Origin of the sequence: Treponema primitia (genome assembly GCF_046533075.1) — a bacterium.
GTDB classification, from domain to species: domain Bacteria; phylum Spirochaetota; class Spirochaetia; order Treponematales; family Breznakiellaceae; genus Termitinema; species Termitinema primitia_B.
In genome coordinates, this window is record NZ_JAJQRB010000072.1 from 1 (window position 1) to 53,692 (window position 53,692).

Annotated in this window: 52 protein-coding genes; 25 read left to right on the forward strand and 27 right to left on the reverse strand. The window is 52.8% G+C overall.

Annotation, left to right across the window (positions count from 1 at the left end; genetic code table 11):
• Both LQZ19_RS15050 and LQZ19_RS15055 read left to right on the forward strand, forming a co-directional pair.
• A partial coding sequence (locus tag LQZ19_RS15050) for a hypothetical protein (protein WP_411048503.1) occupies window positions 1-298 on the forward strand: 298 nt, incomplete at its 5' end.
• 9 nt (window positions 299-307) lie between these two features.
• Complete coding sequence (locus LQZ19_RS15055) at window positions 308-1,264, forward strand: chitobiase/beta-hexosaminidase C-terminal domain-containing protein (protein WP_411048504.1); 957 nt, start codon at window positions 308-310, stop codon at window positions 1,262-1,264.
• A 385-nt stretch (window positions 1,265-1,649) separates the two neighbouring features.
• On the opposite strand, the gene LQZ19_RS15060 is transcribed toward LQZ19_RS15055, so the two are convergent.
• Window positions 1,650-3,422 carry a methyl-accepting chemotaxis protein gene (locus LQZ19_RS15060; RefSeq protein ID WP_411048505.1) on the reverse strand — a complete coding sequence of 591 codons (1,773 nt, stop codon included), beginning with the start codon at window positions 3,420-3,422 and terminating at the stop codon, window positions 1,650-1,652.
• Between the two features lie 164 nt (window positions 3,423-3,586).
• Here LQZ19_RS15060 and LQZ19_RS15065 point away from each other — a divergent pair, with 164 nt between their 5' ends.
• The 7 genes from LQZ19_RS15065 to dapB all read left to right on the forward strand — a co-directional run bounded on the left by LQZ19_RS15065 (window position 3,587) and on the right by dapB (window position 10,844).
• Window positions 3,587-3,946: a PIN domain-containing protein gene (locus LQZ19_RS15065; protein WP_411048506.1), complete on the forward strand. Its 360-nt coding sequence runs from the start codon at window positions 3,587-3,589 to the stop codon at window positions 3,944-3,946.
• Between the two features lie 6 nt (window positions 3,947-3,952).
• Window positions 3,953-4,234, forward strand: a complete 282-nt coding sequence (locus LQZ19_RS15070; protein ID WP_411048507.1) for a hypothetical protein — start codon at window positions 3,953-3,955, stop codon at window positions 4,232-4,234.
• A gap of 184 nt (window positions 4,235-4,418) precedes the next feature.
• Window positions 4,419-6,674, forward strand: coding sequence for a response regulator (locus LQZ19_RS15075; RefSeq protein ID WP_411048508.1), 2,256 nt, complete (start codon window positions 4,419-4,421; stop codon window positions 6,672-6,674).
• 21 nt (window positions 6,675-6,695) lie between these two features.
• Window positions 6,696-7,310: a response regulator gene (locus LQZ19_RS15080; RefSeq protein ID WP_411048509.1), complete on the forward strand. Its 615-nt coding sequence runs from the start codon at window positions 6,696-6,698 to the stop codon at window positions 7,308-7,310.
• 67 nt (window positions 7,311-7,377) lie between these two features.
• Window positions 7,378-8,658 carry an ArsB/NhaD family transporter gene (locus LQZ19_RS15085; protein WP_411048510.1) on the forward strand — a complete coding sequence of 427 codons (1,281 nt, stop codon included), beginning with the start codon at window positions 7,378-7,380 and terminating at the stop codon, window positions 8,656-8,658.
• Window positions 8,659-8,664: 6 nt separating this feature from the next.
• Window positions 8,665-10,014 (forward strand): aspartate kinase, encoded by a 1,350-nt coding sequence (locus tag LQZ19_RS15090; RefSeq protein ID WP_411048511.1) that lies wholly within the window; start codon window positions 8,665-8,667, stop codon window positions 10,012-10,014.
• 14 nt (window positions 10,015-10,028) lie between these two features.
• Window positions 10,029-10,844 (forward strand): 4-hydroxy-tetrahydrodipicolinate reductase, encoded by an 816-nt coding sequence (gene dapB / locus LQZ19_RS15095; RefSeq protein WP_411048512.1) that lies wholly within the window; start codon window positions 10,029-10,031, stop codon window positions 10,842-10,844.
• Window positions 10,845-10,855: 11 nt separating this feature from the next.
• Here the strand turns inward: dapB and LQZ19_RS15100 are convergent, their stop codons facing one another.
• Entirely contained in the window at window positions 10,856-11,275 is a 420-nt protein-coding gene (locus LQZ19_RS15100; protein WP_411048513.1) for a hypothetical protein, read from the reverse strand.
• 365 nt (window positions 11,276-11,640) lie between these two features.
• Here LQZ19_RS15100 and dapA point away from each other — a divergent pair, with 365 nt between their 5' ends.
• On the forward strand, window positions 11,641-12,570 hold the full coding sequence (gene dapA, locus LQZ19_RS15105) for a 4-hydroxy-tetrahydrodipicolinate synthase (RefSeq protein ID WP_411048514.1): 930 nt from the start codon (window positions 11,641-11,643) through the stop codon (window positions 12,568-12,570).
• Window positions 12,571-12,788: 218 nt separating this feature from the next.
• The gene (gene asd, locus LQZ19_RS15110) at window positions 12,789-13,904 is read left to right on the forward strand and encodes an aspartate-semialdehyde dehydrogenase (RefSeq protein WP_411048515.1); all 1,116 of its coding nucleotides are present in this window, start codon (window positions 12,789-12,791) and stop codon (window positions 13,902-13,904) included.
• Window positions 13,905-13,942: 38 nt separating this feature from the next.
• Here the strand turns inward: asd and LQZ19_RS15115 are convergent, their stop codons facing one another.
• The 3 genes from LQZ19_RS15115 to LQZ19_RS15125 all read right to left on the reverse strand — a co-directional run bounded on the left by LQZ19_RS15115 (window position 13,943) and on the right by LQZ19_RS15125 (window position 16,759).
• Window positions 13,943-14,278: a type II toxin-antitoxin system PemK/MazF family toxin gene (locus LQZ19_RS15115; protein ID WP_411048516.1), complete on the reverse strand. Its 336-nt coding sequence runs from the start codon at window positions 14,276-14,278 to the stop codon at window positions 13,943-13,945.
• The gene (locus LQZ19_RS15120) at window positions 14,275-14,538 is read right to left on the reverse strand and encodes a hypothetical protein (protein WP_411048517.1); all 264 of its coding nucleotides are present in this window, start codon (window positions 14,536-14,538) and stop codon (window positions 14,275-14,277) included. The genes LQZ19_RS15115 and LQZ19_RS15120 overlap by 4 nt, the downstream gene beginning before the upstream one ends.
• Before the next feature lie 127 nt (window positions 14,539-14,665).
• Window positions 14,666-16,759: a methyl-accepting chemotaxis protein gene (locus tag LQZ19_RS15125; RefSeq protein ID WP_411048518.1), complete on the reverse strand. Its 2,094-nt coding sequence runs from the start codon at window positions 16,757-16,759 to the stop codon at window positions 14,666-14,668.
• Between the two features lie 361 nt (window positions 16,760-17,120).
• On the opposite strand from LQZ19_RS15125, the gene LQZ19_RS15130 reads away from it, so the two are divergent.
• Entirely contained in the window at window positions 17,121-18,389 is a 1,269-nt protein-coding gene (locus LQZ19_RS15130) for a diaminopimelate decarboxylase (RefSeq protein WP_411048519.1), read from the forward strand.
• A gap of 94 nt (window positions 18,390-18,483) precedes the next feature.
• On the opposite strand, the gene LQZ19_RS15135 is transcribed toward LQZ19_RS15130, so the two are convergent.
• Window positions 18,484-19,641 (reverse strand): tetratricopeptide repeat protein, encoded by a 1,158-nt coding sequence (locus LQZ19_RS15135; protein WP_411048520.1) that lies wholly within the window; start codon window positions 19,639-19,641, stop codon window positions 18,484-18,486.
• A 169-nt stretch (window positions 19,642-19,810) separates the two neighbouring features.
• Here LQZ19_RS15135 and LQZ19_RS15140 point away from each other — a divergent pair, with 169 nt between their 5' ends.
• From LQZ19_RS15140 to LQZ19_RS15155, 4 genes are all read left to right on the forward strand, one after another.
• Complete coding sequence (locus tag LQZ19_RS15140; protein ID WP_411048521.1) at window positions 19,811-21,037, forward strand: LL-diaminopimelate aminotransferase; 1,227 nt, start codon at window positions 19,811-19,813, stop codon at window positions 21,035-21,037.
• A gap of 208 nt (window positions 21,038-21,245) precedes the next feature.
• The gene (locus LQZ19_RS15145; protein ID WP_411048522.1) at window positions 21,246-21,512 is read left to right on the forward strand and encodes a type II toxin-antitoxin system Phd/YefM family antitoxin; all 267 of its coding nucleotides are present in this window, start codon (window positions 21,246-21,248) and stop codon (window positions 21,510-21,512) included.
• Window positions 21,509-21,922 (forward strand): type II toxin-antitoxin system VapC family toxin, encoded by a 414-nt coding sequence (locus LQZ19_RS15150; protein WP_411048523.1) that lies wholly within the window; start codon window positions 21,509-21,511, stop codon window positions 21,920-21,922. The genes LQZ19_RS15145 and LQZ19_RS15150 overlap by 4 nt, the downstream gene beginning before the upstream one ends.
• Window positions 21,923-21,996: 74 nt before the next feature.
• A complete protein-coding gene (locus tag LQZ19_RS15155; RefSeq protein WP_411048524.1) occupies window positions 21,997-23,718 on the forward strand; it encodes a RecQ family ATP-dependent DNA helicase in 1,722 nt (573 codons plus the stop codon).
• Here LQZ19_RS15155 and LQZ19_RS15160 read toward each other — a convergent pair.
• The 10 genes from LQZ19_RS15160 to LQZ19_RS15205 all read right to left on the reverse strand — a co-directional run bounded on the left by LQZ19_RS15160 (window position 23,648) and on the right by LQZ19_RS15205 (window position 33,110).
• The gene (locus LQZ19_RS15160) at window positions 23,648-23,875 is read right to left on the reverse strand and encodes a hypothetical protein (RefSeq protein ID WP_411048525.1); all 228 of its coding nucleotides are present in this window, start codon (window positions 23,873-23,875) and stop codon (window positions 23,648-23,650) included. The two genes, LQZ19_RS15155 and LQZ19_RS15160, sit on opposite strands and share 71 nt — an antisense overlap.
• A gap of 28 nt (window positions 23,876-23,903) precedes the next feature.
• Complete coding sequence (locus tag LQZ19_RS15165; protein WP_411048526.1) at window positions 23,904-24,944, reverse strand: PASTA domain-containing protein; 1,041 nt, start codon at window positions 24,942-24,944, stop codon at window positions 23,904-23,906.
• 9 nt (window positions 24,945-24,953) lie between these two features.
• The gene (fmt, locus tag LQZ19_RS15170; protein ID WP_411048527.1) at window positions 24,954-25,949 is read right to left on the reverse strand and encodes a methionyl-tRNA formyltransferase; all 996 of its coding nucleotides are present in this window, start codon (window positions 25,947-25,949) and stop codon (window positions 24,954-24,956) included.
• A gap of 21 nt (window positions 25,950-25,970) precedes the next feature.
• A complete protein-coding gene (locus LQZ19_RS15175; RefSeq protein ID WP_411048528.1) occupies window positions 25,971-26,414 on the reverse strand; it encodes a DUF340 domain-containing protein in 444 nt (147 codons plus the stop codon).
• On the reverse strand, window positions 26,411-27,241 hold the full coding sequence (locus LQZ19_RS15180; RefSeq protein ID WP_411048529.1) for a DUF3100 domain-containing protein: 831 nt from the start codon (window positions 27,239-27,241) through the stop codon (window positions 26,411-26,413). The genes LQZ19_RS15175 and LQZ19_RS15180 overlap by 4 nt, the downstream gene beginning before the upstream one ends.
• An 18-nt stretch (window positions 27,242-27,259) precedes the next feature.
• Window positions 27,260-28,570 (reverse strand): amidohydrolase, encoded by a 1,311-nt coding sequence (locus LQZ19_RS15185; RefSeq protein ID WP_411048530.1) that lies wholly within the window; start codon window positions 28,568-28,570, stop codon window positions 27,260-27,262.
• Between the two features lie 52 nt (window positions 28,571-28,622).
• Window positions 28,623-29,120, reverse strand: coding sequence for a peptide deformylase (gene def / locus LQZ19_RS15190; protein WP_411048531.1), 498 nt, complete (start codon window positions 29,118-29,120; stop codon window positions 28,623-28,625).
• A gap of 299 nt (window positions 29,121-29,419) precedes the next feature.
• Window positions 29,420-30,946 (reverse strand): tetratricopeptide repeat protein, encoded by a 1,527-nt coding sequence (locus tag LQZ19_RS15195; protein ID WP_411048532.1) that lies wholly within the window; start codon window positions 30,944-30,946, stop codon window positions 29,420-29,422.
• A 307-nt stretch (window positions 30,947-31,253) separates the two neighbouring features.
• A complete protein-coding gene (locus LQZ19_RS15200) occupies window positions 31,254-32,783 on the reverse strand; it encodes a tetratricopeptide repeat protein (RefSeq protein WP_411048533.1) in 1,530 nt (509 codons plus the stop codon).
• A gap of 129 nt (window positions 32,784-32,912) precedes the next feature.
• Window positions 32,913-33,110, reverse strand: a complete 198-nt coding sequence (locus LQZ19_RS15205; RefSeq protein ID WP_411048534.1) for a hypothetical protein — start codon at window positions 33,108-33,110, stop codon at window positions 32,913-32,915.
• A 21-nt stretch (window positions 33,111-33,131) separates the two neighbouring features.
• Here LQZ19_RS15205 and LQZ19_RS15210 point away from each other — a divergent pair, with 21 nt between their 5' ends.
• Complete coding sequence (locus LQZ19_RS15210; RefSeq protein WP_411048535.1) at window positions 33,132-34,298, forward strand: mannose-1-phosphate guanylyltransferase; 1,167 nt, start codon at window positions 33,132-33,134, stop codon at window positions 34,296-34,298.
• Between the two features lie 137 nt (window positions 34,299-34,435).
• Here the strand turns inward: LQZ19_RS15210 and LQZ19_RS15215 are convergent, their stop codons facing one another.
• The gene (locus tag LQZ19_RS15215; protein ID WP_411048536.1) at window positions 34,436-35,002 is read right to left on the reverse strand and encodes a Uma2 family endonuclease; all 567 of its coding nucleotides are present in this window, start codon (window positions 35,000-35,002) and stop codon (window positions 34,436-34,438) included.
• Between the two features lie 137 nt (window positions 35,003-35,139).
• Here LQZ19_RS15215 and LQZ19_RS15220 point away from each other — a divergent pair, with 137 nt between their 5' ends.
• Both LQZ19_RS15220 and LQZ19_RS15225 read left to right on the forward strand, forming a co-directional pair.
• Complete coding sequence (locus tag LQZ19_RS15220) at window positions 35,140-36,477, forward strand: acetate kinase (RefSeq protein WP_411048538.1); 1,338 nt, start codon at window positions 35,140-35,142, stop codon at window positions 36,475-36,477.
• A 269-nt stretch (window positions 36,478-36,746) separates the two neighbouring features.
• Window positions 36,747-37,304, forward strand: coding sequence for an Hsp20/alpha crystallin family protein (locus LQZ19_RS15225; protein WP_411048539.1), 558 nt, complete (start codon window positions 36,747-36,749; stop codon window positions 37,302-37,304).
• A 3-nt stretch (window positions 37,305-37,307) separates the two neighbouring features.
• On the opposite strand, the gene LQZ19_RS15230 is transcribed toward LQZ19_RS15225, so the two are convergent.
• Window positions 37,308-38,057, reverse strand: a complete 750-nt coding sequence (locus LQZ19_RS15230; RefSeq protein WP_411048540.1) for a hypothetical protein — start codon at window positions 38,055-38,057, stop codon at window positions 37,308-37,310.
• A 47-nt stretch (window positions 38,058-38,104) separates the two neighbouring features.
• Here LQZ19_RS15230 and LQZ19_RS15235 point away from each other — a divergent pair, with 47 nt between their 5' ends.
• The 6 genes from LQZ19_RS15235 to fabZ all read left to right on the forward strand — a co-directional run bounded on the left by LQZ19_RS15235 (window position 38,105) and on the right by fabZ (window position 44,376).
• Window positions 38,105-39,802: an AMP-dependent synthetase/ligase gene (locus LQZ19_RS15235; RefSeq protein ID WP_411048541.1), complete on the forward strand. Its 1,698-nt coding sequence runs from the start codon at window positions 38,105-38,107 to the stop codon at window positions 39,800-39,802.
• 124 nt (window positions 39,803-39,926) lie between these two features.
• On the forward strand, window positions 39,927-40,943 hold the full coding sequence (locus tag LQZ19_RS15240) for a beta-ketoacyl-ACP synthase III (protein ID WP_411048542.1): 1,017 nt from the start codon (window positions 39,927-39,929) through the stop codon (window positions 40,941-40,943).
• The gene (locus tag LQZ19_RS15245; RefSeq protein ID WP_411048543.1) at window positions 40,937-41,902 is read left to right on the forward strand and encodes an ACP S-malonyltransferase; all 966 of its coding nucleotides are present in this window, start codon (window positions 40,937-40,939) and stop codon (window positions 41,900-41,902) included. Before LQZ19_RS15240 ends, LQZ19_RS15245 begins: the two co-directional genes overlap by 7 nt.
• Window positions 41,903-41,918: 16 nt before the next feature.
• Window positions 41,919-42,653 (forward strand): 3-oxoacyl-[acyl-carrier-protein] reductase, encoded by a 735-nt coding sequence (gene fabG / locus LQZ19_RS15250; protein ID WP_010253734.1) that lies wholly within the window; start codon window positions 41,919-41,921, stop codon window positions 42,651-42,653.
• 27 nt (window positions 42,654-42,680) lie between these two features.
• Window positions 42,681-43,946, forward strand: coding sequence for a beta-ketoacyl-ACP synthase II (fabF, locus tag LQZ19_RS15255; protein WP_411048544.1), 1,266 nt, complete (start codon window positions 42,681-42,683; stop codon window positions 43,944-43,946).
• Between the two features lies 1 nt (window position 43,947).
• On the forward strand, window positions 43,948-44,376 hold the full coding sequence (fabZ, locus tag LQZ19_RS15260) for a 3-hydroxyacyl-ACP dehydratase FabZ (protein ID WP_411048545.1): 429 nt from the start codon (window positions 43,948-43,950) through the stop codon (window positions 44,374-44,376).
• Between the two features lie 379 nt (window positions 44,377-44,755).
• On the opposite strand, the gene LQZ19_RS15265 is transcribed toward fabZ, so the two are convergent.
• The 9 genes from LQZ19_RS15265 to LQZ19_RS15305 all read right to left on the reverse strand — a co-directional run.
• Entirely contained in the window at window positions 44,756-45,871 is a 1,116-nt protein-coding gene (locus LQZ19_RS15265; RefSeq protein WP_411048546.1) for a hypothetical protein, read from the reverse strand.
• Window positions 45,871-46,200, reverse strand: a complete 330-nt coding sequence (locus tag LQZ19_RS15270) for a hypothetical protein (RefSeq protein ID WP_411048547.1) — start codon at window positions 46,198-46,200, stop codon at window positions 45,871-45,873. The genes LQZ19_RS15265 and LQZ19_RS15270 overlap by 1 nt, the downstream gene beginning before the upstream one ends.
• Before the next feature lie 288 nt (window positions 46,201-46,488).
• Window positions 46,489-47,754, reverse strand: coding sequence for an MFS transporter (locus LQZ19_RS15275; RefSeq protein ID WP_411048548.1), 1,266 nt, complete (start codon window positions 47,752-47,754; stop codon window positions 46,489-46,491).
• Window positions 47,755-47,898: 144 nt separating this feature from the next.
• Window positions 47,899-48,132 carry a DUF3781 domain-containing protein gene (locus LQZ19_RS15280; protein WP_411048549.1) on the reverse strand — a complete coding sequence of 78 codons (234 nt, stop codon included), beginning with the start codon at window positions 48,130-48,132 and terminating at the stop codon, window positions 47,899-47,901.
• On the reverse strand, window positions 48,120-48,590 hold the full coding sequence (locus LQZ19_RS15285; RefSeq protein ID WP_411048550.1) for a MarR family transcriptional regulator: 471 nt from the start codon (window positions 48,588-48,590) through the stop codon (window positions 48,120-48,122). The genes LQZ19_RS15280 and LQZ19_RS15285 overlap by 13 nt, the downstream gene beginning before the upstream one ends.
• Before the next feature lie 721 nt (window positions 48,591-49,311).
• Window positions 49,312-51,045 carry an acyl-CoA dehydrogenase family protein gene (locus tag LQZ19_RS15290; protein ID WP_411048551.1) on the reverse strand — a complete coding sequence of 578 codons (1,734 nt, stop codon included), beginning with the start codon at window positions 51,043-51,045 and terminating at the stop codon, window positions 49,312-49,314.
• Between the two features lie 70 nt (window positions 51,046-51,115).
• Window positions 51,116-52,129 carry an electron transfer flavoprotein subunit alpha/FixB family protein gene (locus LQZ19_RS15295; protein ID WP_411048552.1) on the reverse strand — a complete coding sequence of 338 codons (1,014 nt, stop codon included), beginning with the start codon at window positions 52,127-52,129 and terminating at the stop codon, window positions 51,116-51,118.
• Between the two features lie 28 nt (window positions 52,130-52,157).
• Window positions 52,158-52,988 carry an electron transfer flavoprotein subunit beta/FixA family protein gene (locus LQZ19_RS15300; protein WP_411048553.1) on the reverse strand — a complete coding sequence of 277 codons (831 nt, stop codon included), beginning with the start codon at window positions 52,986-52,988 and terminating at the stop codon, window positions 52,158-52,160.
• Window positions 52,989-53,375: 387 nt separating this feature from the next.
• Window positions 53,376-53,692 (reverse strand): PD-(D/E)XK nuclease family transposase (locus tag LQZ19_RS15305; protein ID WP_411048554.1); only part of this gene is annotated, 317 nt, incomplete at its 5' end.

Here is a 53,692-nt window from a genome sequence, read left to right on the forward strand (position 1 = left end):
GCTCACGGCTCACGGCTCACGGCTCACGGCTCACGGCTCACGGCTCACGGCTCATTATACTTTAGCTAAAACACAAAGTGTCAAGTACCCAATAGTTAAATCTCCATTTTCAGGCAAAACAACACCATCCGGGGGTAAAACCGCCCTTACCACCGCCAAAATGCGGAACATCAAGAAACGCAATTTTTTGACCCCGCCCCTGGGGGCCGCTGGTATCGGCATTGATACCCTAATACGGGTGTTATCCGCTTATACGGTTAAATATAAACAAATTTGTCGGCGGGACATAAAACCGTAAGGAGTTCATATGAAGAAGAATAGATTTTCTATATTGGGAGTGTTGGCAGTGTTGCTGGCATTCGGTCTTGTCTATTCGAGTTGTGGTCCTGGCGCAGGCAACGATGATCCTGATACTGTTGCAACGCCAACGGCAACTCCCGGAACCGGCGCATACAGCGCAGCCCAAACCGTAACCCTTGCAACAACAACCGATGGCGCAAAAATCTATTACACCACCGATAATTCAACACCCTCGGCAAGCAACGGAACGGCTTATACTGCCCCTATTTCGGTAACCATTCCCAGCACCCTTAAAGCCATTGCCGTAAAAGGCGGCTGGGATGACAGCGGAGTATTGACGGCTAATTATACCGAACTCGTCGTTAATGACGATTTAACCGGCACAATATGGAAATATACGGATGAAGATGAAACTATTACCTTAATATTTGATAATATCACAACTTTTTCCGGAATACATTCATCAGAAGGTCCTATAGGCGGGACATATACGGTTACAGGTAATACTGTAACGATTAATTTTACTGTCAATGCCCCTCCCGACGGCAGCACATGGACAGGGACAGTAGCAGGTGATTCTATTACATTTACTAATGGTTTAACTTTTGTGAAACAAGATGGTACGAATGCCAACAAGCTAATCATTACCGGTATTGATCTAACCGGAGTAGTGACTGTCCTTATTACCACTAATTTGGGTTCAAACCCTAATTACGTTGCCACTGGTACTGGTACTATTTCTGATACAAGTATTACCATTCAATTAATGGGCGTAAGTGGTGGAATTGTAACCGGGGATTGGACCGATACGGGTGACTACTATATTATGTTTTGGAATACTGCTTCCCCTTCCGGAGGTCCTATAAAAGTAGCCTCAGTAATCGGTGGAGAACAAGAAAAAATTAGCTTTACAACAGAAACAACTACCGTAGCATGGAGCAAATTTGGAACGGGATACGAGTAATTTCGGAGGCAGAAAAGTTAATGCAACGGCACATGGTACCAGACAGGCATTAGTCCCCCGTTTCCCGCCTCTTTAAATACCGCGCAAGCGGCTTCGATTGGCGGGAAACGGTTGTCTATGGGACAGGTAACGCAAAGGCGCCTGTCACCAAATTTGTGTGAGCGCAAGTAAGCGCAGTGAGGGTTGGGCAGGGTTAAACAATTCCTTACGAACAGGCGCCGGTGGGGGAGGGGGAGCCACATCGCGGGATATTTGGAATTCCCTGCTGTAGTAGACCCGCGCAGCGGGGCTGCGGAAGCAGACTCTACAAGCATCCCGCGGTGTGGCTCCCCCTCCCCCACCGGCGTTTTTTCGAATAACCTGTATACCCTACCCTACTAACCCTTTAGCTCCGCAACTCCGTCACCAACTCCATCAATTCCTCAGACTTATGCCGCAGCGACTGGAGCTCGCTGTCAACCTTAGAAACCATCATATTATTTTCCCTGGTAATACCGCTGACATCGTTAACCAACCCCGTGATAGCATTACTGAAGGATGACTGCTCTTCCACCGCCTGGGCGATAGACTTAACCTGGAGCATAGCCTCTTCGACGATCTTTTGGGCCGTGGTCAGGGAATCCACGGTTTTTTCCGAAAGGTTTGTTACCTGGGATATGGAAGCCACCGCATTGTCCATCCCGGAAATATTGGTCTTGGTCAGTTTCTGCATTTCCGAAATGGAGCTGTCCACTTCCTTGGCGGCGGACATAGTTTTTTCCGCCAACTTGCGTACCTCTCCCGCAACCACCGCGAAGCCTCGTCCGGACTCGCCGGCATGGGCGGCCTCGATGGAGGCGTTCATGGCCAGGAGGTTGATCTGGTCGGCGATGTCGGAAATTACGTTCATAATGCTGCCGATAGTGTTGGACTGAGCGCCCAGACGGTTGATGTTTTCGGTCAGCGAACCGGTAAGGGAATGGAGCTGTTGCATGGCGCTTCCGGATTCCTCGGCCATACTCACCCCGGCCTCGACCTTCTTGTTGGATTCTTCGGATTTCCCCGCTGCCGTACCGGCGCTGTCGGTGATACGGAATACGTGGGCGCTAAGCTGTTCCATCGAAGAGAGGATCTCGTTGATCCGGCCGGTCTGTGCATCCCCGCCGTTCTTTACCTTGGTGGCGCTCTGGGCAATGCTGCTCACCGAATCTTCCACATCGTGGGCGGCCTGTTCCACCTTTACGGCGATCTTCAAAATCTTTTCAGTGGCCCTTTCAGCCTCCGTCGCCTTAGCCAGGGCTTCCTCCTCCTTGGCCTGTACCGCAGAAAAGCTGGACCTAAGGTTTGCCGCCATGCGCACAAAGGAATTCTCGAGCACCGTAATCTCGTCCCGCCCGGCGGCCTTGATTTGAATATCCAGGTTACCCCCGGCCAGTTGTTCCGCCGCCTTTACCGCCTCCTTCAGGGGCTTGGTGATGGATTTCAGGGTAAAGATACAGAGGGGCCCCAGGATGATAACCAGCAAAACACCGAAACCGATGATAAGTATGCGCATCTTACCGTTCAGGTCGGCGCTCATACGTTCTTCCATTTGGGTCTGATAGGCATTGATATTATCAATATAGACACCCGTGGAAAGCCAGATATCCGTGCCGGGGATATACTCCACATAGGCAAGCTTAGGAGCATTTTCCATATTGCCGTTAAGACCCGGTTTGGGGAAGGTAAAGGAAACAAAACCCCCTCCCTTCCGGGCATTTTCGTAAAGATCCCGCACATAGAAGACCCCGTTAACATCCGCGGTATTCGCCAGGTCATCCCCCTCCCGCTGGGGCAGGGTTGGGTGCATGAAGATCACCGTCCCCTTGTAGGTATAATAATAACCGGACTTATCCTCTTCAAAACGGTAGTCCTTGATATATTTGTAGATGATATCGTGCTGTTCCTGGGGGTCGCTTACCCCCTCCAGCGCCTTACCCAGCGCAATAGCCATGGTCTGAGTGCCGAGTTTGAGCTTTTCCTTCTGCCCCACCAGCATAACTTCTTCCGCATCGGCAATCCCCGATTGCTTAACCCCCTGGGCGATAAAAAACACCGTACCCATCAGGGTAACGATAGATAAAATCAGGATAATGATAATAGCAATAATTCGTATGCCTATTGAAATATTTCGAAGCATGGAAATCTCCTTTTGTTATATATATAAATAATACACGAAAACCGCTTTCTAAACAAGGGCCAAGGCTTCCGTATCGGCAATTCCGGATTAGGAGGCGCCATGTACCTTTTTGAGCCCTATGCGGATGATTGCAAATTTTCAGTATTTTCTGTTATAATATAGGTATGAGGATATCACGAATCTACCTTGAGACGACCATGTTCAACTTCCCCTTTGCGGATGATGCGCCGGAGAAAAAGAACGCTGTGCTAAAGCTGTTTCAGGAGATTCAAGAGGGCAAATATAAGCCCTATGCCTCCAAGTATGTTATCGATGAGCTAAGCAGGGCGGGAGAGGAAAAGCGGCTCAAGATGATGGGCTTGATAGATGTCTACCATGTTGAGCTTTTACCGGTCAGCGAGGAAGTTGAGGAACTTGCCGCCAAGTACATTATATCGTTAAGGCCAAGACCGTCCAGATGGTACGGGCAATCAATCTGCTGGAACAGTATAATGAAATCGGGATCTATTCCCCTGATGAGGTGATTGAATATGAAGACGAATGAAAGTTCTGTGATTCGGGAAATTTACGAGATTCGATCCGCAATCCATGAGGAGACCAAGGGGATGTCCCCCAAGGAACGGGCGGATTTTATCAATCATCGGGCGAATACCCAACTTGCGGAGTACGACACCATGAAGGCTTCCGGCGCCTTTTCGCCTGTATTTTTGGATGCCCCTCAGCCCATACAGGAATCTGCGGCTCTGCGGGAAATTCACGCCATACGGTTAAAATTACAGAATGACCGTAGGGGAGTAGTTTCTTCAGCATAAGGGTGACACCTTATCCATACCCCGCCCCTTGGTGCGGTTGAATTTGGCGTCACCCTGATGGAACCTTCTTCTCTTTCAACGACTTAAAAAGTATACCCTTCCTGATATTTTGAAGACCCTTGTATCGGTCCTGGGAATATTATATTCTATATATTCCGGGCAACGGCTATAGGAGAAGACGGGCATGGAAACTGAAAAGCAGATCATCATGATCGTGGATGACAATATGGCAAACCTCACCATGGGGAAAAACATATTGAAGGATCATTATCAGGTTTTTACCATACCCTCCGCAGAGAAACTCTTTGAGATCCTGGAAAAGATCATCCCCGGCATGATACTTCTGGATATCGAGATGCCCGGCATGAACGGCTACGATGCGATAAAAAAACTCAAGGCCGACAATCGTTTTAAGGATATTCCGGTCATATTTATCACCGCCAGTACGGACTCGAACAGCGAGTTGGAGGGCCTCACCCTGGGGGCGGTGGACTTTATTTTTAAGCCCTTTTCCGCGGCCCTCCTGATTAAACGTCTGGAAAATCACCTAATCATGATTTCCCAAACGAAGAAGTTAGAGACCATTAACGAGCAGCTCCAGCGGGCCAAGGATATTGCTGAACGGGCCAACCAGGCCAAAAGCGGTTTCCTGGCCTCAATTAGCCATGAAATCCGCACCCCCATGAATGCCATCATCGGCATGAGCGATCTTATGCGGACCGATAACCTCGATCCGATCCAGCAGGGTTATTTTCAGGACATCAAAAAAACATCCAAAGCCCTGCTGCTCCTGATCAACGACATCCTGGATTTCTCCAAAATCGAAGCGGGAAAGATGGAATTGGTGGCGGCCCATTTCAGCTTAGAGGCGCTCTTTGATCATATCAGCTCCATGAACCGTTTCCTGGCGGTAAGTAAGGACCTGGAATTCCGCTGCGGTTTTGATCCGGAACTTCCCCCGGTACTCTACGGGGACGAAATGCGTTTTCGCCAGGTGATAGGCAATATCGTAAGCAACGCCATTAAGTACACCCGGGAGGGCTATGTTTCCCTGTCCATTAAAAAAACTTCCGCGGATGGGAAAGAATACATCGCCATCATAGTGGAAGATTCCGGTATCGGTATAAAAGATCAGGATTTCGGGAAACTCTTCGGCGCCTTCCAGCAGCTTGATAGTGAAAAAAACCGGGGCATCCAGGGTACCGGCCTGGGACTTTCCATTACCAAGGCCCTGGTGGAAATGATGGGGGGACGCCTGGAGGTTTCCAGCGTATACGGCAAGGGCTCTGTTTTTACCGTTTCCCTGCCATTAGTCCCCGGGGATCCCGAAAAGGTCGAACGCCGGGCCATTGAGCAGCGGGTACTTGCCAAGGAAGGCGTATCAATTCTGGTAGTGGACGATAACCGGGTAAACCTCACCGTGGCTCTGGGTTTTTTGGCCGCCCATAACATCAATGCGGATACCGCCGCAAGCGGCTTCGAAGCGATTGATAAGGTTCAGGCGAAACAGTATGACATTGTGTTCATGGATCACATGATGCCCGAAATGGACGGTATTGAAACCACCCACCATATCCGCGCTTTGGCGGAGTCAGGCGGGGAAAACGCCCGGTTTGGCGAAATCCCCATTATCGCCCTGAGCGCCAACGCCGTTACCGGGGCAAAGGAATCCTTCCTCGCCGCGGGGATGGTGGACTTTATCTCCAAACCTATCGAGAGCTATGAGATGAACCGGATTTTGGGCAAATGGCTCCCCCATGAAAAGATCGCCTTTGTCCCCAACGCGGTCCATAACGCCGGGCCCGCCGCCCCGGAATGCGGCGAAAATGAACGCCTCTTAACGGAGCTTTCCCGCATCGAAGGGCTGGATCTGACCGAAGGCTTATCCCATGTGGGAAATAACCAACAGGGGTACCTAAAGGCTCTCCGCCAGTTTTATGACGGCTTCAGGGACTACCGGGATACCATTACCGGGGATCTTGCGAAGGAAGATTGGAAGGACTATGCTATAATGGTCCATGCGGTTAAGGGGGTCTTTGCCTCCCTGGGGGTAAAGACCCTCGCCGACCAGGCGTACAGGCTGGAAATGGCCGGCAAAAGCGGGGATGCCGAAACCTGCCGCGCCGGAACCGGCCTTTTCTGCACGGCCATGGACCGGTTTTACCAGGCCCTTTCGGAAACCGCCCTGGGGACGGATTCTGCGGCAAAAATTGAAAAAACCGAGACTTCTACAGAATTTATCAAAGAACAGCTTGAACACCTGAAGACCGCCTGTATAAACTGCTCCGGTGAAGATGCCGATAGGATAGCGAAGTCACTGGAAAGCGTCACCTGCGGCGAAGGAATTGATACGGCTCTGAAAAGAATATGCCAATTAATTGATTCCTATGATTACGACGAGGCGCTGGAGAGGATTGCCACTCTGGAAGATACGCTCTAAGCTAATTAAAAAGGAATTATTATGACAAAACAAAAAACCATTCTTGCGGTCGATGATATGGCGGAAAATCTTACCACCCTGCGGGCTATTTTACAGGATTATTTTGATGTGCGGCTCGCCAAAACCGCCAAAATGGCGCTGAGTTTAATGGAGAACGTCCAGGTGGATCTTATTCTGCTTGATATTGAAATGCCCGGCATGACAGGATTTCAGTTCCTGGAAGAAAACCGTAAAACCAACCCTAAACACAAAAACATTCCCGTCATTTTTGTCACATCCCACGCCGATCCGGATATGATCACCGCGGCAATTAACGCCGGGGCAAAGGACTACATCGTTAAACCGATAAAGCCCGACATTCTGCTCAAAAAAATTGACGCCATCATTGGACTTCCGGAAAAGAACAGCGCCCGCAATCCCCTGGAAGTGGAACTCAACAAGCTCCTTGAGCTTATCGCCGCGGCGGACAGCGCCAAGGCCGAAGGTATCGCAGAAGAGCTGGAACAGCTTGCCGCAGATCAGATCCCTGCTATCCGCGAACCGGTCCAAAGGATCCATACCCTGGTTAGCCGTTTTGATTATGAAGTTGCGGCCAAAAAAATCAAAGAACTTTTGGAATACCTTTCGAACTTCTAAGCGGGCGCATCTTAAGTACTTGTGAAACAGTTCTTTGACGGCGTATAGTATCGGTGAGGAGTTATCAATGCCCATTAAGTGGATCGTGCTTATCATCGCGATCGTTATGTACGCCCTTATTGTGATTTTTCCGGGTAAAAAATCCTTCAGCTCCCTGGGGGCCGCCTTTCTCATGGTCATCCTGGGGGTGATAAGCCCGGGACAGGCCCTGGGCGAACTGGTCAACTGGACGGTGCTCATGATCTTTGTGGGCAGCCTGATAATCGCCGAGCTCTTTATCTATTCCCGGGTCCCCGCGGTGATCGCCGATTCCATCGTAAGCCATTCCCCCAATGTGGGTATCGCCATCGTGGCCATCCTGATGATGACCGGCATCATCTCCGCCTTTGTGGAAAATGTAGCCACCGTCCTGGTGATGGCCCCCATTGCCCTGGCGCTCTGCAAAAAGCTGGAACTGGACCCCACCTACTTTATCGTCGGCCTGGCGGTGATGGCCAATCTTCAGGGAACCGCCACCCTGGTAGGGGATCCCCCTTCGATGATCTTCGCGGATCACTCCGGCTACGGCTTTAACGAGTTCTTCTTCTTCGAGGGGAAACCCTCCATATTTTTCGCCATCCAGATAGGTATGATCGCCGGGGCGATCTTCTTCTACGCCTCCTTTGCCAAAAAGGGCGGAACAAAGGTAGAGATCGAGCAGGAAAAGATCCTTACCATTGTTCCTTCGGTTTTGCTCATCCTGATGATCCTGGGACTTGCATCCTGTTCCTTTATCTATGGGGGCATCTCCCTGGCATCGGGGCTCCTGGTGATGATCCTGGGCATTGCGGGGATACTCTGGTACAAGTTTATCCGCCGGGAGAGCGTCGAAAAGGTCCGGGATCTGATAAAGGGCCTGGACTGGGATACGGTGCTCTTCCTGATCGGCATCTTTGTGGTGGTGGGCGCCGTTGCCGAAGTCGGGCTCCTGGACGATTTTTCCGCCTTCCTTTCGAGCATTGTGGAAGAGAGCGTCTTAATGGGATTCTTTATCATCCTGGCGGTCTCCATCCTCATCTCCGGCTTTGTGGATAACGTACCCTATATCATTGTCATGCTTCCGGTGGCTTCAAAGATGGCGGCGGAGCTTTCCCTCAAGCCGGAACTCTACATGTTCGCCCTTTTGATCGGCTCCTGCCTTGGGGGCAACCTTACCCCCTTCGGCGCTTCCGCCAACATCGTTTCCGTAGGAATACTGAAGAAACAAGGGGTACTCCTGAACTTTAGCCAGTGGCTCAAGATAGGTATCCCCTTTACCCTGATAACCACCGCAGCGGCGGCGGCCTTTGTCTGGATAGTCTGGAGGTAAGCAGTAATGATTGTCATGAAATTCGGGGGTAGTTCCGTAGCCAACGCGGAACGGATCCGCCATGTGGCTGAGATTGTAAAGAGTCAAATCACAGAAAAACCGATCCTGGTATTATCCGCCATGGGGGATACCACGGATCATCTCCTGTCCGCCGCCGATCTGGCCCTGCGGGAAGGGGTGGTTTCGATAGATAAAGTAGAAAAACTGCACCGGAACACCATACAGGAACTGAACCTGGAAGCCGCGATCCTGGAGGAAGTGGATCCCCTTTTAGCGGAACTGCAGACCCTCCTTACGGGGATATCCCTTATTAGGGAACTCACGGTCAAAACCAGGGACTATCTGGTTTCCTTTGGAGAACGGCTTTCGGTACGCATTACCGCGGCCTACTTCAATTCCATCGGCATTAAAGCCCTGGCCGTAGACGCCTGGCACGCAGGGTTTCTGTCGGATTCCAATTTTACCTCCGCAGAACTTGATGAGGAAAGCTGGGACCGTATCCCCGAGGCACTGCGCCCGCTGATTGAAAAGGGTATAATGCCGGTGATAACGGGATTTATCGCCAAGGACCGGCAGGGATGCATCACCACCCTGGGACGGGGGGGATCCGATTTGAGCGCCACCATGATCGCTTCGGCGATGAACGCGGCGGAGGTCCAGGTCTGGAAGGACGTGGATGGGATACTCACCTCGGACCCGCGGATCGTCAAGGCCGCAAAGCCCGTAGAAACGGTAACCTACGATGAAGCGGCGGAGCTGGCCTACTTCGGCGCCCAGGTGCTCCACCCCCGGGCCATGCAGCCCTGTATTAAGACCGGAACCCCGGTGCGGGTAAAGAATTCCTACAACCCTGCGGCCCCGGGCACAAGGATTATCGGAACCATAGATAAGAAAACAGGTCCTGTCCGGGCCATCACCTCCCGGAAAAATGTTACCCTGGTAGATATAGTGTCGACCCGTATGGTGGGGCAGTATGGTTTTCTGGCGGGGGTGTTTGCCACCTTTGCGGAGCACAAGCTGTCTGTGGACATGGTAGCCACCAGCGAAGTCTCGGTCTCCCTGACCCTGGATGCGGCTAACGATCTGGGAAAACTGAAACAGGATCTATCCAAGATTTCCAGCGTGGAAATAAAGACAGGCAAGGCCATTGTTACTATTATTGGCGATGTACGCCGTTCCTCGGAGATACTCCAGCGGGCCTTTGGGGTCTGCGTCCTTTTAGGCATACAGGTTCAGATGGTTTCCCAAGGGGCCAGCAAGGTAAACATTAGTTTTATTGTGGACGACATCCAGGCGGGAGAGGTAGTTACCGCCCTGCACAGCTGCTTTTTCGAACCCCTGGACAAGAAAATATAGGAGATAGAGAGATTATGAAAATAGCCCTTATCGGATACGGCAAAATGGGCCGGATACTGGAGCGGACAGCCCTGGAACGGGGACATCAGGTGGTGGCGGTGGTGGATCCCTTTATCGCCGGAACCCCGCCGGTTTCCGGAGCGCCCCTGCATACAACCATTACGGAAACTTCGCTGCAAGCAGCGGATGTGGCGATAGAATTTACCCGCCCCGATACGGCGGTGGAAAACATCCGGGCTTTGATAGGAATGGGCATCCCCACGGTGGCGGGCACCACGGGCTGGTATGATCACCTAAAGGAAATTGAGGATCTGGTTGGATCAAAAAAAGGTTCCTTCTGCTGGTCCTCCAACTATTCTTTGGGGGTCAATCTTTTTTACCGCATCGCCGCCTTCGCAGCAAAACTGGCGGACCCCTTCCCGGAGTACGATGTAGGGGGCTGGGAGTTCCATCACAACAAAAAAGTTGACAGCCCCTCGGGGACCGCGAAGATCCTGGTAGAAAAGGTACTCGCAGTGATGACCCGCAAAAAAAAGGCGGTCTGGGAAACCCTAAACCGCCCCCCTGCGCCGGACGAGCTCCACTACCCCAGCCTCCGCCTTGGTTCCATGCCCGGAACCCACGCCATAGCCTTCGATTCCCCGGCGGACACCATCGAAATCACCCACACCGCCCGCAACCGTGACGGCCTGGCCGCAGGCGCCATACGCGCCGCAGAATGGCTGGTCAAATGCGCCGGTCCCGGAAAACCCGCAGGCGGCGCCCGGGCGGGGGTGTTTACGATTGACGATGTGATGGAAGATATCTTGCAGGATGCTTGCAACCAGTAGGTGGGCTTCCGCTAGAGGATGGTATAGTCAAAGTGCATTGGTTTGTCGCCGTGGGCGCCAACCAGTTCATGACTTACCGGATCGGCGATTAAATCCATATCCATGAGCGGGAGGCGGCCGAGGATCACATCGTCCACGTCCGCAATCACGGCGTCTAAAACCGACGAACGGTCTTTCCAATGCATCTCTACCGCGTCTGTTTTTTCGCACTTTGCCCGTATGCCCTTTGCCAGGGTAGCGGTACAGGGATACCGGCTGTTAAGCCCCAGTTTTTGCCAGATTGCTTCGTTAATAACCAAAGTCATAACATCGGTATCTACCCGTGCCCTTACCGTTATTTGCCGGACTTCAGGATCTTTGCTATACCCATGCTCATAGCTCATTCTATCATACAAGTTTTTCAGGGTAATATCCGCATATACCGTTTCCATCGCTTTGCCTCCATTTTTTACCAGATACGCCCAAAGGGTTGGTCGCCGTGGACGGTTCCCACCATGCAAACCTCCGGTTCGATGCCTCTCTCCATTAAGATTTAGTATACCATACCGGGGGTATTTTGACAAACTGCCAACGGACTTTCCCCGCACACCATGTATGGTACTGCCTAAGAAAACGCATTATTATGGAGCATTATTTTTTGCGTTTTTTTGTACATTTTCTTGGATTTTGATCCCCCAAGTTGGCGGGAGGCGTTACAGGCGGCATCCCCCAAAAAGCCCTTGTTTGACCACCCCCTTTTATGGATAATATCCTAACGGTCATACGTATCGTACAACCTACAAAGATGGAGCGAGCCATGGATCAATCCCAACAAGAGTTTTGCGCTAAGCTGCGTGGGGCCTTTACCGCCCTGGTTACCCCCTTGAAGGAAAACGGGGATGTGGATTACGAGGGATTCAGGAAACTCATCAACTTTCAGATTGATGAAGGGATCAACGGCCTGGTGCCCCTGGGAACCACCGGTGAAACCCCGACTCTGGACGATGAAGAAGAGGAAAAGCTGATTAGGATAGCAATTGAGGAGATCAAGGGACGGGTCCCGGTTATTATCGGCGCCGGTTCCAACTCTACAAAACATATGACGGAGTATGTTAAACGGGCGAAAGAAAACGGAGCGGACGCCGCCCTGGTGGTAACCCCCTACTACAATAAACCCAACGACTCGGGGCTTATCAAACACTTTGAGGCCGCCGCTGCGGTGGGCATCCCGGTGATGATCTACAATATAGCATCCCGGACCGGCAGGAATATTCCCGTGGGGCTGATGAAAAGGCTGGCGGAAATACCCGGCATTATCGGGGTAAAGGAAGCTTCCGGGGATATCAACCAGATGGGGGACATTATCCGGGAAATATCGATTCCCAGAAAGGCTGCGGGAAATCCCTTTGTGGTGGTCTCTGGGGACGACGGCCTCACCCTGCCCTTGATTGCCCTGGGGGGGGATGGGGTCATTTCGGTTATCTCCAACCTGATACCCAAAAAGATTGCCGCCATGACCAAAGCATTGCTGGAGGGTAATTTTGAGGAAGGAAGGAGGCTGCATTATGAGTTGCTGTCCCTGGCCAAAACCGCCTTCATCGAAACGAACCCGGCGCCTATAAAGGCGGCGATGAACTGGGCCGGCATACCCGTTGGCCCGACCCGGCTTCCCCTGGGCCCCCTGGCGCCGTCCAGCGAACCGCCCCTTAGAGCGGTGCTTGAACAGCTGGGGTTTAAGTTGAAATAAGAGGAATTTGGAAGAGAATAAAACCGCAAAGGCACAGAAGTCGCAAAAGGAAGAAAGAAAAAAATAAGAAAGATAAAGTGGAAAAGTCTGCTTAGTAATATCGTCTAAGCTTCCTTCCCCCTTTTTTAATTTTCTCCTCTTCTTCGCCTTTTGTGCCTTTGCGGTAAAATTTCTTCTTTAATTTGCAGTTATGTTCTTCAGATTTAAAGGAGCGTGTTATGGAAAAGATTCCCGTAGGGATATTAGGCGCCACCGGTATGGTGGGGCAGCAGTATATTGCATTGTTGGCTAAGCACCCCTGGTTTGAGGTACGCTATGTGGCGGCATCTCCCCGGAGCGCGGGCAAGGTTTATCGCGAAGCCGTGGGGGGACGCTGGAACGCCACCCGGGGTGATTTAGGCGGAACGAATTCTCCCGCCGCTGCAACCCTGACCGTGGAGGACGCTAATGATGTGTCCAAAGCCATGGCGGCGGCGAAGCGGGGGGACTTAGCGTTTGTGTTTTCCGCCCTGGAAATGGGGAAAGATGAAATCAAGGCTCTGGAAGAAAGCTATGCTGCGGCGGGAATCCCCGTGGTGTCCAACGCTTCGGCCAACCGCTGGACCGGCGATATACCCATGCTCATCGCCGAGGTGAATCCGGATCATGCGGATATCATCCCCCTGCAGCAAAAAAACAGGGGCTGGGACAAGGGCTTTATCGCGGTTAAGCCCAACTGTTCCATACAGAGTTACATGACCCCCCTCTGGGCCCTGCTTCAGGCTGGTTATGCGGTGGAGCGTATCATCGTGAGTACCCTCCAGGCAGTTTCCGGCGCAGGCTACCCCGGGGTGTCGAGCCTGGATATTGTGGACAACATCGTGCCCTATATCGGCGGCGAGGAAGAGAAGACCGAACAGGAACCCCTGAAAATCCTTGGGACGATTCAGGGAAACAGTATCGTTAACGCCCAGGGCCTTAAGATCAGCGCCCACTGCAACCGGGTGCCGGTTATCGACGGCCACACCGCCTGCATCAGCCTGGAATTCGGCCCGAAGAAGCCGTCCATTGACGAGGTTAAGCATATCTGGACCAGCTTCAAAGCCCTGCCCCAGGAACTGGACCTGCCCATGGCGCCGAAACAACCTATCATCATCCGGGAAGAACCGGACCGGCCCCAGCCCCGGAAGGACCGGGAAGCGGACAAGGGCATGGCGGTGTCCGTAGGGCGCATACGGCCCTGCAATGTGTTTGATCTCCGCTTTGCCGCCGTGTCCCATAACACGGTCCGCGGCGCCGCCGGAGGGGGCATACTCAACGCAGAATTACTGAAGGCCAAAGGGTACTTGGGGTAAATATGCAAGAGTGTAATTAGGTAAGATTAAAACTCAAACTAGATAACTTCTTCCAGTTCCAATGCCGCTATAAGGCATTGGTTGAGGAAATGCAGTTTCCGGGGGGAAAGTTTCCCCACGTAATTCGTTAACAGGGTTTTTGGAATGCTTACCAAGGCGTCACACATAACGGCGCTTTCATGTTTTAGCCCCTCATCAACGCCGACCGCAAGCTGGGTGAGCCTACCCTCGAAATTGGTATATACCGGCGCGCATATCACCGACGAAAAGGCTGCGTCGATGAGGGTTTGCCGGCTGACGATAACAAAGACCCGCTGGTTTTTCGGGTCTTGTTTATCGCCCCGATATACACGGTATAATTCACCCCGTTTCAAAAGAGGTCCTTTTGATAACCTAGCACATCCACCATCTCAGCGTTCAGACGTTCAGCATAGGTATTCAGATAGTCCGATTCGGCAGCATCCCGTACGCGTTTTTCTGCGGCGGTAATGCGATAGGGACTTTCCCCGGACCGGAGGTCCGTGGCCCGTTCCCCTTCTGAAAAAGAGATGATGACCGTGGTATTCTTCGCCAGGTTTACCGGTCCCTCGGGGGTAAATACCCGCCCGTCATAATACGCCTTTACTGCTTCCATACCATTCTCCATGTCTGCAATCCGGTTTTGCCGGATTGCTTTAACTATACCACAAACCCGCCATTGCCGCCACCGCCAGTCCGGTCTTATTGCTAAACCGGGCTAATGGTGGCACTCCTACGTTCCCCTATTGGGCAACTTTAAATTTATCCACATCCTGGGAGAGCCGGGAAATACTTTCTTTGGTTTCATCGGTGATCACGTTAAGCGCGCTCACCGCGTTGTTGATCCGGTCCGTACTGCCCGCTATGCCGTCCACCTCGGAGTTGGTCTCCTCGGTGGCCCCCGCGAGGTGATCCATCTCTTCAAGGATGGCGGCGCTGGCCTGCATCATCTCGCCGGAACCGTTTTTTACCTGGGTGGTAATCTCGTTGATCTCGTGAATGGCCTCCAGGACCCGGGAACTCCCCGTGGTCTGTTCATCCATGGCGTTTTTGATCACCGCCTCCTGGTTACGGACCTGATCCAGCAATTCCGAAACCCGGGAGAAGCGTTCCTGGGATTCGCCTGCCAGGAAGGCGGCCTGGTTTATCTGATCCTTGAGGTTATTGAGGACAGCGGAAATTGACTTGCCCTGGGTAGATGAATTCACCGCCAGTTTCCGTATCTCATCGGCAACTACCGCAAAACCCAGCCCGGCCTTTCCCGCATGGGCCGACTCGACGGCGGCGTTCATTGCCAGAAGGTTGGTCTGCTGGGCTATATTTTGAATCATGGAGCTGGCTTCCAGGAGGCCATCGGAATCATTCTCGAGTTTTTTGAGCACCTCCGAGACCCGCTGGATACCATCGGTGCCGGTTTCAGAAGCCTTGAGGAGCTCCTCCATGGATTCGGAATTTTTGTTGAGAATCTCCGCAACAGATTTGATGTTGGCCACCATTTCCTCGATAGCCGAGGAAGATTCCGCCACCGCAACGCTCTGGCTTTCGATAGAATCGTTAAGTTTTTCAGTGTGGGATTTTATTTCCCCTATGGTGGCGTGGGTTTCGGTCACCGACGCTGCCTGGGATATGGCTTTCTGCTTTATCGAGGAGATGTTTTGTGAGATAGAGCCGACCGCTTCGGAGGTTTGCCGCATGGTACTGTAAAGATTGTCGGCCATTACTTCAAGTTTCCCCGCCGCCTGCTTGGTCCCCGAAACCATGACGGAGAGATTCCCGATGGAGGCATTGAATTTATCGGCCATAGCGCCGATCTCATCCTTTGATTTTACTTCCAGTTTTTTTGTTAAGTCCCCGTTGGACATATCTTCCAGAATTGGGATCATTTTAACCAGGGGTTTTGAAACGGATTTACCTATCAATAGAGCTGCGATAATCCCGAGGGCAAGGAAAATTGCCACAACGATAATAAGAAGATTCCGCAGGGTAGTAACCCCGCTAAGAATAGTGTTTTGCGCGGCGGTGGCCGCAATGATCCAGTTCAAGCCCTCAACCGGGGCATAGGCGGCCACCATACCACGCTTGTCAACAGTATAGCTGGTGAACCCCTGTTTGCTGCTGATCATTTCCCGGACCGCATTCCCCAGGGATAGCAGTGAAGGGTTAGTCTTTGCCTCTTCTATCGGGGCAACCTGGTTTACCACATAGGCAACATTCTGATGTGCAATGATAACCCCGTTGTGGTTAATCATAAAGGCATAACCATCGTTGGAAACGCCGATGCTTTTGGTCATAGTATCCAGAAAGGTCCCATCCTGCCTGCTGATGAGAACCTGCGCGGGAAACTGCGTTGCAAGTGGCGCCAAATTGCCCCCCGCATAGATGGGGACTGCAAACATAACCACCGGCTTATTGATAACCCGGCTGACAATGACATCGGAAACAGCCTTTTCTCCCTGAAAGGCCCGTTGTATATAATCCCGGTCGCCGAGCATGGCGGTGGTTTTCTCCTTTATATAATGGGCGATCCCATCGGGAGTAACGATGGCCATATCCAGATAACCCACCCGGTCCATCTCATTGATAAGGTCCTCTGCCTGGTCTTCCCAATTCAGGGACTGGACCCGGCGGCGGTTTGCCAGTTCCTGTAATCTATCAAGCTGGGTCTCAATCATGGCGGATACTATTTCAGCGCCCAGATTTGCTTCGGCCCTGATGGCGTCTTCGGAAGTCGCCAATACCACCCTGGTAGCGACCGCCAGAGAAATGAGGCCGATACAAAGGGAAACAAAAAACACCAGGATTACAATCAGCAGGGAAACCCGTTTTGATAAACTCATTATTAACCCCTATAATTAACCGGAGCTTTGCGTTACTCCTTGCTCAATATCAGTATATGAGTCTTATTGAAAATGCTTAGTATGATTTTTGGATTTCCCGGACTTTATTGTACCGTCATTTGAATCGATTCTAAAATATTTATTAACATTACTATCTATATTCCAGTATTTTTTGATATAAGTGAAGGAATTTAACACAGAGAACGCAGAGTTTTTGTTAGCTGCCTTTGTATTATCTCTGTGATCTCTGCGCCTCCTCTGAGATCTCTGCGGTTTTCTTAAAAATTTGTTTGCGCCGAATTCTATACGTTTATCCTGAGCAAGTACTTCACCTTATTTCGTCCTTAGGGTAAAATAAACCATGAGTGAAAAACGATTCCCCTTAACAAGACCCCAGCTTGATGAGCTGGCAAAACGCTACCCTACCCCCTTTTACCTCTACGATGAAAAGGCCATAGGGGAGAACGTCCGGGCGGTAAAAAAGGCCTTCTCCGTATTTCCTTCCTATAAGGAACACTACGCGGTGAAGGCCCTGCCCAACCCCTTTATCCTGAAAATCCTGGCCGACGAAGGCTTAGGCGCGGACTGTGCGAGCCTCCCGGAGCTTATCCTGGCGGATATGGCAGGCATGAAGGGCGAAGACCTGATGCTTAGTTCCAACGAGACCCCGGCCCGGGAATATTCCGCCGCCCGGGATCTGGGAGCAGTGATCAACCTGGACGATTTTTCCCATATCGAATACCTGGAAAAAACAGCGGGCATCCCGGAACTCATTTCCTGCCGCTATAACCCGGGGCCCCTCAAGGGGGGGAACGCCATCATCGGGAAACCCGAGGAGGCTAAGTACGGCTTTACCCGGGAACAAATACTCGCCGGATTTCCCCTGCTCCGGGATAAGGGCGCAAAACGCTTCGCCCTGCACACCATGGTGGCCTCCAACGAACTGAACGCGGATTACCACATTGAGACCGGCCGCATACTCTTTGAACTGGCGGCGGAACTCAAAGCTAAGACCGGCATCAGATTGGAATTTGTAAACCTCGGAGGCGGCGCGGGGATACCCTACAAGCCGGAACAGGAGGCTATCGACTATGAGTACCTCACCAGGGGTCTCAAAAAAGCCTACGACGAAATCATCGTTCCCGCCGGACTTGACCCGCTGGGTATACACACCGAATGGGCCCGGGCGATCACCGGTCCCTACGGCTGGCTGGTAACCCGGGCTATCCATAAAAAGGAAATCTACCGCAACTACATCGGTCTGGATTCCTGCATGGCGGACCTTATGCGGCCCGCCCTCTACGGAGCTTACCACCACATCACCATCCCGGGTAAGGAAACTGCGCCCCTGACGGAGACCTACGATGTGGTAGGCAGTCTTTGTGAGAACAACGACAAGTTTGCGGTCCAGCGGCAGCTCCCGAAGATCGAGACCGGAGACTTTGTGGTGATCCACGATGCCGGGGCTCACGGCCGGGCCATGGGGTTCAACTACAATGGCAAACTCCGCTGCGGGGAACTGCTGCTCCGGCCCGACGGATCGGTTTTGCAAATACGGCGGAGGGAAACGATAGAGGATCTGTTTGCCACCCTGGATAGGGTTGCGCTGGAAGACTTTAAGAGGGGGTAGACGGCAGCTACCATTCCTGCGCGGGGGAGCAGAGAGATCACACGGACAAAGGCAAAAGCGGTATAATCCGCTATGGATCGGTCATAATCTTTTTTTATTGAAAGTCATACGGTTCATCCCACCATTCGGAGCTATGCTCCGGTTCCTGCTCCTCCCGTATAATTTCAAGGAGGAATTCTACAACGGAATCGTTCGGATTAATTTTGAGCCTAGCGGTAAAGTCCACAATGGCCTTATCATAATCGCCCTTTTCATAATACGTAACGCCGCGATTATGTAAGGCATTGGCATAGTTCGGATCAATTTTCAAGGCAGCGGTATAGTCCGCTATGGCTTTATTATAATCGTCTTGGGTTCTATACACATTACCACGATTATATAAGGCATCGGTATAGTTCGGGTTAATTTTCAATGCGGCGGTATAATCCGCTATGGCACGGTCATAATCGCGCTTGTTGTAATATGCATTGCCGCGATTATTTAAGGCATCGGTATAGTTCGGGTTAATTTTCAATGCGGCGGTATAGTCCGCTATGGCCCGGTCATTATCGCCCTTCCAGTAATACGCATTACAGCGATAGAGAAAGGCCTCGCTTAAATTCGCATTAATGGCAAGGGCCTTATCCAATTCAGCTATTGCCTCATCATAGTTACCTGCGGCGTAAAAATCCTTGCCCCGGTTAAAGTATTCCAGAGCGTTTTCCTGGATAGCGGCTGGTTTGGCGGCAGCCAGGGGACTGGTTATACTAGCGAGAACCGCATCGTTATTGCTGATCCGCGCCGGGTATGTTGCCACCAGTTTCTTGGTTAGAACATCAATAGCCCTGATCCGCAGTTGGCTAAAATTACCAAAAAATTCAAAGGTTCCGGTTATCACCACCTTGGCGCCAAGATCGTGCCCTATGCCCACCGCCGATTCATCGCTCACCAACCCGGACATCTGGTAATTCTGCTCCACGTTCACGCTTTCGGCCGCTTTGCCCCGGGCAAGAACGGTCAGCTTCCCGTTTACGCCAAAACGGTCGCTTAACTCGGCGTTCAAAAAGTCCGATAGGGCGGGCAACTGGGAGTCAATTTTGGAAACCACTATTTCCGCGCCTCCCTCAACCTTTCCCTCCACTACCGCAGCGGCGCCGGCCATGGCTTCGTCAAGGCTCATCAGGCCCGAGACCGCCGGTGTACCGGCGCAGCCTGCAACTGCACAAAGGGCGGCAAACACAAGAGCCGCAGATAAGACATGTATCCCTTTCACTTTTTTGCCCCTATGCAAGAATCATCGCTTTACCCTATGGCAGGATTATAACAAAATATTTTTGTTTAAGGAATACAAAGGAAGCGGGGCTGGTATCCCCAGTTGCTTGACAACCCAAAAACGCCGGACGTATACTCAAACGGTGCCTGGCACCTTTTAGGAGAAAACAATGATAAAGCGGAATCCCAGTATTGCTAACATAAAGGCGGGGTATCTTTTCCCGGAGATTGCTAAACGGCGGAGGGAATATGCGGCGGCACACCCTGAAGCGAATATTATCAGTTTAGGTGTGGGGAATACTACCGAACCCATACTGCCCCATATCGACGCAGGGCTGGTTAACGGAGCCAAGCGGCTGAGCACGGCGGAGGGCTATTCGGGGTACGGGGATGAACAGGGCCTTACCGGTCTGCGGGAGAAAATCGCGGAGGTGATATACCAGGGGAAGGTGAAAAGCGAGGAGGTGTTCATTTCCGACGGGGCCAAATGCGACATAGGCAGACTCCAGCTCCTCTTTGGCGCGGGAATCCCCGTGGCGGTTCAGGACCCCTCCTACCCGGTTTATGTGGACGGGTCGGTGCTTATCGGCGCTGCCGGAGCCTGGGCCGGTACGGGCTATGGGGGGATCAGCTACCTCCCCTGTACTGCGGAGAATGACTATTTCCCCGACCTTTCCCTGATCCCTGAAAACGGGCTCTTTTACTTCTGCTCCCCAAACAACCCCACCGGCGCGGTGGCTAACCGGGAACAGCTTGGCGCCCTGGTGGCGGCGGCCCTGCGGAAAGGGTCGGTGATCATCTACGATGCGGCCTACGCCGAATACATCCGGGACCCGGCGCTCCCCAAGTCGATCTATGAAATTGCGGGGGCCCGGACCTGTGCCATTGAAGTTAATTCATTTTCCAAGCCCGCGGGCTTTACCGGGGTACGCCTGGGCTGGACCGTGGTTCCCCTGGAGCTAAGTTATGCCTCGGGGGAAAAGGTCAACGCCGACTGGAACCGGATCTGTACCACCATCTTTAACGGCGCCTCCAATATCGCCCAGGCCGGGGGGCTCGTCGCTCTGGAAAGCGAGGGTCTCAAGGAAATACGGGAACTCTGCGATTTCTACCTGGGCAACGCCAAACTCATCCGGCAGGCTCTCCGGGAACTGGACATCACCTGTGTGGGCGGTGACAACTCCCCCTACATCTGGGCGCGTTTCCCCGGCCGGGACAGCTGGGAAGTCTTTGCGGAAATCCTGGAAAAATGCCAAGTGGTCACCACCCCCGGCGCCGGTTTCGGCCCCGCAGGCCAGTCCTTCATACGCTTCTCCGCCTTCGGACACCGGACCGATGTGGAAGAGGCCTGTAAACGGCTGAGCAAATTAAGAATAACCACGGACCACACGGACTAATTAATGGACGTTTCTTACTATTTTTGAAGAAAATCCAACCGCAAAGGAGCAGAAGGCGAAAAAGGAAGAGGAAAAATGTTCACTTTCCCTCTTCTTTTTCGCCTTCTGCTCCTTTGCGGTTTTTTCCTCTTCATTCTTGTGTCTACTTGCATTTTCCGTTGAGCCATGCTATATTCTGACTAGACAGACTAGTCATGGAGATACGTATATGACCACACAACTTAAAAGCAATACCTGGCAATTACAGGAAGCAAAGGCGAAATTCAGCGAAGTAATCAAATCGGCTGCCAAGTTACCTCAGATTATCACGGTCCGGGGTGAAGAAACGGCGGTTATCCTTTCCATGGAAGAATACCGGGGTCTTATGGGGAAAAAACCAAGCCTTATTGAGGCATTAATGAACTGCCCTCATCCGGAGGTGGAGCTTGAACTACCGGATCGCAAGGCGGAAGTATGGCGGGATATTGATCTGTGAAATATCTTCTGGATACCAATGTTTTATCCGAAATGAAAAAGTCAAACCCCAATCCCAGGGTTAGGGCGTTTTTGGAAAATATCCCTGAAGATGATATTCTCACCAGCGCTGTCTCTGTTGGAGAAATTTTCTTTGGTATAAAGAAATTACCGGAAGGGAAAAAGAAGTCTGATCTTTCCTTCTGGTTTTACCATGAGATACTGGGGGTGAATGAAAACCGCATTATCCCTCTGGATACCGATGTAATGCTGGAATGGGGAAGGCTTCGCGCCAAGGCAAAACAAACACTGTCCCCCAATGACTCCCTTATAGCCGCCACTACGCTCACCCATCGCCTGACTCTGCTCACCCGGAACACCCGGGACTTTGCGGCAGTGGAAGGGCTCAGTCTGATCAATCCCTGGGATTAATATTTTTCCGATTTTTTTCCACTGACTAAAGCGTTTTTCCCGTTTCCGCCATATAGCTACCGGAGGCGGAAAAAATGAATGAAGATAAAGTAACGGAACGTATAACACCCCGGGAAATAACAGAGGATACCGAAATCCCCGACCCGGTAACCCAGGCGGTAAAGGAACTCTTCGGCCTGTCCTACCTGTTCCCCTACCAGCGGCTGGTGGTGGCGAATATCCTGGAAGCGGCGGAGGCCGCCGGTGCGCCGGTTCATTGGCCCGGGGGCTTACAGAATGACGGGACTGCTGAGCCGGGGAAGGATGCCGATGACAACGCCGGCCCCACCGACGATACGGACCGTACAGACAACACGGACCGCACCGCAATGGGCCGTCAGATAGTAATACTGCCCACCGGCGCCGGGAAGTCCCTCTGTTTCCAGCTCCCCGCCATGCTCTTCGAAGGGCCCACCCTGGTGATCTACCCCATCCTCTCCCTCATGGCGGATCAGGAACGGCGTTTACAGGAACGCTCCTTCGCGCCGGTAATACTCCGGGGCGGCCAGAGCCGGGAGGAACGGGAGGCAATCTGGAAAAAGGTGGAAAGCCGTGAAAGCCGGTTCATCATTGCCAATCCCGAAGTACTCCTGACACCAAAGGTGATGGAAAAGCTTGGAACCCTGGGCATTGTTCATGTGGTTATTGACGAAGCCCATTGCGTAAGCGAATGGGGGGAGAGCTTCCGGCCAAGCTATCTGCGGATCGCCGAGATTATCAGGGCAGCCGCAGGAAACAGCAATACTGCGGATACCAACCCGGGGCTGCCCCTGGTAACAGCCTTTACCGCCACAGCTTCAACTCCGGTCTTAAACAATATCCGGAAATATATCTTCGGCGGTACGGACGCCCACCGTATCATCGGTAACCCGGACCGGAGTAATATCAGCTATTCCGCCCGGGGCTGCATACTCCGGGACCTGGCGGTGCGGGACCTGCTCGTCAGGCATCAGCGGCCGGCTATTGTGTTCTGCTCATCCCGGAACGGGACGGAAAAGCTGGCCCGGTACCTGCAGAACGAACTGGCGGCGGAATTTTCCTGGGCCCGGGAAATACGGTTCTACCACGCGGGTTTAAGCCGGGAGGAAAAGACCGATGTGGAACAGTGGTTTTTTAAAAACCCCGAAGCAGTATTACTGGCGACCTGCGCGTACGGCATGGGGGTAGATAAAGCGGACATACGCACGGTGATACACCGGGACTGTCCGCCCTCGGTAGAAGCCTATTTGCAGGAATCCGGCCGGGCGGGACGGGATAGCCGGCCTTCCCGGGCCATCCTGCTCTGGGGCCCCGACGATACCCTGGCCCTGAAACGGGCGAGCAGGGACGCGGACAAAGCGCGGCTGGAAGCGCTGTTCCGGTACGGCAGGGATACTACGTGCTGCCGGCGGGAAGCCCTGCTTACCCTGCTCAACTACCAGGGCGGCGGGGACAGGCCCGAATCGGATTGCTGCGATGTTTGTAACGGAAATGCGGAGGCCGGGCTGCGGGAGGAGAAAAGTGTCCTGGACTTTTTTCGTAAGAATCGCCGGGCCTATACTCCGGAGGAGGCGATCCCCATTCTCGCGGGTTCTGAATCAATACGCTGGTCCGAAGAGGATGTAAAAAGAACTATCCGGCGGCTTATCAGCACGGGACAGCTAAAAAAGATTGGTCATTTTCCCTGGAAGAACAAAATTACCATATCTATTCCCCAAGCCCCAGATCGTCCCCTTCCCCGGCTTCTACGGCGGCCTCGGCTTTTGCCTCTTTCTTAGGCTTTTTGCCCTTGGGCTCCTTGGGGCGGGCGCTGCGGTAGAGCTGGGCCACGGAGGAAACAATGAAAATATAGATGACAATTCCGATGGTAACGACTATCACCTGCCAGGAAGTGATGACGCTAAAAATCAGTTCTCTAAGTTCCTTGGAAAACAATTTTCCCCCTACCCTATATATCGGCTTTTCAGATCCGATCAATAGGGAGGGAAATTTCTTCCCGGTACAGTTCGCGGTTGAGCATGGAAAGGATCAGGATGGACCCCGCAGGAAGGCGGTAGGGGACGGTGAATTTACCCCCCGGGTGGTTCACGGTTATCAAAGGCCGGCGTTCCCCCGAAGGAAGCATGGCCTCCAGACTGACCGACAGGGGATAGGGATTTACCGGCAGGGTATAGGAAAAGATGTCAAAAACCTCACCTTCATTAAGAACCGCCGGGGAACTTACCACCAGGGAAAGCTCTGTATCGGCTTCAGTCACGGTCCCTGCCGCCGGGGTCTGGCTTAATACCGTTTCCGGTTTCTCACCGGTCCGGGGAGGCCGCTCTGAAAAGCTAAATCGTACACCCGATTTCCCGATAAGATCCAGGGATTCCCCGATGGTAAGCCCCGTCAGCCCGGGAATCTTGATCATTTCCCGCTCCAAACCCCGGCTGATCACCAGTTCCAGGACCGTGGGGCCGGAAATGGTGGTCCCCGGTTCGGGGCTCTGCTGAAGTATAGTCCCCGGAACTTCCGGTGAAAACTGGTACATAAAGGGTTCTTTTAACGAAAACAGGGGCACAGCGGTCGTAAAGAGGGCTTGGAGATCCATCCTGACCTCATCAATATTGCGGCCCACATAGTTTTCCACATTGTTGATCACCACCCCCTGGCTCACCACAAGCCGAATCCGCCTGCCCGCCTTAACGATGGTCCCCGCCTCGGGGTTTTGTTCCAAAACCCGGCCCCGATCAGAGGCAGCGTGGGAAAACCGGAGCTGAAGCCGGGGATACAGCTCCTTCACCTGGAGTTCCAAAAGCGCCTCGGTAAGCTCCATGTTCCGGACATCGGGCACCATGGTCTGCTCCGCCCCACGGACGGCAACAAAAAATACCGCCAGGGCAATAATGCCCACAAAAACGATGAGCCCTATGGCCAGGGAAATGAAAAACCGCAGATGGTTCCCCACGTACCCTTCGATAGAGCCAAAATCTATATGAAACTTAACCCGGTCCCGAAAACCCATATTACCCTCTTACACTAACCCGGTGAGCCGGGCTCCGATAAAGTCCCTGGCGCCGTTCAGAAAATCCCGCCACGCCAGGGCTTTTTTAGCCGCGTATTGGAGCCGCTGGACAGCAAAAACCCCGTCTCCCGTTTGTACCAGAATACCCGAGTTCCTGTCTATGCCCAACACCGTCCCCGGCAGCAAGGGCCCGGCGTTTTCGGCCTGAACCGGTTCCTCAGGAAGCCCCCCCTCAAGGATATAGAGCGGTTCCTCCCCGTGAAAGGTCCGGCAAAGCGGCCAGGGGGTATAGGCCCGGATCTTTGCGTCAATCTCCGCCGCCCCCTGTGACCAGTCGATAAGGCCATCCTCCTTACTAATAATAGAGCAGTAGGTGGCTTCATCATTATTTTGACGTCTCCCGGCGGCGCTGTCCAGGGCTAAATCGTGAAGCGCCGTAAGGAGAAGTTCGGCCCCCTTTTCGGCGGCAATACGGCTCAATGAAAGGGTAGTTTCCCGGCCATTGAGGGGGAATCGTTCCTGGGCCAGGATGTCCCCGGCGTCCATTTCCGGAGCCAGCCGCTGGATGGTCACCCCGGTCTCCCTGTCCCGGCCCAGGATGGCCGCCGGAATAGGGGTTGCCCCCCGGTACTTGGGGAGCAGTGAAGGGTGAACATTGATTCCACCCAGGGGGAAGAGGCTTAAAAACCGGGGCCCGAAGATGTGCCCGTAGGCAAAGCTCACCAACAAGTCCGGTTTCAGGGCGGCAACCGCTTCCCGTACCGCCCCATCGGGCTTTTCCGGCTTAAACTGAACCGGCGCCGGTATGCCGGCAAAATCCCCCGAAAGGCGGTCCGCCGCAGCGCCGATGTCGGTGGGTTCCGGATCGCCCCGCCTGCCCCGCTTTGTGTCCGGGTTGGTGAGCACCCCCACCAGCCGGAAGCGAGCGTCCTCCAGACTCAGCCGGGCCAAAGCTTCCAGGGAGGGTACGGCGATTACCGGGCTTCCCGCAAAAAGTATCCTCATTCCGGTCCTATCGCTATCCGGCTATATTTGCCCGAGCAGCCTTAGTACCACTTCGGCGATAATGGCCGAACCCAAAAAGGTTCCGGTAAAGACTACGATGGCCAGTACTATTATTCGCCAGCCGGCTTTTTTGAAGACCTCAAGATCCTTGCCTATGGCGATACCGGCATAGGCGAGTATTGGGGTGGTCAAAGACATAAAACTAACTTTGGCAATAAGCGGGTTAATAATAGACGCGCCCGGTACGGAGGGAACGGTTAATATACAACCCAGGGTAACAATATAGGCAGCCGCAGGAATCTTGGGAAACAGCCGCGCCAGGAGTAAACCCGCCACCGCTATGGCGATAAGTATGACCATGCCCGGGGCGGCGTCTATAATGGAGTTATGGTACCCGATAAGGTTGCCCAGCAGGGACATACAGCCGACTATCAAGAGGACGATGACCGAATCAAGTAATTTCATTTTGCCGCCTCCTCTTTCTTTGCTTTTTTATCCAGCCTAACCGCTTTTTCCGGAAGTACCCCGTATTTTACCTTGTAGCATTTCCGGTACAGCCATTCCGAAAGGGGCAGCGCCAGGAACAGGGATATATACAGACCGTCAAGACCGCTCAGCATATTGCTGGCCGCGCCAAAGGCGGCAATATTAGCCTGCATATCCGGGAACATGGCAGCCAGGGCCGCCACAGAGGAGGTCATCATACTGGCGCTTCCCACACCGGCGGCCATAGCCAGGGAATAGGGGTGGAAGGGCAGATAGGCCGCAAAAAGGGTGGTCAGCAGGGCGATAAAAATCGTACCAAAGACGGTACCGCAGATATACACCCCCATAACCCCCCGGCCTTCAGGACCATCGAGGCCGTACATGTCCCCGATAAGGGCAACGTTGGGCTCCCGGGCGATGGAGTGGGCGCCGCCTATGGATTCCCTTTTCAGGCCGAGGAATACCGCCACGGGAATACCCAGGAATACAGTGCCCAGGTTGCCCAGTTCCTGCAGAATGAGTGCGGGGCTGGCGGCAATGATCTGAGGCAGGGTCGGCCCCACCATGGTGCCGTAGCGCGCCATCAGCAGCAGCAGGGTAAGACCGATTAGGGAACTCGCATCGGTCATGTCCTTGGGCTTCGCCACCTTAACCGGTTTAAGGGTTAATATAATCCCCAAAATGAGGGCGAAAAACATGGGCACCAGCACCACCTTCCCCGGACCAACCTGAAAACTCAGGGTTCCTATCAGCTCCGCCGCAATGATCAGAAAAATTACCAAAATATGCAGTTTGATATTTTTCATCCCGTCTCCTCCTTTAACTTAACTAAAATATTTGTCCATCTTTGCGATATATTCCGTCCTGGTTAGGACGGGTTTGTTTTCCGAAATTATCTTTTTTGCCGTTTCGGCCTCGCCGTAGAGGTAATCCACCACGCTTAAGGCCATGGCCTTTGCCGGCAGCAGACAGGCTGCGGAAAAATCCGTTACGGCGAAATCCCTGCCGTGGAGGGCGCCGGTAACGCCCCCGATATAGGGATGGATGGAGGGAATAATATGGGATAGATCTCCCATATCGGTGGAGCCGCTGAAATGATCCACATGGTGGATACCGATGCCCGGATGGGCAAATTGGGCGTTTTCAATAAAGATATCGTTCATTACCTTGGGGCAGCTAAGGGGCAGTTGGCCGGGACTGGTGTTTATGACCGTCTCCGCCCCCACGGCGTCACCCCCGGCGCGAAGGGCCCGGTCGACTTTTTCGTTGATCCCTTCAATGGCCTCCATGGTCTTCGCCCTGACATAGGTTTCCAGCCGTACATCCGCGGGAACGGAGTTAACCAGATCCCCTCCCTTGGTGATAATCGGATGTACCCGGATATGGTCTTCGTCTTTGAAGGTCTCCCGCAAAGCATGGATTCCCATAAGGCCCAGCATTGCCGCATTGAGGGCGTTGATCCCCTCGTGGGGAGCGGCGGCGGCGTGGGCTTCCTTGCCTATATACCGAATGGTCTTACCCACAAAGCCATTGCTCGATTCCCCGATAAAGACGGCAGGTTCCGGGCTGTAGGCGCTGGAATGGACCATCATGGCAAGGTCCACCCCCTCAAAGGCGTTGCGGTAGATCAGTTCCTCCTTGCCCGCCAGGAAATGTATCTTACCCTCCTCCCGCAGCCGGGTCCGGTAGGCAATTTCCACATATTCTTCCGCGGGAACGGCAAAAAAGACCACCCTGCCGCAGAATTTTTCTTGTTTAAAAAGCTCCGTCAGGGCCACCGCAGCCCCCATCATGGCGCCCAGTTGGAGAAAATGGCCGCAGGTATGGGCCGCCCCGGTCTCGGGGTTTGCCAGGGGCGCCTCCGGGCAGCCAATAGCGTCCAGTTCCCCGATGATGGCGATGGTAGGCCCGGGCCGGCTCCCTTCAAGCACCGCCCTTACACCGGTGATGGCCAGGCCCTCTTCGGGTTTAAGGCCCAGGGTACGGAAGAATTCGGCAGTTTTGGCAGCGGTCTTCTTTTCCTTGAACCCCAGTTCGGGCTCCTCCAGAATGGACTGAGCGTACTGTTTTATCCTATCCCCCGCCCGGTCAATACCGGCGCAGATCCCCTGTTTTAGCTGAATTTTGTCCACCATACCCCACCCCGTTTTACAGAAAAGTTAGTATATTCCGGTATTTGGTTATTATCTAGTCACGCGCGGGAACTTGCTGTTGTTTTTCGAATTTAGCAAGGACTTTATTCCGCCTGGACTCGGGAATCCGGTCAATAAAGAGGGTTCCCTCAAGGTGATCGTATTCGTGCAGGATCACCCGGGCTAAAATTCCATCGGTTTCCATGGTAAAAGGCCGGCCTTTTTCGTTCCATGCCTGGATCTTCACCGATTCGGGACGGACCACATCGGCCCAGATCCCGGGAAGGGAAAGGCAGCCCTCCTCCTGCTTAACCGTCTCCTGGGAAGTGGCCACAATTGAGGGATTGATAAACACCCGGGGAATATCCCCTTCGATATGGATCACAAATATCCGCTTCATAAGCCCTATCTGGGGGCCCGCCAGACCTATACCCTTGCTTTGATGCATGGTTTCGATCATCGCTTCCGCGATCTTTACAAATTCAGCAGTAATAGGTTTGACCGGTTCCGCCTTTTGGCGCAGCAAATCGTTGCCTAGGGTTAATATCTCCATAGGTAATTAGTATACCTAAAAGGGGGGAATGGTCAATTATTCAGGGCTCCTGCATTTACTTTTCAAGCGATGGGAAATTACTTTGATTTGAAGAAGTTTAACCGCGAAGGCGAAGAAGGCGCAGAAGGTTTTTGGTATTTGAAGAAGTTTAACCGTGGACCACATAGACCACACGGACAAAGACGGGGAAAGACAAAAATAGTAAGAATCATTCATCGATTAGTCCGTGAGGTCCGTGGTTATTCCTAATGGGGAATTGCCGACAAGCGGTAACCGTACCGGTAATTCCTCACTCCCACCTAATTCCCAAGCCGCCGGGCTGCGGCGTAATCCGCGTCCGCACGGGTCTGGTCGCCCTTGGCCTTGTAGGCGTTGCCGCGGTTGGTATAGGCATTCGCATAATTGGGATTGAGCCTGATAGCCTCGGTATAGTCCGCTATGGCGCGGTCATAGTCACCTTTGGCTCCATACTCAATGCCGCGGTTATAATACGCACTCGTATAATTGGGATTGAGCCTGATGGCCTCGGTATAATCTGCTATAGCGCGATCATTGTCACCTTTGGCTCCATACTCAATGCCGCGGTTATAATACGCACTCGTATAATTGGGATTGAGCCTGATGGCCTCGGTATAATCTGCTATAGCGCGATCATTGTCACCTTTGGCTCCATACGCAACGCCACGGTCATAATACGCCAGCGCATAATTAGGATTGATCCTGATAGCCTCGGTTTGATCCGCTATATCACGGTCATAGTCACGTTTGTTTTCATACGCAACGCCGCGGTTAACATACACCAGCGCATAATTGGGATTAATCCTGATAGCCTGGGTATAGTCCGCTATGGCGCGGTCATTGTCGCCTTTGGCTCTATACGCCATGCCGCGGTCATTATATGCCTCCATATAATTCGGATTGAGCTTGATAGCCTCGGTATACTCCCTTATGGCGGTGTCATACTCCTTCCGGTTGTAGGCATCACCGCCCCTGTCGTAGCTGGCCTTGGCGTTTCCCGTTGCGGGGGCGGGCGTCGGGGTGGGTGTGGGGCGGGGGGTGGATGGGGTGCTGCCGAGGTAGGCGGTATTAAAGAACTGAGAGTAGATTGCCGGGCGCTGGGCGTTGTTGCTGGCTTGGGACACGTCGCGGCCTACGCGGTTGAACAGGTCCTTCACTTCCAGGCCCGGGGTTTTCAGGTTGTTGAGCAGGTGGGTGGTGAATAGGCCGTTACGGCCTCCGGCGCCGTCGGAGGCGGTGCTGCCGGCGCTGGTTGCGTACACGATGATGCTTTCTGCGGGCTGGGCGCCTACCACCGTGAGGCCCCTGCCGCCGCCCCGGGTCCGCCAACTGAAGGGGTTATCCCGGCAGGCGTCCAGGACGACTACGTTCAGGGCGTTCTCCGCCTGCTGAATCTCGTCCAGTACCCACTGGACTACCAGGGCCTTGGTGCGCAGCATGGTTTCGGCCTGGATGTCCGCGTCCACGGGGATCAGGTAGTTCTCCCCGCTGGACTGTACCCCGTGGCCGGCGTAGAAAAAGAAGCCGTAGGAACCCCTGGAACCGGAAAGCCGCCGGCTCAGGCGCATCACCCCGTCCTCCATCTGTTTCAGGGAACCGTTCTGCACCAGGTCTACCTGGAAGCCCAGGCCCTCCAGGGCAGCCTTCATGTCCGACGCATCGTTCACCGGGTTGTTCAGCCGCCCTACCGTGGTATACGTCCCATTGCCTATCACCAGGGCAAACTTTTGCTGCGCGCCCAGCACGCCGAAAGCGGCCAGCATGAACACCCCAATCAGCATAAAACGCGGAATTTTCCCCAACCCCATGGAAAGCCTCCTTTCTACAGCAACCAGTATGCTGCAGGAAAGCGATATGGTCAATTATTCAGGGCTATTGCATTTACTTTTCAAGCGCTGAGAAATTACCATAATTTGAAGAAATTTAACCGCAAAGGCGACGAAGGCGCAGAAGGTTTTGGTATTTGAAGAAGTTTAACCACAGACCACACGGACAAAGACGGGGAAAGACAAAAATAGTAGGAATCATTCATCGATTAGTCTGTGAGGTCCGTGGTTATTCCTAATGCGGAATTGCTGACAAGCGGTGACCTTACCGGTAATTCCCCACTCCCGCCTAATTCCCAAGCCGCTTTGCCGCAGCGAAATCCGCGTCCGCCCGGGCCTGGTCGCCTTTGGCCTTGTAGGCGTTGCCGCGGTTGGTATAGGCACGCGTATAATTTGGATTGATCCTGATAGCCTCGGTATAGTCCGCTATGGCGCGGTCATTGTCACCTTTGGCTCTATACGCATTGCCGCGGTTAATATACGCCGCCGCATAATTGGGATCGATCCTGATAGTCTCGGTATAGTCCGCTATGGCGCGGTCATAGTCACGTTTTCCATCCTGATACGCAAGGCCGCGGTTATAATACGCATCCGTATAATTGGGATCGAGCCTGATGGCCTCGGTATAGTCCGCTATGGCCCGGTCATATTCGTGTTTGTTGTAATACACCAAGCCACGGCCATAATACGCATTCGCATGATTGGGATTGAGCCTGATAGCCTCGGTATAGTCTGCTATGGCGCGGTCATTGTCACCTTTGGCTCCATACGCAAGGCTGCGGTTATAATACGCATTCGTATAATTGGGATTGAGCCTGATTGCCTCGGTATAATCTGCTATAGCACGGTCATTGTCACCTTTGGATCCATACGCAAAGCCGCGGAGAAAATACGCATCCGCATAATTGGGATTGATCCTGATAGCTTCGGTAAACTCCCTTATGGCGGTATCATAGTCCTTCCGGCCGTTGGCAGCAACGCCCCTGTCGTAGCTGGCCTTGGCGTCTCCCGTTGCGGGGGCGGGCGTCGGGGTGGGCGTGGGCCGGGGGGTGGCCGGGACGCTGCCGAGGTAGGCGGTGTTGAAGAACTGAGTGTAGACGGCGGGGCGCTGGGCGTTGCTGCTGGCGCGGGATACGTCGCGGCCTACACGGGTGAACAGTTCCATTACTTCCAGGCCCGGGGTTTTCAGGTTGTTCAGCAGGTGGGTGGTGAACAGGCCGTTACGGCCCCCGCCGTCATCGGAGGCGGTGCTGCCGGCGCTGGTGGCGTACACAACGATGCTTTCTGCGGGCTGGGCGCCCACCACCGTGAGGCCCCTGCCGCCGCCACGGGCTTTCCAACTGAAGGGATTGTCCCGGCAGGCGTCCAGGACCACCACGTTCAGGGCGTTCTCCGCCTGCTCAAGCTCGTTTAAAACAGCCTGCACTACCAGGGCTTTGGTACGTAGCAGGGATTCGGAGCGTATATCCGCATCTACGGGGATCAGAAAATTGTCCCCATTGGACTGTACCCCGTGGCCGGCATAGAAAAAAAAGCCGTAGGCATCCTTTGCCCCGGACAGCCGCCGGCCCAGGCGTATCACCGCGTCCTCCATAGCGCCCAGGTTGCCGTTCAGCACCAGCTCCACCTGGAAGCCCAGGCCCTCCAGCGCGGCTTTCATGTCCGACGCATCGTTCACCGGATTGTTCAGCCGCCCCACCGTGGTATACGTCCCATTGCCAATCACCAGGGCAAACTTCTGCTGCGCGCCCAGCACACCGAAAGCCGCCAGCATGAACACCCCAATCAGCATAAACCGCGGAATTTTCCCCAACCCCATGGAAAGCCTCCTTTCTACAGCAACCAGTATGCTGCAGGAAAGCAACATGGTCAATTATTGCTTAGTACTATGCCAGAGCTCCATCATTTACTTTTCAAGCGCTGTGAAATTCCCCTGATTTGAAGAATTTTAACCGCAAAGGCGCCGAAGGCGCAAAAAATTTTCTTTTCTTTTTCCTTTCCTTTTTCTTTTCTTCTCCCTTTCTTTTCCTTTTCCTTTTTCGCCTTTGCGCTCTTTTAATTGACCGCGATAAGCGGTCTTCTTCGCGGTCGATTTTCCTTTCATAAAGCCCGTGGTTATTCCAACCACACCCTTCACAACCTTCAATACACAGGCTATGCTCTACCCATGTTTAACGATTGTATTATCATGGCCGGCGGTTCCGGGACCCGTCTGTGGCCAGCCAGCAATTCCAAAACCCCCAAGCAGTTCCTTTCTGTCAATAACGATGGCAGCTTTTTCAACGATGCGGTGGACCGGGCCCTGGCAGTTACCGGCGGGGACGGCCGGGTCATTGTTATCGCCGGGAAAACCCATGTCCCCCATATTATCAGGGTTTGCAAAAAGTACAGCGATAACGATAAGCGGCGTATGGTGCTCATCCCCGAGCCTTTGGCAAAAAACACCGCCCCCGCCATTGCCTGCGGGGCCTTTTATGCCGGCGGGAAAAACCGGGAAGACCGGAATGTCCTGGTCCTAACCAGTGATCATATCATACAGCCCCTGGCAGTTTTCCAGGCCGATGCCGATGCGGCGTCCGCCTTTTCCGCCAAGGGCAATCTGGCGATTTTCGGCATACCCCCCCGGGGTCCGGAAACCGGCTACGGCTATATCGAAACCGGAGAGTCCCTTGCGGACCCTGGTACGGCTGCTGCGGAAACAGCGGTATACAAGGTCCTGTCCTTTCGGGAAAAACCCAGTCCGGAAAAGGCGGAACAGTTTCTGGCCGCGGGAAACTACTACTGGAATTCGGGGATGTTCGGCTTCTCCTCCCGCTTTATCCTGGAGGAATATCGCCGTAATGCCCCGGAGATCTTTAGGGCCTTTGAAAAACTTGCCGCCCCGGGCGAAGAGGCCTATACGGTTCAGGGGGGCATACGGGTCCTGGACAAATGGCCCGGCCTGGAAGCGGCCTACCATGCCGCGCCGGGGATCTCCGTGGATTACGCCATCGCGGAAAAGTGTTCCCAAACCGTAATGGCCGCCGCCCGGTTTGAATGGTTCGATGTGGGCAGCTGGGACGAATACGCTCGGCTTGCTTCGGCCCCCAGTTCTCCGGGCCGAAGCTCCGGAGAAGCGCCGGGCGCCGAAGTGTACACCCAGGATTCATCGGGCTGTTTTGTCCACGCCGACTTACCCGTAGCCCTCTGCGGGGTGGATGACCTCATCGTGGTGGTCCAATCGGGAAAGGACGGCTGCCCCGGTTCGGTGCTTATCTCCAAAAAAGGCGCAACCCAGGGAGTCAAAAATATTGTGGAGCAAATTAAGGCCGCAGGCCGGACGGAATTGCTCTGAATCCGGCAAAATCCCAGGATGACATTTATTCGAGGGGAATATGTGTTAGAAACAGCACATTTACCACTTGAATAAATGTCAGTTTTTGATAAGGTGGATTTTGTCATTTCTACCTGATAGGGCAGTTTAGCAGGCCCCTACTTACCGGCAAAAACGGCCTTTAAGTCAATCGTGCAGCCCGGCAGCGCCGTAATCGGGGCGGTTCCGGTATCATCAAAGGAAGAAAGGATATACCGGCCATTTTCAAGGACGCAGATCTGTACCGATTGGGTGTCCGGGTCCACAATCCAGTATTCCCGGACTCCGGCATCCTGGTATTTGTTGAATTTTAGCACCTTATCATGGCGGGCAGTGGAGGGAGAAAGAATCTCGATGACCAAATCCGGCGCGCCGTTACAGCCCCTTTTATCCAGTTTGGATGGGTCGCAGACAACAATAATATCCGGTTCGAATACGGTATCGTCACTATCGTCTTCCACCGGATGCAGGCGGACGGAAACGGGCGCATAGAAGGGCTGACAGGGTTTCCCGTTCAGAAAAGCATCAATTTGGCGAAATAAGGCCCGGCTTATTATCTGATGGGTCAGATCAGGGGTAGCGAGCATAAACACTTCCCCGTCAATAATTTCAGCCCGAACATCTTCGTCCCACTCAAGGTAATCGGCGTAGGTATAATACGATTTTTCCAGTGGTAATGCCATCATCCTATCCTTTATCCCGAATATACCATATTAATCGCGGTCTTTCAACAAAAAGCTGCATTGCCATCCTGACAAAGCGCCGTCCCCCATGCTATAATTTTGTCGAGACGCACAAAAATCAATAATAAGTGAGGTTATACATGGTTATTTTGGTATTAAACTGCGGATCTTCTTCCGCTAAGTATCAGCTCTACGATTGGGAAGCTAAGGATATCCTGGCGGTGGGAAACGTGGAAAAGGTTACCCTGAAGGGTTCCTTTATCTCCCACAAGGCCAAGGGTAAGGAAGAGTACGTGGTGGAGCATGACTGCCCGGACCACACCGAGGCGGTGAACCTGATCATCAAGCTCCTGACCGACAAGGAGCACGGGGTAATCACCGATATGGGGATTATCAAGGCCGTGGGGCACCGGGTGGTTCACGGTGGCGATAAGTTTATCAAATCGGTCATTGTGGATGATGATGTGATGAAGACCCTGGATGAAGTTAAGGACCTGGGCCCCCTGCACAACCCCGCCAATATCATGGGGATTCAGGCGGCCAAGAAGGTACTCCCCAATGTGCCCCACTGCGCCATCATGGACACCGCCTGGCACCAGACCATGCCCCCCGAATCCTACCTCTACGCAGTACCCTACGATTGGTACGAGAAGCACTCGGTACGCCGCTACGGCTTCCACGGCACCAGCTTCCTCTACACCGCCAAACGGGCAGCGGTGCTCCTGGGCAAGGACCCCTACAAGACCAACCTGATCATCTGTCACCTGGGCAACGGCGCCTCGGTAAACGCCGTTAAAGACGGCTGCTCCTTCGATACATCCATGGGAATGACCCCCCTGGAGGGCCTCATCATGGGAACCCGGTCCGGTGATGCGGACCCCGCCCTACCCTTCTACGTGATGCGGAAAGCCGGCCTGAGCGCCGCGGAAATGGAAAGCGCACTGAACAAAAAATCCGGCCTCCTGGGTATTACCGGCCAATATGTGGATCGCCGGGACATCCAGAAGGCGACCCTGGCGGGTGATGCACGGGCAAAGCTTGCCCAGGACATGGAAGCCCAGCGGGTTAAGAAGTACATAGGCGGCTACCTGGCGACCCTTGGCCGGGTGGACGCCCTGGTCTTTACCGCCGGGGTTGGCGAATTTGCCTTTTTCATCCGGAAAAAGATCCTGGAAGGCCTTGAGGGTATCGGCATTGTCTACGATCCCAAAAAGAACGACCTTGCCTGCACCCGGAACACCGAAACCTTAATCTCCAAACCGGAATCGAAAATCCCGGTCTACATCATCCCCACGGACGAAGAACTGGTGATGACCGAGGACGCCTACGCACTGATGGCGGGGACCTACGATGTGCATACCAAATTCACCTATTCCTTCCAAAGCAAGGACTATGTGAACAAGGGCCGCGCCGAAGGCTTGAAGGAAGAGCTGAAGAAGAAGCCGGACCTGCAGTCGGTTATCGCCGTCCCCAAGTGAAGTCCTAGACCAAACAGAAACTGATCCCGCATCTGCGGCCGGAGGAAAACCAGGAATATTCCTGGTTTTCCCCGGAGCCTTTTCATCCGCCCGATATTGACCGCAAAAACCCGTCTTTGCCTAGTTTTTTGTAAAGAATAGAATTATATTATAGAAAGGAACCATAAATCCTTAATGACCGCTCGTATGAGGGTCGAATCGACCGGGCTTAATGCCGGTACAAATGCGCTGTGACCGCGTATACACACCGATGTGTGAAAGGAGTTTGTATGAAAGGTAATAGATCCTACATGGACATGGGGACGATCTTCGACGAGATCTTCGAAGCCGCCCAAAACTTCACCGATGAATTCCACCGGAATTTCAATCCCCTGGGAGCTGACCCTTCAAGGGGCGAGGGCTGCGGCCGCCGGGGCGCCAAGGGTAATTTCGATGAGAACATCGATTATTATCCCAACTATTCCTATCCCCCAATGAATGTCTACATGACCACCGACCGCAGCATGATCTTTGAGTTTGCCCTTGCCGGATTCAACGAAAAGGATATCAGCCTCTCCTTCCAGGGGGATTACATGGTGTTCTCCGCAACTTGTAACGAGGATTCCGGCTTTGATCTGTCCCAGGAGGAAAATTTCCGCTACTTCAAACGCCGGCTTAAAATGAAGGACATCGAAAAACAGAAATACTACGTCCCCTTGGACAAATACGCCCAGGAGCAGGTAAAGGCGGTCTACAAAAACGGTATACTCCGTGTCTCAATCCCCCCCAAGGACGAACCGGACCAAAACGATGGGATTAAGATTGAAATAATCAAAGAGGGTAACTAGAAACTATCGGTCCTGGCGCCAGACAACTTCGTATTCCAAGGGATTTTCCAGAACCAGAAGATCTACCAGGGGTATGTTGAAACGGGCCTCTTTCCCGCTAAAGGAGCCGCCCTTAACGGAACTCACCACGCCGGGGAAACCGATGGTTGCGGTAATGCGGGCGGCGGCAATCTCATCCGCCAGGGCTTTACCATAAAATGAACCCACCAAATCCAGATATTCCGCCTGGGAAAGGGGCTCCTCGGTTGCCGCCGGGGCCATAAGCGCCGAAAGGTAGTCACGAATATCCTGGGAAATCATTGTCAGCAACAAGGGAGCGGTACTCCGGTCCATGGCGATTAAAAGCCGGCTGTCCCCCGGGGAAGCCATGGGTATATAGGTGATAAACCGTTTTCCCCCCGCTTCAGCCCCGGAGATGGTGGGCAGGGCGAGAAACCGGTCTATCTGGGAGATACGGATATTCCCGGCTATGCCGGAGGGGCTCCGGTTTACCAGATTAACCGACTCGATACCCGGCGCCGCGGCCAAAGACTGGGCTATGGCCGGGCCGTTGATGACCGGGGCGTCCGGGGCTGCGGGTCTGGTCCCTCCAAGGGCTGCCAGGGAGCGGATCAGCGCCGTCATCCGGCTTTCCAGGCTTATCTCCAGGGTAATCTCCGCAGATCCGTCCCTGCGGAGATTACCGTCGATCCGGCCGGAACAACTAGCCAGAAGGGGAAGTATAAGAACGTAGAAATGAATAGCTTTTTTCACAAATATACCTCTATAATAGATATAATCATTTTTTGCGGGAGAGACAAATGGGTAATAGCACACCCTGGGCTTATTTGGATGCATATCGGGGAAAGATTTTTAACGGGACATGGCCTACCATGCCGGAGGCTTTCCGAATTACGGTTTCCCTGTATGGGGAGCGGCCTTGTTTTACTATTTACGAGCCGGACCGGATCAGCCTGAGCTATAACGAAGCCTTAAAAACCATTGAGGCCGTATCCCGGTGGCTATACAGCCGGGGGATACGTAAGGGAGATCGCATCGCCCTGACGGGGAAGAACTCCCCCGAGTGGACCGTAGCGTTTATTGCCATCCATTTTGCCGGCGCCGTGGTGATCCCCATCGACCATCAGATCAGGCAGGAGGAGACGGAACTCCTCATTAAAACAGCCAAGGCCCGTATCCTCTTTGTGGACGAAGAAAAGTACGAGCGCTGCGCAACAAACCTAAAGGACAGCCTGGCCGAAATAGTATCCCTTCGAAAAGGGGTGGGAACCTACCTGTACGACCTGGATGGACCGGTCGACCCAGAGGCTGCGCTTGAGCTCCCCGGCGAAAACGACCTGGCGGCCATACTTTTTACCTCCGGAACCATGGGGAAACCCAAGGGGGTCATGCTGAGCCACACCAACCTTCTATCGGACAGCTACCTTGCCCGGGGCCTCATCGACCTTATCCCGGAGGATATTTTTTACGCCCTCCTCCCCATACACCACGCCTACAGTATGACCGTCTTCATCGTGGTCATGACCGTGGGGGCGGAACTGGTGTTCGGCAAAAAGATGGTCACCAAGTTCATCCTCAAGGACCTGAAGCAAGCCCAAATCACCCTGTTCCTGGGTGTCCCCATGCTTTTCAACAAGCTCCTGGCGGGGATTATCCGGGGTATGAAGGCGAAGGGCCCCCTGGTCTATGGGATACTGTCGGCGCTCCTGGCCGTCTCGGGGGTTATCAAAAAGACCTTCAAGGTAAATCCCGGCAAAAAGATGTTCCGCTTCATCCTGGATCAGGCTTCTCTGGCCTCGGTAAAAACCTGCATCTGCGGCGGCGGCCCGCTGGCGCCCAGCGTATTCCGGAAATTCAACCAGTTGGGGATCAACTTTATCCAGGGTTACGGCCTTACGGAAACATCCCCCATAATCACCCTCAATCCGGTGGATCATTACAAGGAAACCAGCGTGGGTAAGGTGATACCCATGGTGGATATGCGGATACTCCGCCCGGACGACCGGGGTGTGGGGGAGGTCATCCTCAAGGGCCCGGTGGTGATGCAGGGTTACTACGATCTACCCAAAGAAACCGAAGCGGCTTTTACCTCCGACGGCTACCTCAAAACCGGCGACCTGGGCTACCTGGACGACGAGGACTATCTCTATCTTACCGGCCGGGCGAAAAATCTCATCGTCACCGATGGGGGCAAAAACGTCTACCCCGAGGAAATCGAAAACGAATTCCAGCTCTACGAGGAAATCGATCAGATCCTGATCCGGGGCTTTACGGCGGATAAAAAACTGAAAACCGAAGGCATCGAAGCCCTGATCTTCCCCAGCCCGGATTATTTCAATGCCGGACAATCGAAGGAGCAGATCCACGCCGAAATGGAGCGAATCATCTCCGAAGTGAACCGCCGTCTCCTCCCCTACCAGAAGATAGAACGGCTGAACCTTCTGGAAAAGCCCATGGAGATGACCACCACAAAGAAAATTAAGCGCGACACGGTGTAAGCCCCTATTTCCTGCAACCATTTATTCTCCTCAGGGTCTAAAAATTAAACTTGACATTTTCCTCTAAAATGTTATTATATTATTATGACAAAAAAGCAAATTTTGTCATGGAAGGGCAGAAAGTATGGCATTTGAGATAATCGCAACGGGAAAAGCTATTCCGTCAAACAGGGTTAGCAACGACGATTTGGCGCGCAGGATTGATACAAATGATGAGTGGATCCGTTCCCATTCCGGAATCGGGGCGCGGCATTTTGCGGATGAAAGTACCGCAAGCAGCGATTTAGCCCTGGAAGCATCCCTGCAAGTCCTGTCCATGACGGCGGAAAAGACCGGTGAGACCCTGGAAGAGCTTATCCTCAGCCTGGATCTGATTCTTTTAGGGACCGTAACCCCGGATTATTACGGAACGCCCGCCACAGCCTGCGTTGTACAGGCCAAATTGGGGGCAAAAAACGCCGCAGCCCTGGATATTACCGCAGGCTGTTCCGGTTTTATCTACGGATTAGAGTTCGCCGCAGGTTATTTGAGCCTAAACCCCGCCCGGACGCGGGCCCTGGTGATCGGTTCCGAGATTTTGTCCCGGGTAACCAACTGGGACGACCGCAGTACCTGCGTACTCTTCGGCGATGGCGCCGGGGCGGTTTTGATTGAACAAACCGGGGCCGATGCGGGCAAGCGGGGGCTCATCAGAACTAGCCTAGGTGCGGATGGTACCGGGGCGGAATGTATTATCAACCGCTGGGGCGGGTCTCGGCAGCCCTATAAGAAGGGCGAAATCGTGGAGTTTCCCTCGGTTCTCGAGATGGATGGCAGGGCGGTATATAACTTCGCCGTAAAGGCGGTAACCGGTACCATCGAAAAGCTCCTCACCGAGCAGGGTATCACCATTGATCAGGTGGCCCGGATCGTGCCCCACCAGGCCAATGCCCGGATTGTCCAGGCCGCAGCCAAGCGCTTAGGCATACCGGAGGAAAAGTTCTTTCTCAATATTGAAGAATACGCCAATACGTCGTCGGCATCGATCCCCATCGCCCTGGATGAACTCAACCGGGGCGGAAAAATTAAGACAGGGGACCTGATAATGACCATCGGTTTTGGCGCCGGATTAACCTTTGGAGGGAATCTAATCATATGGTAAACAATAAAACTAAGGCTGCATTTCTTTTCCCCGGTCAGGGCGCCCAGTATCCCGGCATGGCCCTGGATTTTCTCGCCCTGTCTAAGGCGGCGGCGGCACTTTTCGCCCTGGCTTCCGAGGCCATGGGCAGAGATATGGAAGCGCTGCTCCGGGATTCGGACGCCGAATTCCTCAAACGCTCCGACATAGCCCAGCCCACGGTCACCCTGGCAAACCTCTGTGCCGCAGCATTTCTGAAGGACCGGGATCTGAAACCGGTCTGCGTTGCCGGACACAGCCTGGGCGAATACGCCGCCCTGGTCTCCGCCGGAGTTATCAGCCCCGCGGATTGCCTTAAACTGGTAGTCGCCCGCGGTAAGGCCATGCAGGAAACGGTGGAACATATCGCCAAGCAGAGCGGCGGCGCTACGGATAGCGCCCCAGGTATGGCGGCGGTTATCGGTCTGGCCCCGGATCAGGTGGAAGCCCTGGTTAAATCTTTGGGCATTGCGGATCTCTATGCGGCCAACATCAACTCCCCCCGGCAGGTGGTGGTGGCCGGAACCGCAAAAGCTTTGGCGGCGGCGGAGGAAAAGTTTAAAGAAGCGGGCGCCAAGCGGGTCCTGCGGCTTCAGGTTGCCGGTCCCTTCCACTCCCCCCTCATGGCGGAAGCGGCGGACCTCTTCGGCCCGGCACTGGAATCGACCACCTTTAAAGACCCGGCGATTCCCCTGTTTTCCAACGTGTCCGGCAAGGCGGTAAGTTCCGGCGCAGAGGCTCGGGACTTGGCCCTACAGCAGATCACCTCCCCGGTGCGGTGGATCGCCGAAGAACACGCCATCGCCGCCCTGGGTGTAGAGATGGCCCTGGAAACCGGCCCGGGAAAGGCCCTGCAGGGGCTTTGGAAGGATTCGGGCGTCGAATTGCCGGGCTTCCCGGCAGGGAAAGTTGAAGAAATTTCGGCTCTGTTTAATAATTAGGACCTAAGGAGATTTTATGAGACTGGAAGGAAAGAAGGCGTTGGTAACCGGAGCGTCCCGGGGCATTGGCAGGGCTATTACGGATCGTTTCCTGGAAGAGGGGGCGGAAGTTTGGGGCCTGGGAACCAAGGAACCCGCGGATTTGCAGGAACGGATCTCCAAGTCCGGCGGCAAACTCCACTGGATCAGCGCCGATTTGGGGAAGGTCCAGGAAGTGGAAGCCCTTATCGATGGGGAAGTGAAAAAGGCCGGCGGCTTCGACATCCTGGTGAATAACGCCGGGATCACCAAGGACAATCTTTCCTTCAGGATGAGCCTGGAGGATTTCCAGAAAGTACTGGACGTGAATCTTACCGCCACCTTTATTATAGCCCGTACCGTAGGGCGGGACATGATACGCCGCCGCAGCGGTTCTATCATCAATATGTCCAGCGTAGTGGGAATCCACGGCAACGGCGGCCAGGCAAACTACGCCGCCAGCAAGGCCGGGGTAATCGGCATTACCAAGAGCCTGGCCCAGGAAACGGCGAGCCGCGGAGTGCGGGTCAACGCCATAGCCCCGGGGTTTATCGCATCGGACATGACCAACGCAATCCCCGAGGAAGCTAAGGGAAAGATGACCGAACACATCCCCCTTAAACGGATTGGTCAGCCCTCGGACATTGCGGAAGCAGCGCTGTTCCTTGCTTCCGACGGAGCGGCATACATAACCGGACAGGTAATCGCCGTTGACGGCGGAATGTTTATATAGTAAATATGTGTTAGTGGAGGAGTTTTGATGAAAACTAAGGTTGTTGTAACCGGTATAGGCGTGATTTCTCCCATCGGAAATACGGTGGAAGAATTTAAGCAATCCCTTATAGCGGGGAAAAGCGGCATCGGGAAGATCACCCAATTTGACACCACCGGTTTTGATGTAACCATCGCAGGGGAGGTTAAGGATTTTGATCCCTCCCAATGGATCGATAAAAAAGATTACCGGAAGATGGCGCGGTTCACCCAGTTTGCAGTGGCCGCTGCTGCCCAGGCGCTGGGGCAGGCGGATCTTTTGGAGGACGCAGAGGAAGGCCGGCGGCGGATCAAGGGTGACCCCAACAAAGCCGGGGTAGTCCTGGGAAACGGCATAGGCGGTTTCGATGTCGTCACCGAATCCTTCCGTAAACTTTTTGATAACGGCCCCAAGCGTATGCTGCCATTAACCGTACCCCTGATGATTAACAATGAAGCTGCGGGGAATGTCTCCATGGTTTTCGGTCTGCGCGGTCCCGCCTACACCCAGGTTACCGCCTGCGCTTCCGGCGCCGACGCCCTGGGCCAGGCCCTGGACCTGATCCGTTCCGGCCGCTGTGACGTGGTCGTTTCCGGCGGTACCGAAGCCTGTATCACCGCTTTCTCCATCGGCGGTTTCCAGATGCTCAAGGCGCTGTCCACCAAACGCTGTGACACCCCGGAAAAAGCCTGCCGCCCCTTCGATGCGGATCGTGACGGCTTCATCCTGGGAGAAGGCGCAGGAATACTGGTGCTGGAGACGGAGGAACACGCCAAAGCCCGGGGCGCTACTATCCTGGCGGAATTCGCCGGCTACGGCGGGAGCGCCGACGCCTACCACATCACCGCCCCGGATCCCTCCGGCGAAGGCGGCGGCACAGCCATGAAGTACGCCCTGGCGGACGCCGGCTTAAAGCCCGAAGAGGTGCAGTATTACAACGCCCACGGCACTGCCACGGAGATCAACGATGCTACGGAAACAAAGATGCTCAAATACGCCTTTGGGGATCACGCCTATAAGCTGAAGGTATCCAGTACCAAGAGCATGACCGGCCACTGTGTCGCCGGCGGCGGCGGCCTGGAAGCCATAGCCTGCATCCTCGCCATCCGGGAAGGATTTTTCCCCCCCACGATCAACCTGGAAACCCCCGACCCCGCCTGCGACCTGGACTATGTCCCCAACAAGGTCCAGTACGGCACGGTAAACGCCGCCGCCTCGGGCAACCTCGGTTTCGGCGGCCACAACGGCGTAGTAGTATTCAGGAAGTACAATTAGTATGAATGAAATTGAAGAGCTGCTGCCCCACCGCGTACCCTTCCTCTTTGTGGATACGATAGATACGGCGGACAAGGAAAAAATAATTGCCCGCCATGTGTTTACGGAAAAGGAATTCTTCTTTGCCGGACATTTCCCCGAATACCCCGTGGTGCCCGGTGTTATTCTGGTGGAAACCATGGCCCAATCCGGCGGCGCGGGTCTCCGCAAGCTGGGCATAATGCCCGGGAACGCCCTGTTTTTTCTGGCCACGGTGGATAAGGTAAAGTTCCGCCGCCAGGTCCGGCCCGGAGATGAGGTCCGCTCAGAAATAGTAAACCTGCGGGTTTCGCCGAAGATGATAAAGCAGTCGGGGAAAGCCTATGTGGGGGATGAATTAGCGGCGGAGGCGGAGTGGATGTGCCTGGTTAGTTCGGGAAATACGCAGTAATTCTAATTTTTGTGAGCGGTATCTTGTTTTAGTACTTGTCGGCATATACGGGCGGGGGAGGGGCATTGCGGGCGCTCACGTGCATGTAGAGTCTGCCTCCGCAGCCCCGCTGCGCGGGTCTACTACGGCAGGGAATTCCATATACGCTCGGCCCGCAATGCCCCTCCCCCGCCCGCCTTTGTCACATGTACGAGAAGAAGGCGTTTCGCACAACCTTTGTTAGGGCGTGTTTCCCGAACGGGATCGCATGATTTTGTTTCAGCGTTTCCCCAACTGTTTTTATACAGTATTTTCACCGACCTGCGTTTCAAATACTACATAGTTATAAACCGATAGCCCTTTTCATACAATTTATTGCGGTATATTTTATTTATTTAATCTATATGCTTTTATTTATTTCCTCTTCACTAATTTCTAAAAATCTATGGAGCCACATACTAATTTTTTCCTCTTTGGAATTCCAAAAAGATGCTTTCACCGACCATTGTGAAGCCTTTAAATTATCTTCTTTTTTGTCTAGTATTTTTTCAGATATAAGTCGAATAAGAATTTTTCTATTAACTTCCGCAATTTTACCTGTTTTATTTTTTTGATAAAACCAAACACCTTCTGTCGGACTTACTAATGAAACAGCTCCGCCATCACTTTCATTTACACCATATCCCGAAGTACCTTCTGTTGAATGATAGCAATAAGATGAACCATTAAATTTTTCAATTAATTTTTGATATAGAGCTTTTAGTTTTAATATCATTTGTTTTCGTTCTTCATTTAAACTTGATTCATTTTCAACATACCCATCAAATTCATCTGATGTTATTGTTTTATAATGATATTTTTTTGAATTCTTAGTTGAAACGATATCTTTTTTTACTTCATTACCAAATAATTTTGGTATCACAATTTCATATTCTTTATATTTATAATATTCCAGTTCAACAGCATATATATCAAATTTCGAATTTTGATTTATGTATATAATCAAATCCTTTAAGGATGTTTGCAACTTATCCATCAAAACAACAAATTTTATATTACCTGAATTAAGGTTATCAGAAATAGTAATCATTTTATCAGAAGCATCATCCGTTGTAAAATATTTTTTATATACGTCTTCAAAATTCATTCCGAATTTCTTTTGCGTATGATAATTCAATTGGGTCACAAAATTTTCAAAATCTGTTACATATTTCCACAAAGAAGCCCCATAATCCAGGACTTGAGCAACTACAGTTCTTTTGTCTTGATTTTTAAAAAGTTTTGTTTCTATGACATAAATATTACCGTTTTCATCAAACCCTAAACCATCTATTGGACCGCTCTCTGTTCGAAATTCCCTTGCGGCAACAAACAATTTAATATCGTCATCAATGTCATAAAGGGGTATAACATTAGGATTATTATAAATATATTCCTGAATATTGCTTTCTAATCCAAATTCTGACGGCTCTATTTTTTCGCCATCTTGATTATTCGTCGATATAATTATCGCCATTATTCCTCCGGTAATGTACCGTTATTTAATCTGCTTTCATAAGTATTTTCTTTTAAACACCTGTTAATTATATCCGTTTGATCCAAAGGTTCCCCCATTGTCCAATATGTATAACCATCGTAATCAAAATATCCAATTTTCATTTTATAAAATATACCATCGTATCCATTTTCCCTAATATGCATAACTGTCTTCATAAACAAATTATAGTCAACTTTTCCCCTTACAATATATTCATGAGGCCACTTTGGATAAGTTTTTGCATATGTCCATTTAACATCAGCTGTAAAACCTATAATTTCTTTATCAAATTGTTTTCCTCTATTCATAGATTTATTATGGTATTATTTTTTACTCTATGTCAATATATTTTTTATCAGCTTAGACGCAATTACAAGCCTTTCCCGTACTGCCGATAAAGGCGGGAAGGGGAGGGGCATCTCTGACGCTCGTGCATATGGAATTCCCTGCTGGAGGAGACCCGAAGGGGCTCCGCAAGCAGACTCTACATGCGCACGAGCGCCAGAGATGCCCCTCCCCTTCCCGATTTTGTCACACATATGAGGAGAAAATTTTTCGCATAACCCTTGTTACCGCGTATTTCCTGCCAGAACGCATTATGTTTGTTGTTCTATTAGCTGGTCAATTCCATGAAAAACACGGCGGGTAAAAATACTAATACCTATCATTATCAATCCGGAAACATAAAACGGAAGATAGGCGCTGCTTCCTATCTTTTCAAAAACAATGCCGTACATGAACTGACCCAGAGGATTTGTACACATACAAATACATATAACGCATGAAATAACTTTTCCGGTTAAATTTTTCGGCGTTAAAATTTGCAGGTTAGTCATTATCTGAATTTGAAACACTGTTGACAGCGCCACTAAAAGACCGCCCCCAATTACTAAAATACTGTAGATTGCCATTGGTGCTTTTAGTGTTTGTAATGCAATTCCCCCTATAAGCATGGATAAGGAGCACCCGATTAAGAGAAATGGGCTTGCCCGTGATTTCAGTTTCTTTGACAATACTCCTGCGAGCAGCCCGCCCAATAGAGCGCCGGCGGCTAATACACCTTGCGCGTATCCGTATAAGCGATTGGCGGTATTCAGCGTGAATCCCAAATGCTGCGTAATTAAAACCGGAAACCCAATTAAAATCAAAGAGGTTAAAAATAAATTAAGCGCGGCATATATTAAAGAAGCTTTCCAGAGAACAGGCCTCTCCTTAAACATAAAGACAAAACTTTCTTTAAGGTCATTGAAACCGGTAACAAATATATTTCCCGTTGTTTTCCTTTTTTCAAACGGAATATGAATAAAAATTTCCATCACCGCGGACGCGAAAAAGCAGCCAACACTTACATATAGGATAGGCTCTAATCCGACAATGGAGAACAAAATACCGCCGATCACCGACCCAACCATACTGCCCAGGGAGCTAATCAGATTTATTACCGAATTCCCCTGCATTATATGTTCCATTTCTACCAGAACAGGCACGCTTGCCTGAACCGCCGGCTGGTAAGCGCCCTGTATCCCGTATAAAATAATCATGGTGACTGCCATAAGCGGCACAATATCTATTTTCCCCGACAACACATAAAACAGAAAAATGAGGATCGCGGTACTGAAATCCAGAATCACCATGATGTTCCTCTTGTTAAGGCGGTCGGCAATGATCCCCCCTATGGGGAACAGTAAAAGCATGGGAATAAAAGATACTGCCAGGATTGTCCCAAACAAAACGGACGAACCTGTTTTATTGAGTAAGTAAAGCGGCAGGGCAAACCGTACTATCTGATTGCCAAATATGGAAATAATCTGCCCTATGGCGACAAGTATAAAATCTCTTTGGAATATCGTTTTTTTATGCATAATTAATGGTTAAATCTCCCCCGAAAAGGCATTATTTTTGTTTCCTTGGAAACATATTCAGCCTACCATTATTTTGTTTCCTTGTCAACATATTTTTTTGAGAAATTTCCAAAAAAAAGGCTGCCTATTCGGGGTAGTTTAAGATCACACTTTATGCGCCGTGATTATCGTGTTGCTGTTCACATTGATGGTCAACACATAGCCATCGCCATGGACATACCAATTTTTGCCCTTTTTGATAATAGACTTGTTATCAGTCCTGTCTACTGCCTGCTTACACCAAGCAACTACGTCATCAGTATCCAAACCGAGATTCCTCTTGATACGTACAACGCCCATTTCCGTAGTATGTAATTTACGTATATCTATTTTAGACATATACCATCCAGTTTTTTTATTTCTTCATCCAAATGCAGGCTATACTTTTCCACGAAGCCCAACATACTGTCAAATTGTTTCTCACTTACCTGCTCAAACACCGCTTTATCCCGCTCTTGAAACTCTTTGTGCAATTCCTCATGGACCTTATTAATTACTTTCCCTTGCTTAGTAAGTCTAAAATAAATTTCTTTTCTATTATCCGGCTTCTGATAACTTTCGATAATACCTTTTTCTATGAGCTTTTTAGTTAATTTAGTTATAGCGCCGCGGGTCATATAAAAAGACTCCGCAAGTTTTGTAACATTAGAATCCCCATTCCTTCCAATGTATTCGACACAATGTACTTCAGAAGACTTATACCCCTTAAGACTCCTTTCCATCTTAGCCTTATTAAGCCAAACCATCTTATTAAACAAGTCCCTGAAAGCCATCATAACCCGTTCTTCTTTATTCATACCCTGGAAACCCAACCCCCGCGAACAGGAACACGATGACACATTTCCTGACTTATCGCATATACGGGCGGGGGAGGGGCATTGCAGGCGCTCACGTGCATGTAGAGTCTGCCTCCGCAGCCCCGCTGCGCGGGTCTACTACGGCAGGGAATTCCATAATACGTTCGACCTGCAATGCCCCTCCCCCGCCCGCCTTTGTCACATGTACGAAAAAAAAGCTTTTCGCACAACCTTTATTAGGGTGTATTTCCCGGACGGGATCGCATGATTTTGTTTCAGCTTTTTCACCGACCTGCGCGCCAAATGATATTTAGCAGCCGTGACCAGCTCCGGTTATACAACCTTTCCTAACCATAACTTGGCATCATGGAAACCCAACCACCGCAAACAAGAACACGATGACAGATCCTCCCCGCACTTCCGACACAGACGGGAGGGGGCGGATATGTCCCTAGCTGAATGTATTATAAAGCTTCCCCCATCATGAAAACACAATCTCTGCGAACAGGAACACGATGACAGATCCTCCCCGCACTTCCGATAAAGGCGGGAGGGGGAGGAGGTGTGCCCGGCGTGCATGTATATGGAATTCCCTGCCGGAGGAGACCCGCAGGGGCTCCGTAGGCAGACTCTACATGCACATGCACGCCGGGCACACCTCCTCCCCCTCCCGATTTTGCCGATAAGTCCGAGAAAAGACCTGTCATCATTATTCCCCGGCCTATTCCCCCGCCCCGATGACCTCCGCATAACACCGCAGCAAAGTCCCATTATCCCCGGTAATAAAACTGTGGCTCGCTTCTATCCGGGAAGGCGCCTTGGCAATAAATATCGCCGCCACCTTGAGCTTCCGCTCGCTGTGCGCCGCATCCCGCAGGAGCAGGTAGCTGATCACCAGGTCCGTGGCCATTTCCACGAGCCGCCTGGAATGGTAGCTGAGAAACTGCTCGTGCCCTTCGCCCTTGTAGGCTTTCACGTAGTCCAGGGTGGCGTCAAAGATCTTCCGGGCGGCGCGGACCTTGGCTATAAGATCCGCGGCGTAGGAAAAGTCCACCTGATCGTATTCGTCCAGGATGGACTGGGCTATGCCGGAGGTAACCGGGCCGATGGCGGCCACCACTTGGAGCTGGGTGGTCCCTTCATAGATGTTGGTAATCCGGGCGTCACGGTAGTGGCGTTCGGCGTTGAACTCCTTCATATATCCTGTGCCGCCGTGGATCTGGATGGCGTCGTAGGCAACCTTGTTCGCCATCTCCGTGGCGTAGGCCTTGACCAAGGGGGTAAAGAAACCCGCGAGTTTGGCGTACCGCTTCTTGTCCTCCACAATATCGCCCTTCTGATCCGGGTGCGCCTCGGAAAAGTCTTCCAGCACTTCCTTGAGATCCACAAAACGGGCGGTTTCGTAAAGCAACGTGCGGCCCGCTTCCACCGCAACCTTCATCTCGGTGAGCATCTCGAACACCGGCGGCAGGGTCCGTACCGACACGTTGAACTGGATGCGCTTGGCGGCGTAAAGATCCGCCTCCCGGTAGGCCGCTTCGGCTATGCCCACCGCCTGGGCGGCAATACCGAGCCGGGCGTTGTTCATGAGCCACATGGTGTACTTGGTGAGTCCCCGTTGGCGCTCGCCCACTAATTCTGCGGGGGCCTTGTTAAACTGCAGCTCGCAGGTGGGGGAACCGTGGATGCCCAACTTGTGTTCCAGCCGGCGGATAATCATCTTGTCGTCCCGCTCGTAGAGGAAGAACGATAAGCCCCGGGCGCCCTTACCCTTTTCTTCGCTGCGGGCCAGGACCAGGCCGACAGTTCCGCAGCCGTTGGTGATAAAGCGCTTAACCCCGCTGAGGTACCACTTACCATCCTCGCCCTGAACCGCCTTGAGGTTTACCGCCTGAAGATCGCTCCCCGCATCGGGTTCGGTTAGTATCATTGATGAACCCCACTCGCCGGAACAGAGCCGGGGCAGTACCGCCTGTTTCTGTTCCTCGGACGCAAACTTGTTGATGGTCTCGGCGATATCCTGCTGGAGCCCGAAGTTAAGGGCCGAAGCATCGGCGCGGGAGAGGAGCTCCGAGGCGATGCACAGTATCGTTGAAGGCATGTTGAGTCCGCCGTAGCGCCGGGGTATGCAGAAGCCCATGAGATCCGCCTGGGCGAACATGTCCATCGCCTTTTGGGTGGCGGGGTTCAGAGTCACCTGGTTTGTCGCCAGGTCCAAAAGCGGGCCCTCCTCGTCAACCTTGGGGGCGTTGGGGGCGATAAACTCGCCGCACATTTCCCCAATGATGCTCAGAACCCGTTTGTAGGAATCCCTGGCGTCCGCAGCATCCTTGGGCGCGTAGGAAAATTGTTCAGCCTGGGTAAATTCCTCTTCCTTGAAACGGATAATCCGGTCCAGGTCCAGGTGTTCCAGGTGAAATAAAATATCTTCGTTATCGTTTAAAAAGTTTTCCACTTGTATACTCCTATAAAAAGCGGCTTTGCCGCACGTTAATCGGAAGTGTTACGAAGTAACACACTGCTCCTTATACCCGGGCCTTATAGGCCTTGATCATCCGGGGGATCACGTCAAACAGATCCCCCACTATGCCGTACTGGGCAATGCCGAAAATCGGCGCCTCAGGATCCGTGTTGATGGCGATGATCCGCGCCGAACCGTCCATACCCGCCCGGTGCTGGATGGCCCCGGAAATACCGCAGGCCACGTAGAGCTTCGGCCGCACCGTGGTGCCCGTCTGCCCTACCTGGTGGTCCTTGCTGATAAAGCCCGCGTCCACCGCCGCCCGGGATGCCCCCACTTCGGCGCCTATGGTTTCCGCCAGTTCCCGGATGAGGTGGAAATTTTCCTTGCCCCCCACGCCGAAGCCGCCGGACACAATGATGTTGGCGCCCTTGAGGTTGACGGTCTTTTCCTGCAGCACCCGGTCAATGATCTCCGATGGGAAATCTGCGGCGCCGAGACTCGCAGGAACCTTAACGATAGTAGCCTTCCGGGAAGTGTCCGGAGTGTTCATCCGCATCACCCCTTCCCGAACCGTAGACATCTGGGGTTTCTTTTCCGGGCACACAATAGTAGCAATTATGTTGCCCCCAAAGGCGGGCCGGATCTGGTAGAGGATGTTCTTGTAATCCGTCTCCCCCTGCTTGTGGTCGCCGATTTGCAGATCCGTACAGTCCGCGGTAAGTCCAACCTTGAGGTAGGAAGCCACCCGGGGAGCCAGATCCCGGCCGGTAGTGGTGGCGCCGTAGAGGACTATCTGGGGCTTGTAGTCCGAGATCACCTGAATCATCAGTTTTGTGTAGGGAACGGGGGTGTAGTGTTTGAGTTTGGGCTCCTCATAGAGGTAGACCGTATCCGCCCCAAGGCTCGCCAGGCGGGGGACCTCCTGGGAAACCTTTTCCCCAAAGAGGGCCGCACTAACGCTAACCCCCAGTTTATCCGCCAGCTCCCGGGCTTTGGAAACCAGTTCCAGGCTCACCTCCGCCAGGTTTCCGCTGTCCTGCTGGATATATACCATCACGCTTAAATCATTACTCATCTCTTTTGCTCCTGTTAAGCGGGTTTACTTAACCCAGGGTATGATCCGCGATAAGCTCGTGGACCAGTTCCGTAATCCCCTGCTCGCCGGGATCGATAAATTTGATTTCCCCCGCGGTAAGGACCACCGAATTGATGTTCTTCACCTTCGTAGGGGAACCGGCCAGGCCGCACTGATTGGGGTCCGCTTTGATCGCCGGAATATCCCAGAGCGCCAGGGCTGAACTATCGGCCGCCGGAGCGGCCTGTTTGTGGGTCATCAGCCGCTTGGCCGAAGCAGGCCGGGGCGCCTCCCCTTCATCGGTAAAGGTAATCAGCACCGGGAATTTGGCCTTCACCCGTTCCCAGCCCCCTTCGATGGAACGTAGGGCGGTGATTTCCTTCTTGGCGGGATCCACCGTCTCGACCTTGGAAACGCAGGTAATCTGGTTGATCCCCAGTTTTTCCGCAGTCTGCGGTCCCACCTGGGCGGTATCCCCGTCTATGGCCTGCCGGCCGCAGAGCACCAGATCGTAGTTTCCTATCTTCTCGATGGCGCATTTCAGGGCGTAGGACGTAGCCAGGGTATCCGCCCCGGCAAAGCCCCGGTCCGACACCAGGGCGGTAAAATCCGCTCCCCGGTAGAGACATTCCTTCAGGACCGTCGACGCCGCCGGGGGCCCCATGGAAATCACGCTCACCTTCGACCCGGGAAATTGATCCTTGAGCAGCAGCGCCGCCTCAAGCCCGTAGAGATCCTCGGGATTAAAAATCGCCGGCAGGGCGGCGCGGTTAACCGTACCGTCTTCCTTCATAGCCTGACCGGTGATATTTTGGGTATCCGGAACCTGTTTAACCAAAACGATGATATTCAAACCCATCTATGAACTCCTAGTTTCACATTTCTCCTAAAAAGATTTTATATATACTACCTTTTATATGAAAATTCCGCAAGAGTTTTTCAGTTTGGGAAGCGGCCTTTAGCGTAGCATATCGGCAAAACGGGCGTGGGGAGGGGTACACCCGTCTTCATGTGCATGTAGAGCCTGTCTCCGCAGCCCCACTACGTGGGTCTACTACGACAGAGAATTCCATATACATGAAGGCGGGTGTACCCCTCCCCACGCCCGCCTTTGTCACATAGTACGAAGAAGGAGCTTCCCCGGTTGGGTTCACATACCGGAGTGGCAGGCTGGGTAGTGTTATAGACTACTGATATGTAATACAAGGTGTCATACAAGGTTAAGTGGCGTCGGCCAATTTTGTCTTTATCTGTTCCAGAGTATAGCCTTGCTCCATAAGCTCAATAACCTGGTTTTGGCCTTCCCTATAGCTTTGCCGTTCCCGGCCTGCCTGGTCCGCTCGTCATCGTTTAGCTCCATCACCAACGCAACCGCTTGCTTAATCGCAGGGTCTTTTTCCGCTACCATGGCCATCTCCTCCGGGTTTTGGGCCTTAAAAAATTGCCCCCAGTTAAATAAGCGTCCGCCATCCGACTCTTGGGGTAGCTTACCCAGTTCCAGGACGTTTATCGCTATCAGATCCGTAAATTCTGCCCCGGACTGGCTGTTTCGGATGCTATACC

What these genes read in the sequence shown, in the direction of transcription:
- LQZ19_RS15055 (WP_411048504.1), top strand. Translation starts at nt 308, where the DNA reads ATGAAGAAGAATAGATTTTCTATATTGGGAGTGTTGGCAGTGTTGCTG.
- LQZ19_RS15060 (WP_411048505.1), bottom strand. Translation starts at nt 3,422, where the DNA reads ATGCTTCGAAATATTTCAATAGGCATACGAATTATTGCTATTATCATT.
- LQZ19_RS15065 (WP_411048506.1), top strand. Translation starts at nt 3,587, where the DNA reads ATGAGGATATCACGAATCTACCTTGAGACGACCATGTTCAACTTCCCC.
- LQZ19_RS15070 (WP_411048507.1), top strand. Translation starts at nt 3,953, where the DNA reads ATGAAGACGAATGAAAGTTCTGTGATTCGGGAAATTTACGAGATTCGA.
- LQZ19_RS15075 (WP_411048508.1), top strand. Translation starts at nt 4,419, where the DNA reads ATGGAAACTGAAAAGCAGATCATCATGATCGTGGATGACAATATGGCA.
- LQZ19_RS15080 (WP_411048509.1), top strand. Translation starts at nt 6,696, where the DNA reads ATGACAAAACAAAAAACCATTCTTGCGGTCGATGATATGGCGGAAAAT.
- LQZ19_RS15085 (WP_411048510.1), top strand. Translation starts at nt 7,378, where the DNA reads ATGCCCATTAAGTGGATCGTGCTTATCATCGCGATCGTTATGTACGCC.
- LQZ19_RS15090 (WP_411048511.1), top strand. Translation starts at nt 8,665, where the DNA reads ATGATTGTCATGAAATTCGGGGGTAGTTCCGTAGCCAACGCGGAACGG.
- dapB (WP_411048512.1), top strand. Translation starts at nt 10,029, where the DNA reads ATGAAAATAGCCCTTATCGGATACGGCAAAATGGGCCGGATACTGGAG.
- LQZ19_RS15100 (WP_411048513.1), bottom strand. Translation starts at nt 11,275, where the DNA reads ATGGAAACGGTATATGCGGATATTACCCTGAAAAACTTGTATGATAGA.
- dapA (WP_411048514.1), top strand. Translation starts at nt 11,641, where the DNA reads ATGGATCAATCCCAACAAGAGTTTTGCGCTAAGCTGCGTGGGGCCTTT.
- asd (WP_411048515.1), top strand. Translation starts at nt 12,789, where the DNA reads ATGGAAAAGATTCCCGTAGGGATATTAGGCGCCACCGGTATGGTGGGG.
- LQZ19_RS15120 (WP_411048517.1), bottom strand. Translation starts at nt 14,538, where the DNA reads ATGGAAGCAGTAAAGGCGTATTATGACGGGCGGGTATTTACCCCCGAG.
- LQZ19_RS15125 (WP_411048518.1), bottom strand. Translation starts at nt 16,759, where the DNA reads ATGAGTTTATCAAAACGGGTTTCCCTGCTGATTGTAATCCTGGTGTTT.
- LQZ19_RS15130 (WP_411048519.1), top strand. Translation starts at nt 17,121, where the DNA reads ATGAGTGAAAAACGATTCCCCTTAACAAGACCCCAGCTTGATGAGCTG.
- LQZ19_RS15140 (WP_411048521.1), top strand. Translation starts at nt 19,811, where the DNA reads ATGATAAAGCGGAATCCCAGTATTGCTAACATAAAGGCGGGGTATCTT.
- LQZ19_RS15145 (WP_411048522.1), top strand. Translation starts at nt 21,246, where the DNA reads ATGACCACACAACTTAAAAGCAATACCTGGCAATTACAGGAAGCAAAG.
- LQZ19_RS15155 (WP_411048524.1), top strand. Translation starts at nt 21,997, where the DNA reads ATGAATGAAGATAAAGTAACGGAACGTATAACACCCCGGGAAATAACA.
- LQZ19_RS15165 (WP_411048526.1), bottom strand. Translation starts at nt 24,944, where the DNA reads ATGGGTTTTCGGGACCGGGTTAAGTTTCATATAGATTTTGGCTCTATC.
- fmt (WP_411048527.1), bottom strand. Translation starts at nt 25,949, where the DNA reads ATGAGGATACTTTTTGCGGGAAGCCCGGTAATCGCCGTACCCTCCCTG.
- LQZ19_RS15175 (WP_411048528.1), bottom strand. Translation starts at nt 26,414, where the DNA reads ATGAAATTACTTGATTCGGTCATCGTCCTCTTGATAGTCGGCTGTATG.
- LQZ19_RS15180 (WP_411048529.1), bottom strand. Translation starts at nt 27,241, where the DNA reads ATGAAAAATATCAAACTGCATATTTTGGTAATTTTTCTGATCATTGCG.
- LQZ19_RS15185 (WP_411048530.1), bottom strand. Translation starts at nt 28,570, where the DNA reads ATGGTGGACAAAATTCAGCTAAAACAGGGGATCTGCGCCGGTATTGAC.
- def (WP_411048531.1), bottom strand. Translation starts at nt 29,120, where the DNA reads ATGGAGATATTAACCCTAGGCAACGATTTGCTGCGCCAAAAGGCGGAA.
- LQZ19_RS15195 (WP_411048532.1), bottom strand. Translation starts at nt 30,946, where the DNA reads ATGGGGTTGGGGAAAATTCCGCGTTTTATGCTGATTGGGGTGTTCATG.
- LQZ19_RS15200 (WP_411048533.1), bottom strand. Translation starts at nt 32,783, where the DNA reads ATGGGGTTGGGGAAAATTCCGCGGTTTATGCTGATTGGGGTGTTCATG.
- LQZ19_RS15210 (WP_411048535.1), top strand. Translation starts at nt 33,132, where the DNA reads ATGTTTAACGATTGTATTATCATGGCCGGCGGTTCCGGGACCCGTCTG.
- LQZ19_RS15215 (WP_411048536.1), bottom strand. Translation starts at nt 35,002, where the DNA reads ATGATGGCATTACCACTGGAAAAATCGTATTATACCTACGCCGATTAC.
- LQZ19_RS15220 (WP_411048538.1), top strand. Translation starts at nt 35,140, where the DNA reads ATGGTTATTTTGGTATTAAACTGCGGATCTTCTTCCGCTAAGTATCAG.
- LQZ19_RS15225 (WP_411048539.1), top strand. Translation starts at nt 36,747, where the DNA reads ATGAAAGGTAATAGATCCTACATGGACATGGGGACGATCTTCGACGAG.
- LQZ19_RS15235 (WP_411048541.1), top strand. Translation starts at nt 38,105, where the DNA reads ATGGGTAATAGCACACCCTGGGCTTATTTGGATGCATATCGGGGAAAG.
- LQZ19_RS15240 (WP_411048542.1), top strand. Translation starts at nt 39,927, where the DNA reads ATGGCATTTGAGATAATCGCAACGGGAAAAGCTATTCCGTCAAACAGG.
- LQZ19_RS15245 (WP_411048543.1), top strand. Translation starts at nt 40,937, where the DNA reads ATGGTAAACAATAAAACTAAGGCTGCATTTCTTTTCCCCGGTCAGGGC.
- fabG (WP_010253734.1), top strand. Translation starts at nt 41,919, where the DNA reads ATGAGACTGGAAGGAAAGAAGGCGTTGGTAACCGGAGCGTCCCGGGGC.
- fabF (WP_411048544.1), top strand. Translation starts at nt 42,681, where the DNA reads ATGAAAACTAAGGTTGTTGTAACCGGTATAGGCGTGATTTCTCCCATC.
- fabZ (WP_411048545.1), top strand. Translation starts at nt 43,948, where the DNA reads ATGAATGAAATTGAAGAGCTGCTGCCCCACCGCGTACCCTTCCTCTTT.
- LQZ19_RS15265 (WP_411048546.1), bottom strand. Translation starts at nt 45,871, where the DNA reads ATGGCGATAATTATATCGACGAATAATCAAGATGGCGAAAAAATAGAG.
- LQZ19_RS15270 (WP_411048547.1), bottom strand. Translation starts at nt 46,200, where the DNA reads ATGAATAGAGGAAAACAATTTGATAAAGAAATTATAGGTTTTACAGCT.
- LQZ19_RS15275 (WP_411048548.1), bottom strand. Translation starts at nt 47,754, where the DNA reads ATGCATAAAAAAACGATATTCCAAAGAGATTTTATACTTGTCGCCATA.
- LQZ19_RS15280 (WP_411048549.1), bottom strand. Translation starts at nt 48,132, where the DNA reads ATGTCTAAAATAGATATACGTAAATTACATACTACGGAAATGGGCGTT.
- LQZ19_RS15285 (WP_411048550.1), bottom strand. Translation starts at nt 48,590, where the DNA reads ATGAATAAAGAAGAACGGGTTATGATGGCTTTCAGGGACTTGTTTAAT.
- LQZ19_RS15295 (WP_411048552.1), bottom strand. Translation starts at nt 52,129, where the DNA reads ATGAGTAATGATTTAAGCGTGATGGTATATATCCAGCAGGACAGCGGA.
- LQZ19_RS15300 (WP_411048553.1), bottom strand. Translation starts at nt 52,988, where the DNA reads ATGGGTTTGAATATCATCGTTTTGGTTAAACAGGTTCCGGATACCCAA.